We start from the raw sequence: 57,671 nt of genomic DNA, 5'->3' as shown, positions 1-57,671 counted from the left end.
GTTTTGCACAAGAAAAAAACATCAAAAAAGTAGTGTTTGAAGGTTTGGATAAAACCAAGCCTTCCTTTGTGCGATCTATTATTAAAGTAAAAGAAGGAGAACCTATTGATTCTTTAGTTTTGGCTAAAGATGTAGATCGTTTGAGAAGGTTGCCTTCTTTTGCACATGTATATTTTCAGGTTCAAGGAGATATAGTTACCTATCATTTTCAGGAAAATTTTACCATTTTACCAGATGTAAATCTATGGACAGTAGACGATGAACTTTGGTTTAAAGTGGGAGCTTATGAATATAATCTTTTGGGTAGAAATATTACACTTGGAGGATTTTATCAATACAATACGCATAATTCTTATGGAATCAATTTGAAAATTCCGTTTTTGTTCGGATCCAGATTTGGAATTGCTATAAATCATATGAATTGGACTTCGGATGAACCACTTTATTTTGGTCCAAATGATATTGAAGCAACTTATACTTATCAGAATAGATCTATAGAATTATTAGGTTTTTATGAGTTAGATTTTAAAAATACGATTTCTGTTGGTGGAACTTTTTTTAATGAAAGATATAATCATGTAGAAGGAGCAGATGAAATAACAGGAAAACCTCTGACATTAAATATTGATAAATGGCTTTTGAAATTCAATTATGAATATAATAATGTAAAACAACATTTCTTTTATGTAGACGGATTAGCAAACAGTTTTTATTTCCAGTCTGTGAAAACTGCACGAGGAGTTGCAGATGATTTTCTGATTGGTTGGAATGATGTCAAATTTTATAAGAGGATTAAAGAGAAAGGGAATTTGGCGTTTCGTTTTCGTTTTGGTTTAGCTACGAATAATGATTCGCCATTTGCACCTTTTGCCTTAGATAATCATATAAATATCAGAGGAATTGGAGATAGAATTGACAGAGGAACTGGAACTGTAGTTTTAAACAATGAATACAGACATACTTTGTTTGAAAATGATTGGTTGGGAATACAAGGAGTAGGTTTTGTAGACACAGGTTTGATTCGTCAGCCTGGAGAAGATATTTCTAATTTTTTAAGAGCAAATAAAATAAATGTTTATCCAGGAATTGGATTGCGTTTTTTACATAAAAAAATATACAATGCTGTCATCCGAATAGATTATGGATATGGAGTAACAGAAAACTCTTCTAATGGAATTGTTATCGGTTTAGGACAGTATTTTTAAAGAAGTAATTTATGGAAGGACAATTATTGTTCTATTTTTTGAAAAGACCAGATTTATTCTGGTCTTTTTTTATTTTAGAAAGATTCTTTAAATGATAATACTTCTAACATAGTAGTTACGGGAGTCTTTTCGTAGTTTTCAAGGTTGTAAACTAACAGTATTTTAAAAATATCCTTGAAATTTTTTTAGCTCATATTAAAAAGTAAAAAGCTCAGAGGTCTTCACTTGAAAGGCATTAGTTTAATATGAGAATAAATATCAAACATGTGAATTCTGTAAATATTTTCATAATTAAATTTTTAGCACTGAAATATAGGGTTTTAAATCCTTATTTAGATTAATTCAATATTAAATAATAAATGCTTTAAATTTCTGTCATTTTTCAACATTTTTTTGAAAATAGTTAAAAATGAATAATTCAATGAAGGAACTTTATAAATGAAGGTTTTGTAATAAAAAGATATTTTATTTTGAAAAATATGTAATTATTTATAAATATTAATATTTTATCATATGTTAATATTCTTTGTTTAAAAGCTAGGAATTTAACATGGTTTTTATATATTTACACTCGTTATAAAGAAAATTAATGACAACACGGTTTCAACAACATATACAACGAAAACTACCATTTTTACTCGATAAAAAACTACTTTTAGCCACTTCTGGAGGAATCGATAGTATCGTATTACTTCATTTGTGTCATAAATTAGGTTTTGATATTGTTGTTGCACATTGTAATTTCAATTTGAGAGGAGAAGAGAGTGATGCGGATGAAGAATTTGTGAGAAATCTTTCGAATCAATTACAAATTCCAATTCATACAATTTCATTTGAAACAGAAAAATATGCTAAAGAAAAGCAACTTTCTATTCAGATGGCCGCAAGAGAATTGCGTTATGATTGGTTTCAAAGTTTGATTGAGAAAAATAATTTAGATTTTATTCTTACGGCACATCATAAGGATGATGTTTTGGAAACTTTTCTGATTAATTTTACAAGAGGAACAGGATTAGAAGGTTTGACAGGAATTCCAGAAATAAACGGAAATATTGTTCGTCCACTTTTACCTTTTACTCGTGAGGAGATAGAAAGTTTTGCAAAAGAGAATGAAATAATTTGGCGAGAAGATCATTCAAATGCTTCTACAAAATATTTTAGAAATAAAATAAGACACAAAGTAGTTCCGATTTTGAAAGAGTTGAATTCGAATTTTATGGATTCATTTCAAAATACATTGGAACATTTAAATAATTCGAATGCTATTATTCAAAATGAAATTAGCCAACTAAAAGAAGAATTATTTGTTTCGCAAGAAGATTATATTAAAATTGAAATAAAAAAAATATTAGAACTTAAGAATCCAAAAGCTTATTTGTACTATTTGTTGCAGGAGTATGGTTTTACTTCATGGACGGATATTTATGAACTTTTGACAGCGCAATCGGGGAAACAGATTTTGTCAAAAACACATAGATTGATAAAGGATAGAGACTTTTTGCTTTTAGATTCTACTAAAAAAACATTATCAAACGAAAATATTTTAATCTCGGAATCAGATGTAAGTATTGATTCTCCAATTCGACTGACTTTTACAAAATTCTCTGATAGGAAAGAAATGAACTCCCCTCAAGAAATTTTCGTTGATAAAGATTTGTTAAATTTTCCATTAACCCTAAGACAATGGAAAGAAGGTGACTATTTTTGCCCGCTTGGTATGCGTGGAAAAAAGAAACTTAGCAAGTTTTTTAAAGACGAAAAATTTTCCATTTTGGAGAAAGAAAGAACATGGGTTCTATGTTCTGAAAATGAAATAGTTTGGATAATTGGGAAGCGTATAGATCGTCGATTTCAACCCACTAAATTAACTACCAATTTCTTAAAAATTAAACTTAACAAATGAGAAAAATTTTAAGCTTGTTTGTCGTTTTACTCTTTACAATCGCGAGTAAAGCTCAAATTTATGACCCCGTAAAGTGGAAAACTTCTGTAGAGAAGATTTCTGATTCAGAATTTTATCTTGTCGCAACGGCAGAGATAGAAAAAGGTTGGCATTTGTATTCACAAACGATACCTGATTTTGGACCAAGACCTACAAAATTTGATTTTGCTTCAAAGAAAAACGAATACGAACTTATAGGAAAGCCATCAGAGCCAAAAGGACATAAGGTTTTTGATAAGCAATTCGATATGGAATTGGTGTATTTTGATAATTCTGCTGTTTTTAAGCAAAAAATTAGACTTCTGAAAGATGGTGAATTTACTATCAAAAAGGAGGTAGAGTTTATGGCTTGTAATGATAGTAATTGTACACCACCGACATTTAAAGATCTTGTATTTAAATTTTCTGGAAAAGCTAGTAAAGCACAAAAAGTTACAAAAGAAGTAGCTTCAGAAAATGTTTTTAAAGAAAAGAAAGAAGAAAAGAAAGAGTCGAAAATATTTGATCCAGTAAAGTGGTCTACTTCTGTGGAGAAAATCAATGATTCTGAGTTTTACTTAATTACAAAAGCTAAAATAGAAAAAGGTTGGCATTTATATTCTCAAGATGTACCTGAGTTTGGGCCGATTCCTACAAAGTTTTATTTAAAAGACTCTACAAATACTTACCAATTATTAGGAAAAGTAGAAGAGCCTAAAGGTCATGAAGTTTTCGATAAACAATTTCAGATGGATGTTGTTTATTTCGAAAAAGAAGCTGTTTTTAAACAAAAAATAAAACTTCTAACAGATAAAGAAATCTCTATCAAAACAGAGGTAGAGTTTATGGCGTGTGACGACTCTAAGTGTCTTCCGCCAACTTTCAAAGAATTAAAGTATGATTTAAAGGGAAAAGCAGGAGTAAAATCTAAAGAAGAACAAAAAGGATTATGGACAATCTTTATTTTAAGTTTCTTAGCTGGTTTTGCAGCACTTTTAACGCCTTGTGTTTTCCCAATGATCCCGATGACTGTAAGTTTCTTTACTAAGCAAAGTAAAACAAAAGCAGAGGGAATTAGTAAAGCTATATTTTATGGTGTTGCAATTATTGTAATCTATATGGTTTTAGGTATTGTTGTAACATGGGCATTTGGAGCAGGAGCTTTAAATGAGTTATCAACAAATGAGTGGTTTAACTTAATATTCTTTATAATCTTAGTTGTATTTGCTGCATCATTCTTAGGAGCATTCGAAATAATGTTACCACAATCATGGGCAAATAAAATGGATTCTAAAGCAGATAAAGGAGGAATTATTGGAATTATCTTTATGGCTTTAGCTCTTGCTGTTGTTTCATTTTCTTGTACAGGACCAATTGTTGGAACTTTATTAGTAGAAGCTGCATCAAAAGGAGGAATTGCTCCGGCAGTAGGAATGTTTGGTTTCTCATTAGCTTTAGCATTACCATTTTCATTATTTGCAGCATTCCCAGGATGGATGAATTCTTTACCAAGATCTGGAGGATGGTTAAATACTGTAAAAGTTGTATTAGGATTTTTAGAATTAGCATTAGCATTCAAATTCTTATCAAATGCGGATATGGTATTACAATTACACCTTTTAGAAAGAGAAGTATTTATCGCTATTTGGATTGCAATTTTTGGAGCTTTGGCTTTCTACCTATTTGGAAAGATTCAATTACCACATGATTCACCATTACATCATATTTCTGTAGGAAGATTAATGTTAGGACTATTGACATTATCTTTTACTATTTATTTAATTCCAGGTTTATGGGGAGCACCACTAAAATTAGTTTCAGCATTCCCACCACCATTAAAATATAGCGAATCACCTTATGGAGTTGGTTATATGAAAAAACAAAAAGGTGGAGCTACAGCAAGTTATCAAGCCTTGCCAAAAGGAGCTAAATATGGACCACATGATATCGTTTCGTTTACAGATTATGATAAAGGTGTAGCTTATGCAAAAGAAGTAAACAAGCCAATCTTAATTGATTTTACAGGGCATGCTTGTGTAAACTGTCGTAAGATGGAAGCAAATGTTTGGTCTGATGAAGAAATTTTGAAAATTTTAAATAACGAAGTGGTTTTAATTTCTTTATATGTAGATGAAAGAGAAGATGCAAATGGAGAGATTTCTAAATTAACTGGAGAACCTTATCGTTATATCGGTCAGAAATGGAGTGAAATGCAACAAGAAAGATATGGAGCAAATGCACAACCATTTTATGTGATTGTTGATTTAGATGAAGAAAAATTAAATGAACCTTCAGCTTATAATCCAGATATTGAAGAATACAATACTTGGTTAAAAGAAGGAGTTGATAAGTTCAAAAAGAACAAAAAACACTAAATAATAAGGGTTGAAGAATTTACTTCAACCCTTTTTTATTTTTAATAAGATTCTGATCTTTTTTAGAATTCCTATTTGTTCTTTTTTGGCAAAATATTTGTTAAAAGAAACCATGTATTTTTAAACTTAAAATCTATGAAAAACAAATTACTTGGAATTCTAAAATATTGCCTTTTAGCTTTTTTGATTTTATCTGTTACTAGTTGTGCAACTCTTTTTGGAGGACAATATCAGGAAGTAAATGTGAAGACTGGTAAAGAAGATGCAGTTGTATATGTAGACGGTGTAAAACAAGGAAAAGGAGCTGTGGTAAAAACACAGATGGAAAGAGATGTGACTGTAAAACAAGTAAAAATTGAAAGAGAAGGATATAAAGATTATTATTTGATTCATAAGCAAAATCATAAACATCCGCTTTATTATGTTTCTTGGATTCCTGGGGTGATTTTTGCAGGAATTCCACCTCTTACAGATTCAGGTCCTACATCTTTTAACTATGATAAAAATCTAAGAATATCTCAAGATTTTTATATCAAAAAAAGATTTAAAAAAGAAGATGAAGTTTATTTAAACCTTGCGAAAGCTTCTATTAAAATATTTGATAATAAATACCAATTGTATGAATTTACAGAGAAACAATATTTAAATGGCGCAAGAAGTTTTATTAATGAATCAGCATTTAGAGGAGAAAGTATTCGGTTTGATAGTGCGGTTTTTTATGAAGTAGTCGAAGGACTTTTGAGAGATCATAATTTTAAACCAAAAATCACTTCTGAAACTAAACTAAAAGAATTAAATATTATTGCAGAATTGATAGAAGTAGATATTAATTCTATTGAAAAAGAACAGAAATATATCTACAAATATTATACAGGAGATATCATTATAAAATGGGCAATTTTAGACAAAAGCAATAAAGAAATTTATACGAATAGATTTAATTTAAGATCTGACGAATTTTCAGATGATTCTTGGTCTAATGCAAAGAAAAAAACAATTGAAGATGCAATTGTAAAATCATTTTATCATTTTTTAGACTTGGAAGAAGTAGGAGAAATATTGAAAAAATAATTCAAAATAAATAAAGTAGAAAAGGAGCAAAATAAAGCTCCTTTTTTTATGATTTTAATTATTCGTATCTTTGCAGCCCAAAAACAAAATAGATTTTGACTAATAAGAAGAAAGACATACGAGCTTTAACGAAGGAGCAATTGAGAGATTTCTTTGTGGAGAATGGAGATAAAGCTTTTAGAGGAAACCAAGTTTATGAATGGCTTTGGAGCAAATCTGCGCATTCTTTTGAGGACATGACAAATGTATCAAAGGCAACAAGACAGATGCTGGAAGAGAACTTTGTAATCAATCACATACGTGTAGATCAGATGCAAAGAAGTAAAGACGGAACTGTAAAAAATGCCGTAGAACTTCATGATGGATTAATTGTAGAGTCTGTTCTGATTCCTACAGATACAAGAACAACAGCTTGTGTTTCTAGTCAAGTTGGTTGTAGTTTAGATTGTAATTTCTGTGCAACAGCGCGTCTGAAACGTATGCGTAATTTGAATGCAGATGAAATCTTCGATCAAGTTTCTGCAATTAACCAAGAAAGTCTTTTGTATTACAACAGAAAATTGTCAAACATTGTTTATATGGGAATGGGAGAACCATTGATGAATTATAACAATGTTATAAAATCTATTGATAAAATTACTTCTCCAGAAGGTTTAGGAATGTCTCCAAAACGTATTACAGTTTCTACTTCTGGTGTAACGAAAATGATTCGAAAAATGGCAGATGATGAGGTGAAATTCAATCTTGCTGTCTCTCTTCACTCAGCGATTGAAGAAACGAGAAATAGAATCATGCCTTTTACTAAAAAATTCCCGCTTACAGAACTTCGTGAAGCTTTAGAATATTGGTATGCAAAAACCAAAAGAAAAGTTACTTACGAATATGTGGTTTGGAAAGGAATCAATGACAAAAGAGAAGATATTGAAGCTCTAGTTAAGTTCTGTAAATATATTCCTTGTAAGGTGAATTTGATTGAATATAACCCGATTGATGACGGGGAATTCCAACAAGCTTCACAGAAAGCATTGACAGATTATATCAGTATTTTAGAAATGAACGATATTGTAGTAAATGTACGTAGAAGTAGAGGAAAAGATATTGATGCTGCTTGCGGGCAGTTAGCAAATAAGAGTTAATAGAATTTGAAAATTTTCAATATTCACTCGAAAATATTATAAAAGAAAATCCCATTTCTAAAAAATGGGATTTTTTATTTTTTAAAGAAAAAAGTTTAGCTAATACTTAAACCTCCATCTACGTGTATGGTTTGTCCTGTTATCCAAGAAGAATTTTCGGATAATAAAAAGTAAGCAGCATTTGCAATATCTTCTACAGTTCCGATTCTTTTTAATGGATGCATTTCAGCAGATTTTTTAATTTTTAAATCATTATTTAAAAGTTTTTCAGCCAAAGGAGTATTTGTTAAAGAAGGCGCAATGATGTTAACTCTAATTTTTGGAGCATATTCCATCGCAAAAGATCTAGCAAAACCTTCGATTGCACTTTTTGCTGCGCTGATACTTGTATGGAAATTCATTCCTTTAGTAGCTGCAATTGAACTGAAAAAAACCAAACTAGCTGTTTCCGATTTTAAGAGTTTTGGTAAAATAATCTGTAAATTTTCTATGAGAATCAGAAAGTTGATATTTAAATCTGCTTGAAAATCATCTACAGTCAAACTTTTAAAAGGCTTCAGATTGATACTTCCAGGGCAATACACAAAACCATCTAATGTTTCAGGTAAAAGATTTGGGTTGATAGTTTCTTTCTCGACATCTAAAGAAAGATGTGTAATGTTTTCTGTATTTTCAATAGTTCTTGAAGCAACATATACATTGTGTTCTTTTTTTAGAATATTTGCGATTTCTTTTCCTATTCCGTGCGATCCTCCGATAATTAGATAGTTTTTCATTGGTTGTTTTTTAGAATTAAATAATATTTACCCTTTATATTTTCCAAATAATTCTTCTAGCTTTTGATGTCTAAAAGCAAAAATTTCTTTCAATTGTTTTTTTACAAAAAGTATGTGTGCAAAACTTCCAAGAACACCAAGTGGTAATTCATAATCGACAATATCAATAATTTCAACGCCACCTTCTATTTCTTTAAAAAAATGCTTGTGATGCCAAAATTTATAAGGACCAAATCTTTGCTCATCTACAAAATATTCTTTCTCCGTTACATGTGTAATTTCAGTAACCCATTTCATATTTATTCCAAGAAACGGACTCACTTTATATTTAATTATTTGTCCTGAAAACATTTTGGTATCAGCTCCATAGATAATTTTAAACTTCAAATTATCTGGAGTCATTCCTTCTAAGTTTTTTGGGCTTGAGAAATAATCCCAGCAAGTATCGATATCTATTGGTAATTTTTGAGATCTTGATATTCTGTACATTTCTTTCGTTTTATTAAATATTATTGTGTTTGATTTATAAAGTAAAAAACAAATAAAATATTTACACACCCCTAGCCCCTCTCAAGAGGGGAACTTGATAATTTGTAAATCTTCGTATAAAATAAATCATTATAATATTTATTCTTTAAATTAATTCTTTTCTTTCGTTTTTAAAAATAAAAAAGCGGAATGTAAATACATACATTCCGCTTAAATAATTTGTTCTTTCTAATTTATTTCAAATCAATTTCTACAACATATCCTTCATTACTTCGGATATTAAAAACTGTTCCGTCTTCAAAAATTAAGTATTGTCCTTTTACTCCCATTAATTTTCCAGAATAAGAAGGAGTTTTATCTAAATTTAAACTCTTCACTTTTGTAGGATATTTTTCTACAGGATAATTTAAGCTTAAAACCTCTTGCGGATTTTCAGAGAAATATTGTTTTACTTCTTCTGGTAATACTTCTTTTATTTTTGGAAGTTCTGCTGTCAAATCTGCATCAATAACTTCGTTTTTAAGCATTTTTCTCCAATTCGTTTTGTCTACATATTTGTCTTTTAAAGCAACTTCGGTAATTCCTGCCAAATAACGATTTGGAACTTCTATAATTGGAATTGCTTTCGAAGCTCCTTGATCAATCCAACGTGTAGGAACTTGTGATTTTCTTGTAACTCCAACTTTTACGCTAGAAGACAAAGCTAAATATACAATATGAGGTTGTAGCTGTGCTTTTTTCTCATAAGCCAAATCTCTATCTTCAATATCTAGATGTGCTTTACTCAATTCTGGCTTCATAATCCAATCAGCAGCTTGTGGAATTTTGTAAAAACAATCGTAACAAAATCCTTGACGAAATATTTTTTTATTCTCTCCACAATTCAAACATTGGTATTCTTTGAACGTAATTGTTACCTCTTTTTCTAACAATTGATTTAAGTTCAAAAAATCACTTTCCATATCTAGATAATACTGAATTTCTGAGTCAAATTCAGTTGCCATTTTTTTTAAAACACCTTGGTATTGCATAAAAGATTTTTACTAATTTTAAACTTGGATAAAGATAAGCAAATAAACATGCCAGTACCTATAGTAAATTCTATTATTTCATGGATATTGAAAAAAAGAATTCACCAAATAGAACTTTTTTTAAAATATCCGAATGAAGTTCAACAAGAGCTTCTTATGAAATTATTGAAGAAAGCAAAATCGACAACAATAGGAAAAATGTATGATTTTGATTCTATAAATTCTGTAGAGGAATATAGAAAAAGAGTTCCGATACAGCAATATGAAAGTATCGAGCCTTTGATAGAAAAAACGCGAAGAGGAGAGCAAAATGTCTTTTGGCCGTCTACTATTACTTGGTTTGCAAAATCTAGTGGAACTACAAATGCGAAAAGTAAATTTATCCCTGTAAGCAAAGAAGCAATTGAAGATTGTCATTTTAAAGCAGGGAAGGATATGCTATGTCTTTATATCAACAACAATCCGGAAGCACAATTATTTACTGGTAAAAGTTTGCGTCTTGGAGGAAGTAGCGCAATTTATGAGGATAATAATTCCAACTTTGGAGATTTGTCTGCAATAATTATTGAAAATATGCCTTTTTGGGCAGATTATAGCAGTGCTCCAAAACAAGAAGTTGCATTGATGAGTGAATGGGAAACCAAGATGGATGCAATTATTCAGGAAACGATGCATGAAAATATGACAAGTTTGGCTGGAGTTCCTTCTTGGATGTTGGTTTTATTGCAAAGACTTCTGGAAACTACAGGAAAAGAACACATCACAGATGTTTGGCCAAATTTGGAAGTTTATTTTCATGGTGGTGTAAATTTTCAACCATATAGAAAACAATACGAACAATTAATTCAGAGCGATAAATTTCAGTTTTACGAAACGTATAATGCTTCGGAAGGATTTTTCGGGATTCAAGATTTGAATAATAATGACGAAATGCTTCTGATGTTGGATTATGGAATTTTCTACGAATTTATTCCAATGGAGAAATTTGATGGAGAAAACTCGGAGACAATCAGTTTGGAAGATGTAGAGTTAAATAAAAATTATGCTTTGGTGATTTCTACCAATAGCGGACTTTGGCGATATCTGATTGGCGATACGGTAAAATTTACTTCATTAAATCCTTATCGAATTAAAATTACTGGAAGAACAAAGCATTTTATTAATGTTTTTGGAGAGGAATTAATCATTGAAAATACGGAAGAAGCACTGCAATATGCTTCGCAAAAAACGCAGACTGAAATTATTGATTATACGGTTGCGCCAATTTTTATGTCGGAACAAGAAAAAGGTGGACATGAATGGATTATTGAATTTAAAAAAGAGCCAAGCAATTTAGAAGAATTTTCTTTGCACTTGGATACAAAACTAAAAACTTTGAATTCGGATTACGAAGCAAAAAGATATTTAAACATGACTTTAAATGCTCCGAAAATTCATGTTGCTAAAGAAAAACTGTTCTATCAATGGTTGAAAGATAAAGGGAAACTTGGAGGACAACATAAGATTCCGAGATTATCAAATAGTAGAAATTTATTAGAGGAACTTTTGGATATTAATAATAATACTATTTAAAAGTTTTTACTTCATAATTTTAAAAATCTCATTTACAATGAAAATCATATGTAAATGAGATTTTTTTCGTTTTTAAACTATATATTTAGCAAAAATAAATAGTTATGAAGTTATTTTTAAAATTGTTATTACTTTCGGTTGTTTTGGTTTCTTGTCAGAATAAAGAAGAAAAATTGATTGAACAGTTTTTGGAGGAAGAAACGGAAATTTATACAAATGATTTAAAGCATTATCTTTTGACTTCTATTTTTCTTTTTGAGTGGAATCGAAAAGAATATTCAGAAGAAAATTTTGGTAAATATTATTTTTTAAAAAAAGAATTGAAAACAAGGCTTGAAGGAAAAGTTTTTTTAGAATTAAAAAAAGAAAAAGAATATTTTTTAGAACTGATTGAGTCTTGGTTTCCAAGAGATTTTAAGAATAATGTTGATTTTGATTTTTTGGATTATGAGTTTTCAGAAAAAGTAAAAAGAGATCTATTACAAAGTGCAATTATTCAAATATTTAGTGAAAATGTACAAATGCCACTAATTGATTATGATTCTTTAAAAAGAGAAGAAGTAGTCATTTCTAATTTAAAAATTGAAAATGAAAATAAACTGAGTTTAGCAATGAAATATGGAAATATTTTAGACTTTGATACTTCAGTTTTTTTATTAAACTCTGAAAATGATTCAACAAAGGTTTTTTTGGAAGAATTAAACTCTTTCTCAAAAATCAATTTTAAAAATCTAGAAAAAGGAAATTATACTATTACTGGAAATGTGGTTTATTTTACAAAAGAAAGAAAAGTGGATATTCCTTTTCAGAAACAATTACAAATTGATTAATCTATGAAAGAAAGAATTTTAAGGGCTTTATTTTTTATCATTTTAATACTTCATTTTTCATGTAATGAAATTAAAGAAAGAGAGAAGGAGAAAATTATTTCTTTTTTTGAAGAGCAGTATAAAAAACGAAAGAATAATACAGAAATGTATTATTACCTTTTGATAGTAAGATCGAAAGAACAACCAGATGTCTATTCTAGTGAAAAAGAAAAAAAAATATTTAAACGATTTATTGAAAAGTTAGATGAAAAAGATCCTTTACTGGATGAAAAAGAAAGGATATTCCGTCTATACAATGATTTTTTTGTGGAAACGAAATTTGATAGAAGATTAACTTTTGAAAGTTTAGATGATTTCGAAGATTTGGAAGATCAGTTGGTGATTTTAAAATTGAAATTAGATGTAATGTCTGCTTTTTATAACTATTTGGATGCTTTAATAAATCAATCATATTATCAATCTTTTGGAGAGATTGAAAAATTTGCAGCAAAGAATCCTGATATTGAAATCAAATTGATCGAAAATAAAGATGGTAGTTATTCTATTTTTTTGGCAAATGATGAAATCATTCAAGTACAGAGCTCTCGACATGTGAAAGTTGATAAAATTGAAAATGATAAAGGTGAAAAAGTGAAACTTAAATATGAGATAGAAAATAGTAAAGGACAATTTTTTATTTCATTGGATTCTCTTTCAGAAGGAAAGTATAGGTTAAAGAGTGATTATTTTAATAATGAAAAAAATAAAAGATTAAGTATTAAATTGGATACTATTTTGGATATAAATTAATTTTTTAACTAATATATAATTCTATATTTGTCGAAAAATTTAAAAAAATGAATTTAAAAAAAATCACCCTATTACTACTTTTATTGTTTGTAAGTTTAAAAATGTTTTCACAAGTTTCAGTAAATAAATATCCTTTTGCAAAAGCTAAAAAAATTAAAAAGGAGTATTTTGATCGTTTTAAAAAATCTACAACAATTTTTGTTTTATCAAATGTGCATGAAAGAAGTGAATACAAAAAAATTCTAGATGATGTTTGGACAGTTACTCCGTATAAATTAGTTGATGAAATAGATTATAATTTTAAGGATTACTATTTTGGAGATTATTCAATTGTAAAATTAGAAGGATTAATGCATACTGGTTATACGCAAAGTGGTCATCCAATAAGTAATATTTATATTTATTTAGATGTTTTTTTGTATGATAACGAGTCTGATTTAGAAGAAATTGCTGAAGGAAAATATACAAAAGAAGAAAAATTAAAGGTTAAAGTAGTTGATCATAATTTGAAAAAAGTTGTTTTCAAAAAGAATAAGAAAAATATAGTTAAAAAAATTCCGATTGGCCGTATGTTTTTAAGTCCAACTACGGAGTTTGCTAATTCAGCTTCGGCTTCTGTATTAATGCCAAGTTTTGATGTTTATCAAACGATATTTAATGATGACATATGTACAAATAATTCTTTAGGTTTTTTCAAAAATAACATGCAGAAACTAAACTCTTTAATTCAAGAAGAGGGTATGTCTTTTATTAAAGATGATAAATTTAAAAATGATGAATTAAAAAAAATAGCTACCGAAACTTTATATCTACCTGAGAATATCAAAGAGTTTTTTATAAAAAAGAATGAAAGAAGAGATACGAGTCCTGCTGCTATGTTAGCTAAAATGAAAGAGGAATTTACGGATACTTATGATTATAAATATGCGGTTGTTGATATGAAGGAATTAGATAAAATGATTTTAGATAAAGAACCGATTTATTATTTAAGAGCTATTTTTATTACTGGTGGAAAGTTTTATCATATCGTAAATGCTCAAAATGGAGAAGTTATTCTTAAAATATATAAAAAACCTTCTTTTAAAAATTATTTTAAAGATAAACATATTGAAAGTATTAATAAAGCTATAAAGAAAGCTTTGAAAAAATAAACATTTAGACAGAACTTTAGAACCCGATTCTAAGGTTCTGTTTTATGAATAATCTTAAGAATTGGTAGTTAAGTAATTGTTTTGAGATAAAAAAATAGTCATTTTCAATTCTTCTTTTGAAAAAAAATACATTTTGAAAAAATGAATTTCTTGTTTTAAAAAATATTTATGAACAACTTTTTATTACGTTTAACACTCTGATTAAAGGAAATTACGTATTGAAATATAGTGTTTTTATTAATAATTAAAATAAGAGATTAAATGTATATGTGTATTTTATTTGGATATAAATTAATTTTTTAACTAATATATAATTCTATATTTGTCGAAAAGTTAAAAAAATGAGTATTAAAAAAACAATTAGCCTGTTATTTTTATTGTTAATTAGTATTGCTTCTGTTGGGCAAATCAATGTTGGGAAATTTAAATCTGAAAAGTCAAGTTTTGTAAAGCCTAAATTATTGGAGCGTTTTAAAAAAACGACTACAATCTTTGTAATGTCAAGTTTGGATGAAAAAGATAGATATGAGGAATTACTAAAAGAAATATGGACTGTGACTCCTTTTAAAGTAGTGAATGAGGCAGATTTTAAAGAAAAAGATTATTATTTAGGAAATTATTCTGTGGCAAAATTAGATGGATTTAAGAATTCATACCTAATGAATAGTGGGATTACTACTTATAATTGTTATATCTACATAGATGTTTTTTTATTTAAAAATACATCTGCTTTAAATAAAATTAAAAAAGGAGAAAAAACAGCGCAAGAGGTACTTGATAATTTGGAAAAGATCAAAAAAGCTGAAATTGCTCAAATATTATTAATTCCTACAATGGAATATTATGGAATTCTATTAAGCGCTGATGGAGGTACGAAAGAAGATTTTATTCAAGCAATTTATAATGATGATTTTTCTACAAATAATTCTTTAGGTTTTTTAAAAAACAACCTTCAAAAATTAAATGAAATTTTACAAAAAGATGGAAAATACACATTGCTTGATAAAGAGATTATTGCACCAGAATTAAAGAAATTAGCTTCACAAAACTTATATATTCAAGAAGATATTTATTTTCATTTTATGGATTTAAAAAAGATGTATAGAACTAAAAAAAATCCAACACCTGAAGATATGAAACAGATTTTGGATGATAATTATAAATATGATTATACACTTATTTCAAAAAAGGAATTAGATCAGAAAATCTTAGATAATGAACCTATTTATTATTTAAGGTTTGGGTATAATAATCCGAAAAAATTTCTTCATATAGTAAATGCACAAACTGGAGAAGTAGTATATAAAGAGTGTATAAAGGGAGGGTTTTTATATAGTGTTGACGATAAACAATTCAAGGCTTTAAGTAAAGCTATTAAAAAAGCATCGAAATAATTATTTTAAAGATAAACATATTGAAAGTATTAATAAAGCTATAAAGAAAGCTTTGAAAAAATAAACATTTAGACAGAACTTTAGAATCTAATTCTAAGGTTCTGTTTTATGAATAATCTTAAGAATTGGTAGTTAAGTAATTGTTTTGAGATAAAAAAAATAGCCATTTTCAATTCTTCTTTTGAAAAAAAAATATACACTATTTGTTTTAGTAAACTTCAATGAACGACTTTTTATTACGTTTAACACTCTGATTAAAGGAAATTATGTATTGAGGGATAATGTTTTTATTAATAATTAAAACAATATATAAAATGTATAGATGTATTTTATTTGAATATAAAATAATTTTTTAACTAATATTAAGTTTTATATTTGCAAAAAAATTTAAAAAATGAATACAAAAAAAATTACCTCATTATTACTTTTATTATTTATCAGTATCGTTTCCTTTGGACAAGTTTCTGTTGGAAAAACTCATATTGGTAAGCCTAAAAAAATTAAACCTGAAATTTTTGATAGATTTAAAAAATCTACAACAATTTTTGTTTTATCAAATGTGCATGAAAAAAGTAAATATAAAGAGATTCTAGATGAAGTTTGGACAGTTTCTCCTTATAAATTAGTAGATGAATCAGATTTTAATTATCAAGATTATTATTTCGGAAATTATTCTGTTGGAAAATTAGATGGATATACTTCTTCTTACAGAATGAAAAATGGAACTCTTGTTGAGAGAATGCATGTTTATTTAGATATTTATTTATATCAAAATGAGTCTGATTTAAAGAAAATTGCAAAAGGAAAGAAGACAAAAGAAGAAATTCTTAAAAAATTAAAAAATCCAAAGCATCATGATATTGCACGCGTTCAGTTAAGTGCGAATTGGGAATTTATTGCTTTAGCATTAAATACTGCAGGAACTACTTCTAATGATATTTATCAAATGGTTTACAATGATGAAATTGCAACAAATAATTCATTAGGTTTTTTCAAGAATAACATGCAAAAAATCAATGCATTGATTCAAAAAGAAGAAAGATATTGGTTATATGATACAGATTCTAAAGATTCTGAGTTGAAAAAATTAGCTACAGGAACTTTATATGTTCCTGATAATATCAAGCAATACTTCAGAATGATGAAAAATAGAAAAGACCCATCAGCTGAAGCGCAATTGAAAAAAATGAAAGATGGGTTTGAAAAAGCTTATCCTTACAAATATGAAATTATTGAGCCTGCAAAATTAGATCAAATGATTTTGGATGAAAAACCAATCTATTATTTAAGATTTGCTTTTGTAAATGGTCAAAAATTCATTCATGTTGTAAATGCTCAAACAGGTGAAGTTGTATTTAGAAAATATAAAAAAGCATCACTAAGTTTTAGTCTTAAAGAAAAGCATATCAAAGCAATCAGTAAAGCAGTGAAGAAAGCTGCTAAATAATAAATTTTATACAACCCTGGAATCTGATTCTGGGGTTGTATTTTTAATACAATACCTATGAAGAAAACGTTGTTAGTATTTCTAATTTTATTCTCATTTTTTTCTTTTAATTCATTAGGACAAAACACAGAGAATACAATTGAATATTCTTATAATAATTTTGGTAAAAAAGAAGCTTTAATTAAAAGAATAGAAGAAATCTATAAACAAAAAAAGAAAGCTAGCTATACGAAAGAGCATGAAGAGGAGTTAGAAAAGTTTTTAGATAAATCTTTAAAGAGAATTAAGAGTAATCTGGAGGATAGTACATATATCTTTAATGAAGAATTAAATTCGAAACTAAATAATATTCTTCAGAAAATTGTAAAAAATAATTCTAGTAATACTCAAGAACATACGATTTTGATTAATAAAAGTCTTATTCCAAATGCAGCTGCTTATGGAAATGGACTTTTTGTTGTTAATCTTGGACTGATTTATTTATTGGATAATGAAGACGAACTAGCTTTTGTGTTATGTCATGAGCTAGCACATCAAAACTTAGAACACAGTAAGCAAAAGACAGATTCTATCATTCATTTCTATAATTCTAAAAAAACTAAAGATGAAGTAGAAAAAATAAAGAATCTTTCTTATGGAAAAGGGAAGGCAGGAAGAGCTTTATTGAAAAAAATAAGATATGATATTACGAGTACTTCTAGAGTAAATGAGTTTGCTGCGGATGAGTATGGAAAAAAATATTACCTAAATTCTGGGTATAAAGAGTATTTTGCATACACTTCTATGAAAAAAATGGAATTGATTGAGGAATTGATTTTTAGTAAAAAAATTGCTTGGGATAGTATTTTTAGTTTTAAGAATTATAAGTTTAAAAAACATTTATTAGAAGAAGAGGAGGAAGAAATGTCCTTTTTTGATAGTGATGCAACTCTAGATGATTTTGAAGAGAATAATCCAGATTCGCTAAGAACACATCCACATATTAAAGACAGAATACTTAGAATAAAAGGAGAGATTAAAGATACTTTGAATATCCCTAAAACAATAAATAGCTCTTTTAAGAAATATAAAACTCTTGCGGAAAAATTAATTATCAAAAGTTACATTGATCAGAACTATTTGGATGTTTCTTTTTATATGCTAGCAAATAAATTAAACGCAGAAAATAATACTTTCTATATAGATGAATTCTCTAGGTTATTAATTAAACTTTATCGTCTGAAATCAAAATTAGCTTTAGGGAAATATGTAGATCAACCTTCAAATTCGGAAGAGAAATCATCTTTGGATGAAATTCGAATGTTTATGAATAATTCCTCTATAAAAGATATTCGGGAATTAATCGAAGCTTATGAAAAACACTACGGATTAGAATTAAAAATATAAACACAAAAAATAATTGATATAAAAAATGAAAAAAATAATATTCTTTTTATTTCTATTTGCTACGAATATGATTTTTGCTCAATCAAAAGTTATTGAAAATATTAGCGGATACGAATTATTAAACTCGGGAAGTTTATCTGATAATAATAATGAAGTGGATGGTTATTACTTCTTCTATAAAGTGGATGATTTAGAGGATCGTAAATCTGAATATGCCATTGTTATCTTAGATAAAAACTTAAATGAAACAGCTAGAAAATCTTATGTAGGAAATAAATATTCGAGATTAATTCAGGGGGTTTTTGATGGAAATCAGATTACTTTTTTATTCTTTAATGAGCAAAGAAAGTTTATAAAACTGATTGGTTATGATAGAAAAGGACAAGAAGTAGAGCCTTTGGAATATAAATTAACTCGTCAAGATGTTATTTATACAAAAAATCAATATGATAGGAATAATGAAATCCGTTTAATTCCAATTGATAAAAAGGGAATCTTATTGAAGTTTTTCAAAAACCAAGGAGAGCAAGTACAATACATTCCGACAGGAAATGGTGAGGTTTGGGGAATGAAAAATGAAAAAGATACCATTGAGTATGTCAGAAATAAAGTTGTTGATATTAAATTTGGTTTTTTTGGAATCGGAAATACAAAAGTAGGTTCGAGAGAATTGAAAGAATATAAAATATTAGGTATTGGTAAGTCATTTGCTGCCATCACAGAATTTAACATTGATGCATCAATTCATATTGATGCTTATAATCATAATACAAATTATCGTAAGCAAACGAAATCTTCTTTTTTCAAAATCATAAAAGTTGATACAGGAGAATTAATTTACTCAGAAGAAATTCCTTACAAAATCAAAAAGAAAGAACAATTCAAATCTTATTTAAATGTAATATTCACGGATGAGGAGATTGTTGCTTTAGGAGAGTATTATGTTGGACCTAAAAACTTGAGAAAAGGAATAAGTTCTGGTTTATTTATTGAGAAATTTAGCTATGATGGTAAAAAACTTTCAGGAAAACAGATAAGTTGGGAAAATCAATTATTCCAAAAATTCCAACAAGAAAATAAGGAAAAAGGTAAGAATTATGTTTTCTTCCACAACGTTGTCAAAACAGATGATGGGTTTGTTGCAATTGGAGAACAATATAAAAAAGCGGTTTCTGCTGGTGGGGTTACAGCTAAGATTATTACACTTGGTTTAGCTCAGGCATCAAAAATTATGATTAAAGATGCATATTTCTTCCAGTTTGATAATGATTTTAATTTAGTTGATTTAACAAAAATTGAAAAAGCAAAATCACTATATGGAGGTCTTTCAGATTTTTCTACACCACAAGAATCTGCTCATTATTTGAACACTTTTGGATATTTTGATTATTTACAGACGCAGGTTGATAAAAAACATAATAAGTTTTATACAACATTCTTAGACTATGATAATTCGGATAAGAAAGATCCTAAATTAACTTATAAAACAGTTGTGTTTCAAGATTCAAAATTTAAAGAAACAAGTTTTTCTATTCCTAAAAATGAAAAAGTAAAATATACAGCACTTCCAGCGAAATTAGGATATGTATTGATTTATGAGTACGATGAAGAAAAAGAAAAATCATCTTTAAGACTTGAAAAAATAGATGTAGAATAGTTATCTCATCTTTGATGAAAATCAGAAAAATTAATTGAGTAAAATAATCTCTGAAAATTATTTTACTCAATTACAATTATTTATTTGTCCAAAAAACTAAAAAAATGAGCTTTAAAAAAATTACTACGCTGATATTTTCATTGTTAATAAGTATTGTCTCTTTTGGACAAATTTCTTTAGGTAAAATTCTTGAAGTAAATCCAAAAAAAACTAAATCTGAAATTTTTGAGCGTTTCAAAAAAACTACCACAGTTTTTGTTTTGTCAGATATCTATGAAAAAGATAAATATGATAAAATTTTAAAGGAAGTATGGACAATTACACCTTATAAATTAGTTAGAGAAACTGATTTTAAGGATAAAGATTATTATTTAGGAGATTTTTCGATTGTGAAATTAGAAAGTTTTGCTCATTCCTTTGGTATGAGAACTCAGAATATTAGACAAAACTTATATATTTATCTTGATATATTTTTCTATGAAAATGAGGCTGATTTGAAAGAAATCTCAAAAAAGAAAAAGACTAAAGAGGAAATTTTAAAGAATTTAAAAAAGCTTGAAAAAGAAGAAATTGCACAGATCATCTTATCTCCTAAAATGGAATATATAACTGCCATTTCAAATTCTGGTACTACAGAAGAAGATCTATATCAATTAATATATAATGATGATTTTGCTTTAAATAATTCTTTAGGTTTTTTTAAAAATAATCTTCAAAAATTCAATAGTATCATCGAGAACGAAGAACAACATTCATTATACAAAAAAACGATAGAATCTTCTGAATTAAAAAAGCTTACTACTGAAACTTTATATATTTCTAAAAATGGAGAAAACCATTTTATGGATTTTAAAAATAGACCTAGCGGTCCAATTCCTTCGTTAGAAGATATGGAAAAAGTTTTTACGAATTATTATAAATTTCCATATGAAATCATTCCTCATGAAGACTTGGATCAAAAAATTTTAAACAACGAGCCTTTTTATTATCTAAGATTTAGTTATGATTTCAATATAACTTTGCTTCAAATTGTAAATGCTCAAACAGGTGATATTATATATAGTAGGCATCATCTAGGAACTTTTTATATTGTTCATCAAGATCAAGTAAAAGATTTAAGTAAAGCTATAAAAAAGGCTTCGAAATAATTATTTGATTTACTTCCTATTTCTAGAAATATTTTTTAGAATCAGAACTTTTTTACAGAGAATTAAATGAAAATTTAGAGGAAATTCTTTCATGAAGAAAATACTACAGCTTCATGAAATTTTTAACATCATAATATTGAAACACACTTTAATAAATAATAAAGATTAATAAAAATATCATGAGAAAATTACTATTTCTTACAGTCATTTTAATTACCAATTTAATGTATTCTCAAACTAAAGTTATAGAGGATATTGCAGATTATAAACTATTAAATAATGGGGTTTTATCTAATAATGATAATTCTGTAGATGGTTATTATTTTTTTTATAAAGTAGACGATTTAGAAGATCGAAAGACAGAGTATGCAATCATTATTTTAGATAAAAATTTAAATGAAACAGCAAGGAAATCTTATATAGGAGCTCAAAATTCAAAATTAATACAGGGAGTTTTTGATGGAAATCAAATTAGTTTTTTATTCATGAATGAACCTAAAAAATTTCTGAAGATAATAGGTTTTGATAGAAAAGGGAAAGAAGTAGAATCTTTAAAATATGAGTTAAGTAGAACGGATATTATCTTTTCTAAAAAACAGAGAAGGTTGAATAATGAAATTCGTTTAATCCCGATTTCTAAAAAAGGAGTTCTTTTAAGGTATTTTAAAAATCATGGAGAGCATATTGGTTTTATTTCTACCAATAAAAAAGAAAATTGGAATACAGATAGTCCTATAGATACTATTGGTTTTAAGGAAGATTTAATAAAACAAAGCGAACTATTTAATTCGAATTTAAAACAATATAATTTTCTTGGAATAGGTAAATCTTATATTGCTTTTAATGAAATTACTACTAGTAGCTATTATTATGGATATGATAGAGAAATTCAATCTATATTTTTCAAAATCTTAAAAGTGGATACTGGAGAAGAAATTTATTCGGAAGAAATTAAATTAAAAATTAAGAAAAAAGAGGAGGTCAAATCTTATTTGAATGTAGTTTTTACAGAAGATGGTATTATGGCTTTAGGTAAATATTATATTGGATCTAAAAATTTAAAAAAAGGAAAAAGTGCTGGAATATTTGTCGATAAAATTTCATATGCAGGAGAGATAGAGAGTACAAAAAACATTAATTGGGAAGATCAATTATTTGAGAAATTTCAAGAAGAAAATAGTAGAAAAGGGAAAAACCACATATTTTTCCATGATATTATCAAAACAGAAGATGGTTATATTGCTATTGGAGAACAATACAGGAAAGTTCTTACAGAAGAAGGGTTTGTCTCTAAACTTATTACGCTTGGAATCGCAAGTGCTACAAAAATTTTAATTTCAGATGCTTATTTCTTCGAATTTGATCAAAATTTCAATTTAAAAGATATTAAAAAGATTACAAAAAAAGCTTCCTTATATTCAGGTCTTTCCGATTTAAAATCAGCAGAAGAATCTGCACAACATTTAAAATTTTATGGTTATTTCGATTATTTAATGACGCAAAATAAAGGAAATAGATTCTTCTCTACATTTGTAAACACACAACTTGATAAGAAGAAAAAACCAACTTCTATTCACTATAAAACAGTTATTTACAAAGACTCTAAATATAGTGAGTCTAGTTTTACGATTCCTTTAAATGACAATATAAAACGTCGAGTTTTACCTGCGAAATTTGGGCATTTATTAATTTACGAATATGATAAAGAAACTGAAAAATCTTCTTTAAGATTAGAGAAAATTGATGCTGAATAGATATAGTTTCTGTCATATTATTTAAAGTAAAAGCCTTAGAATCTTTTCTTTCAAAAAAAACTAAACATCATAAATAAATTACTATTATGAAAACACAAAAGTTAATTACTCTATTAATACTTTTATTTTTCAGTTTTTCAACCATCGCACAAGTTTCGGTGGCTAGAAATCATTTAAAAAAACCAAAAAAAGTAAAGACCAAAGCTTTTGAAAAATTCAAAAAATCTACAACTATTTTTGTTTTATCTAATCTACATTCAAAAGAAGAGTATGAAAAAATATTAAACGAAGTTTGGACAGTTACTCCATTCAAAGTTGTAAATGAAGCCGATTATAATTATAAAGATTATTATTTTGGGGATTATTCAATTTTCGGATTAGCTACTAGAAGTTATAGATATAGGGGGAAATATGGAGGTCTTCATGTGTTTAACCAATCATATTTAAAATTATACGTATTTAACACAAAATCTTCTTTAAAAGAAATTGCAAATGATAATAAAACTGAAGAAGAATTTTTGAAAAATTTAAAAAAAGTAAAAACTCATGAGATTGGTTTAATCCTATTGAATTCGGCAGGGGAATTTAAAGAGCAGATTTATAATGGTTTAACTAGAGAGGATATTCGTCAAATTATTTTTAATGATTCTTTTTCAACTAATAATACTTTAGGGTATTTTAGAAATAATCTTCAAAAAATAAATACACTTCTTCTAGAAGAACAAAATCATTATCTTCTTGATTCAGATTCAAACCCTGAAGAATTAATGAAATTATCTTCTGATACTTTATATATCCCTGAGTTTATTAAAAATTATTATAGAAGTAGTATATATCGTCTACCCAAAGATGATTCCTTATTAAAAGTAATTACAGATGATTTTGAAGAAAATTATGATTTCAATTTCAAAATTGTTACAAAAGAAATTATCGATCAAAAAATATTAAATAAAGAGCCTATTTATTATTTAAGATTTGTAAGTACGAACGGAAACTTATTCACTCATATTGTAAATGCGCAAACTGGTGAACCGATATATCGTCAATATAAAAAACTTTCATTTATCTTAAGGAAAAAGAACATAAAAAAAATTAATAAAGCAATCGAAAAATCGGTAAAAAAAATCATGAAAGACAAGCAAAAGGCAAAAGAAAAAGCAGAAGCTGCTAAGGTTTTAAATATTTAAAATTTCATTAAAAACTTGTTTGTAAAATTTTGTTGTTCATCAATTATTTAAAGATATAAGTCTAAAAGCTGCAAATTATAAGTATTTATATTAGATATTTAGAAGAAATTAACTGTTAAGTAATTAATAAAATCATTTCCTCTTTCCATATCTTACTGAATATTGTAAATTGCAGCTTCTTTTTATTTAGAATTAAAACATGGACAACATACAACCTTACAAACCAAAGAACCAAGTACGTATTGTTACTGCAGCTTCTCTATTTGATGGACACGATGCAGCAATTAATATCATGCGTAGAATTATCCAATCAACTGGAGTTGAAGTAATACATTTAGGACACGATAGAAGTGTTGAAGAAGTAGTAAATACAGCAATTCAAGAAGATGCAAATGCCATTGCGATGACTTCTTACCAAGGAGGACACAATGAGTATTTCAAATACATGTATGATTTACTAAATGAAAAAGGTGCTGGTCACATCAAAATTTTTGGTGGTGGTGGTGGAGTAATCTTACCAGAAGAAATCAAAGAATTGATGGATTATGGAATCTGTAGAATTTATTCTCCAGACGATGGTCGTCAAATGGGACTTCAAGGTATGATTAACGATATGATTGAAAAATGTGATTTTGCTACAGGAGAAAATATCCAAGCAACTTTCGAAGGAATTCAATCAAAAGATCCAAAAATTTTAGCAGAAACTATTTCTGCAGCAGAAAATTTCCCAGAAAAATACGAGGAATTCTTAAATGAAGTTCGCAAACAAGGAGAAGAATCTAAGATTCCTGTTCTTGGAATTACAGGAACTGGAGGAGCTGGAAAATCTTCTTTAGTAGATGAATTAGTTCGTCGTTATTTAAATGATTTCGAAAATCAAGATATCGCAATTATCTCTGTAGATCCATCAAAAAGAAAAACAGGAGGAGCTTTATTAGGAGATAGAATTCGTATGAACGCAATTAAAAACAATCGAGTTTATATGCGTTCTTTAGCAACTCGTCAGTCAAACTTGGCTTTATCTAAACACGTAAATGATGCTTTAGATATTTTAAAAGTGGCTAATTTTGATTTAATCATTTTAGAAACTTCTGGAATTGGACAATCAGATACAGAAATTTTAGATCATTCAGATGTTTCTCTTTATGTGATGACTCCTGAATATGGAGCTGCAACACAATTAGAGAAAATTGATATGATTGATTTTGCTGATGTAATTGCTTTAAACAAATTTGACAAAAGAGGAGCTTTAGATGCAATTCGTGATGTGAAGAAACAATACATGCGTAATCATAATCTTTGGGATATCCCAATGGATCAAATGCCTGTTTATGGAACAATCGCTTCGCAATTCAACGATCCTGGAGCAAATACTTTATACAGAGTTTTAATCGATAAATTAAACGAAAAGACAAATGCGAATTTTGAAAGTTCTTTCGAAATTACAGATGCAATGTCTGAAAAACAATTTATCATTCCACCAAGCAGAACTCGTTATTTATCTGAAATTACAGAAAACAACAAAGCTTATAACAAATGGTCTGTAGAGCAAAAAGAAGTTGGACAAAAACTTTATGGAATCTACAAGACAATTGAAACAGTTGCTGGAACTAAAATTGAGTTAACAAAATTTGGAGTTAATGAAGAAGAAATTTTAGAAAATGCAACAGAAGATAACAAGCAATTCTTAGAATTATTATTAAAAGAATTCGCTAGAATCAAAATGGACTTAAATCCGCATAACTGGGAGTTAATCCAAAACTGGGAAGCAACTGTAAAACGTTACAAAGATCCTATTTATACTTTTAAAGTAAGAGATAAGGAAATTAATATTAAAACACATACAGAGTCACTTTCTCACACACAAATTCCAAAAGTAGCTTTACCAAAATACGAATCTTGGGGAGATGTACTTTATTGGAGATTACAAGAAAACGTTCCTGGAGAATTTCCTTACACTTCTGGTTTATTCCCATTCAAGAGAACTGGAGAAGATCCAACAAGAATGTTTGCAGGAGAAGGTGGACCAGAACGTACAAACAAACGTTTCCACTATGTAAGTTTAGGAATGCCAGCAAAACGTCTTTCTACAGCTTTTGATAGTGTAACTTTATATGGAAATGATCCAGATTTAAGACCTGATATTTACGGAAAAATCGGAAACGCAGGAGTTTCTATTTGTTGTTTAGATGATGCTAAAAAATTATTTTCAGGATTTAATTTAGCACATCCGATGACTTCTGTAAGTTTAACAATTAACGGACCTGCTCCAATGTTGTTAGGATTCTTCTTGAATACAGCAATTGACCAACAATGTGAGCTTTACATTAAGGAAAATGGTTTAGAAAAAGAAGTTTCTAAGAAGATCGAAAAAATCTTCAAAGAAAGTGGAACAAAACGTCCAGAATATCAAGGAGATTTACCAGAAGGAAACGATGGTTTAGGATTATTCTTATTAGGAGTAACAGGAGATCAAGTTTTACCAAAAGATGTTTACGAAGAAATCAGATTACGTACTTTAACACAAGTTCGTGGAACAGTTCAGGCAGATATCTTAAAAGAAGATCAAGCACAAAATACTTGTATTTTCTCTACAGAATTTGCTTTACGTATGATGGGAGACGTTCAGGATTATTTCATCCAAAAGAATGTGCGTAACTTCTATTCTGTTTCTATTTCTGGTTATCACATCGCAGAAGCAGGAGCAAATCCTATTACACAGTTAGCATTAACTTTAGCAAATGGATTTACTTACGTTGAATATTATTTATCAAGAGGAATGGATATCAATAAATTTGGTCCAAACCTTTCTTTCTTCTTCTCAAATGGAATTGATCCAGAATATGCAGTAATTGGTAGAGTTGCTCGTAAGATTTGGTCAAAAGCGATGAAGATGAAATATAAAGCGAATTCAAGAGCACAAATGTTGAAATATCACATTCAAACTTCTGGTCGTTCGCTTCATGCTCAAGAAATTGATTTCAACGATATTCGTACAACGCTTCAAGCACTATATGCAATTTATGATAACTGTAATTCTTTACATACAAATGCGTATGACGAAGCAATTACAACTCCAACAGAGGAGTCGGTTCGTAGAGCGATGGCAATTCAGTTGATTATCAACAAAGAATTAGGTTTAGCGAAAAACGAAAACCCAATTCAAGGAGCGTTTATAATTGAAGAATTAACGGATTTAGTAGAAGAAGCTGTATATGCTGAATTCGATAGAATTACAGAGCGTGGTGGAGTTCTTGGTGCAATGGAAACAATGTATCAGAGAGGAAAAATCCAAGAAGAAAGTTTATACTATGAAACTTTAAAACACAATGGAGATTTCCCTATTATTGGTGTGAATACTTTCTTAAGTAAAAATGGTTCACCAACAGTAACACCTGCTGAGGTAATTCGTGCAACAGAAGAAGAAAAACAATATCAAATTTCGATGTTAGAAAATCTTCACAAATTAAATGAAGAGCAAGTTGCTGTAGAATTAGAGAATATCAAGGAAGCTGCTATTAATAACGAAAACTTATTCGAGATGTTAATGGAAGCTACAAAACGTTGTTCTTTAGGTCAAATTACAGATACTTTATTTAAAGTAGGAGGACAATATCGTAGAAATATGTAATTCCTATTTTTTTATAAAATACAAAAGCGTAAGATGAATTTCTTACGCTTTTTTTGTGTCTAAATTTTGGTTGAAACTAGATAGGTTTTTCAAGATATAGAAAATGAATTCTCTTTTCTTCAATCAAAAATCAATTCAGTATATGGAATGAAATTCTCAGAAAATCACTAACTTCTAATGTTATAGAAAAAAACTTGTAAACTCTTGTTTTTTTTTACGTCTGAATGTCAAGAAGTATTTTATAACCGTTAAATGTTTTAAGTATGAAACTGAGAATTTTTTTAGTAGCTTTCCTAACAATGATGATTGCAGAGGTAAATGCACAAACTTCCGTTTGGAATGGAGAATTACAAAAATATGTGAGTAATTCAGGAAATGTTGATTATAAAAATTGGAAAAAATCATCTCAAAAGTTAGATACTTATTTAACTTATTTGAGTAAAACTTCACCGAATAATTGGTCTGCTGATAAGGAAAAATCTTTCTGGATCAATGCTTATAATGCTTATACAGTAAAACTTATTTTGGATAATTATCCATTGAAAAGTATCACAGATATTAAAGAAAATGGAAAAAATGCTTGGGAAATACCTTTTGCCAAGGTTGGAGGTAAAATGTATACTTTGAATCAAATTGAGCATGAAATTCTTAGAAAAAAGTTTGATGATCCAAGAATTCATGTTGGAGTAAATTGTGCTTCTTATTCTTGTCCACAATTAGCAAATTATGCTTTCACAGAGAAGAATGTAAATTCTAGTTTAGAAAAATTAATGAAGCTTTTCGTTAATGATACTAAGAGAAATAAAGTATCAGCAAACAAAGCGCAACTTTCTGAAATATTTAACTGGTTTAAAGGAGATTTTACAAAGAATGGAACTTTAGTTGATTACATAAATAAGTATAGTAATACAAAACTAAATGGAAATGCTTCGATAACTTTTTTACCTTATAATTGGAGTTTGAACGGAAAGTAAAATAGATTTTTATATTTTACAAAGGAATTTCCCCTCTCGAGAGGGGCTAGGGGTGTGTTTCACTTCAATTTTTTAAAAACGAACTAAATAAAACTAAATTAAAATGCAAAAGACATATTACGATCCAAAAGATTTAAAAAAGTTTGGAAAAATCACTGAGTGGAGTGAGGAATTAGGAGAGAAATTTTTTGAATATTACGGAAAAGTATTTGAAGAAGGAAGCTTGACAGCAAGAGAAAAATCATTGATTGCACTTGCTGTAGCACATACAGTTCAATGTCCTTATTGTATTGATGCTTATACAAAAGATGGATTACAAAGAGGAATTGAAAAAGAAGAAATGATGGAAGCTTTGCATGTTGCTGCTGCAATTCGTGGAGGAGCAAGTTTGGTGCACGGTGTTCAGATGATGAATAAGGTTGAAAAATTGAGCATGTAATTTTTATGACAACAAAATCTTTATTAGCTAGAAAAAACGATTTATCGCAACCAGAAAAACAATTACAGTTTTTAAGTAATGGAATTTTTGGAAACGGAGAATTACCAACATTTAAAGAATCTTTAGAAAAAACAAATAGATTTCCTTTAAAACCAACTGGCTTGGATATTTTCCAAGTAAATGTTGGTTATATGTGTAATCAAGTTTGTACGCATTGTCATGTGGACGCTGGTCCAGATCGTAAAGAGATTATGACAAAAGAAACAATGCAACTTTGTTTGGATGTGTTGAAAGCAAGTGGTGCAAAAACTTTAGATTTGACAGGTGGAGCTCCAGAAATGAATCCGAATTTCCGTTGGTTTGTAGAAGAAGCTGCAAAAATTGGAGTGGAGGATTTTATCGTTCGCTCAAATTTGACCATTATTTTAGCTAATAAAAAATACCACGATTTACCAGAATTTTTCAAGAAATATAATGTACACGTAGTTTCTTCTTTACCTTTTTATAAAAGAAATAAAACGGATAAACAAAGAGGAAATGGTGTATTTCAAAAATCAATTCAAGCATTGCAGATGTTGAATGAAGTTGGTTATGGAAAAGAAGGAACTGGATTGAAATTAGATTTAGTTTACAATCCAGCGGGTGCTTTTCTTCCAGCAAATCAAAGTGATTTAGAAAGTGATTTCAAGAAAGCTTTAAAAAATGATTTTGATATTGATTTCAATAGTTTGTTCGCAATTACAAACCTTCCTGTTTCTAGATTTTTAGAGTATTTAATTGCTTCTGAAAATTATGAAGATTATATGGAAACACTAGTCGAAGCATACAATCCTGTTGCTGTAGATGGTGTGATGTGTAAAAATACACTTTCTGTTAGTTGGGATGGGTATTTGTTTGATTGTGATTTTAATCAAATGCTTGATTTAAAAGTAGCTGCTAAATCGAAACATTTAAAAGATTTTGATTTAGAGAGTTTGCAAAATAGAAATATTATTATCTCGCAACACTGCTATGGTTGTACAGCCGGAGCAGGTTCGAGTTGTCAAGGAACAACCGTATAATTTTCGAGTGTCTATGAAACATTTTTATATCCTAATTCTTTTATTTTTTACTGCATTTTTTGTGGAAGCGCAAAACACAAAATTAGATCGATTTTTGAATAAAGAACTAAAAAAATCGGTTCCTTTAATGACGGTTGAAGAGCTTTATCAGATGACAGATTCTGTGCTGTTGGTTGATGCAAGATCTTTTAAAGAGTTTCGAGTTAGTCATATCGAAGGAGCACATTTTGTAGATTATGATACGTTTACAAAAGAAGATTTACCCTTAGATTTACAGAAAAATACAAAAATCGTTGTCTATTGCAGTTTGGGAATACGAAGCGAGCATATTGGAGAAAAGATAATGGCTTTAGGATTTAAAAATGTTTATAATTTAAAAGGTGGAATTTTTGAGTGGAGTAATTTTGAATATCCAGTAGTGAATTCAAAAAATGAAGATACTGATGAAATTCACACTTTCTCGAAAGAATGGAGTACTTGGTTGCTAAAAGGAATTAAGATTTATGAGCACTAAAAACCTTTTATTGATTTTTACTAAAAATCCTGAATTGGGAAAAGTAAAAACACGATTGGCAAAAACAATTGGCGATGAAAGAGCTTTGACAGTATATAAAGCTTTATTGAAGCATACACATAAAACTACCAAAGATTTGGATGTAGAAAAACACGTCTATTATTCGAATGAAATTGTAGAAAATGATCTTTGGAAAAAAGGTTTTAAAAAATATGTTCAAGAAGGAGAAGATTTAGGAATTCGAATGAAGAATGCTTTTTTAAATGGTTTTGCTGAAGGTTATGAAAATATTGTAATTATCGGAAGTGATATGTTTGCGATTACAGAAAATCATTTGAAAGAGGCTTTTGAAAAATTGAATTCGAATTCTGTAGTAATTGGCCCTGCTGAAGATGGAGGATATTACCTTTTAGGAATGCAAAAAGATCAGACTTTTGTTTTAGATCATAAAGAATGGAGTACCGAATCTGTGTTTCCTGATACTGTAAAAGATATTCAAGAAAGAAATTTATCTTTCGATACGATTGAAACTTTAAATGATATTGATACGGAGGAAGATTTGATGCAATCTTCTGATGAGGTGTTGGAGAAATTGGGGTTTGTGAAATAACCACCCCTAGCTCCTCTTTTAAAAATAGGGGAACAATTTAGCACAATTTATAATTGTGTTTATTGTCTCTAGTATAAACTCGTGATAGTTTTTAAAAATCTGGAATAATTGTAGAAAATGTTCTGGAAATGTAATTAATGCGTTAGGGATTGCAGTGGCATCCTTTTTTGCTTTTCTTCATTCAGTTGTTTTAGCAAAAAAGATATAGCGGAAAGCCCGACCTGATAGGGGAACGCCCAAAAAAGAAAACGATGATAACACAAATAAATGAAACAGTTGAATTTTTGGAATCAAAGAATATTTTGAATCCGGAAATTGGAATTGTTTTAGGAACTGGTTTAGGAAAACTGGTTGAAAAAATAGATATAGAAATTAGTATTGATTATGATGAGATTCCGAATTTTCCTGAATCTACGATGGAATTTCATCATGGAAAATTACTTTTCGGAACTTTAGAAGGAAAGAAAGTTTTGGTGATGCAAGGAAGATATCATTTATATGAAGGATATTCTTTGAATCAGGTTGTTTTTCCGATACGAGTTTTCAAGAAATTAGGAGTTCAGAAGTTGTTGATTTCAAATGCAGCAGGAGCGATTAATTTAAATTATGAAAAAGGTTCATTGATGTTATTGGACGATCATATCAATTTGCAAGGAGGTTCGCCTTTGGTTGGAACAGAAGTGAAAGCTTTAGGAAATCCATTTGTAGATATGTCAGCGCCATATAACAAAGAAATGAACGAAAAATTAAAGCAAATTGCAGCAGAAAATGATATTACGCTTCATGAAGGAGTTTATGCAGCTGTGATTGGGCCTCATTTGGAAACACGAGCAGAATATAGATATTTAAAAGTAATTGGTGCGGATGCTGTCGGAATGTCCACAGTTCCTGAGGTGATTGCTGCAAATCATATGGAGCTTCCATGTGTGGCGATTTCTGTATTGACAGATTCTTGTGATCCAGATAATTTACAACCGATTAATATTCCAGAAATTTTGGCTTTAGCAGAAAAAGCAGAGCCGGAAATGATTACGCTTTTTTCTCAATTAATTAAAACACTTTAGTCATGTCATATTTAGACGCAACAGAAGATTTATATAAGAAAGCAGCATTAACCCCAGATGTTGGTTTATGTTGTACGACAACTCCAGTTTGGAAATTTCCTGAATTAGAAATTCCAAAAATTATGTTAGAAATGAATTACGGATGTGGAAGTACTGTAAATCCAAGAGATTTGGTAAACAATCCGAAAATTCTATATGTTGGAGTAGGTGGAGGAATGGAATTATTACAATTCTCTTATTTCTCAAGACAAAAAGGAGGTGTAACAGGAATTGACATTGTCGATGAAATGTTAGATGCTTCAAAGAAAAATTTTAAAGAAGCAGAAGAATTAAATCCTTGGTTTAAGTCTGATTTTGTAGACTTGAAAAAAGGAGATGCTTTGAATTTACCAGTAGAAGATGAAAGTATTGATGTTGCAGCACAAAACTGTCTTTTCAATATTTTTAAATTAGACGATTTAAAGAAAGCATTGCAAGAAATGTATCGTGTGTTGAAACCACATGGTAGATTGGTTTTATCAGATCCAATTTGTGATCAAGATATGCCAGAAAACTTAAGAAATGATGATCGTTTGAGAGCATTGTGTTTAAGTGGTTCTATTCCTTTAAAAGATTATATCAAAATGTTGACAGATGTAGGATTTGGAACTATTGAAATTCGTGCAAAACGTCCGTACAGAATTTTAGATACAAATCATTATGATACTGATGAAAATATCATGATTGAAAGTGTAGAAGTTTGTGCGATTAAAGATCCAATTCAAGAAGATGGAGCATGTGTATTTACAGGGAAATCTGCTATTTATTTTGGAAGTGAAGATTTCTTCGATGATAAAAAAGGACACGTAATGATGCAAAATCAACCTTTAGCAATTTGTGATAAAACTGCTGGAGCTTTAGCAGATCTAAATAGAGACGATATTTATATTTCAGAATCAACTTATCACTATGATGGTGGAGGTTGTTGTTAGGAATTAGTTTTTAGTTCGTCTAATTATTTAACAAATGAAAAATCTAGCGAATTACATTTATTGTAATTTTGCCTCGATTAAAACATGATAGATTAATTATAGAGTAGAAATATATTACCCCACGATATATTTCTACTTTTTAATGTTGTTGAATAATTATGGAATTTACACTAGAATCCTACATCTCTATATTTAAAAATTCGTTCGGGAATTATTTTAATTATTTAGTTCACGAAATTTCTTCACCATCCATTCAAAATTATTTTTATGCTTTGATTGGAATTTCTATTGCTGTTTGGCTTTTAGAAATTGTATTTCCATGGCGTAAAAAACAAGGAATCTTCCGAAAAGATTTTTGGCTGGATACTTTCTATATGTTTTTCAACTTTTTCATTTTTAATCTGATTATTTTCATCGCACTTTCCAATACTTTTGAGCATTTTTTCAAAAATATTTTAGATGTATTTGGTTTAAAAGTAAGTTCACTTCAACTTTTTGATGTAGATAACCTTCCAAAAACTTTAGGTTTATTTATTTTCTTTATCATAACGGATTTTGTACAATGGTGTACACATGTTTTATTGCATAAAGTTCCTTTTTTATGGAATTTCCACAAAGTACATCATTCTGTAAAAGAAATGGGATTTGCAGCACATTTACGTTATCATTGGGCAGAAACATTTGTGTACAAATCTCTTCTGTATATACCACTAGCAATTATCGGTGGATTTGATGCGAAAGATGTAATTATTGTTCATTTTATCACGATTATTATCGGGCATTTGAATCATGCAAATTTCCGTTTACCACTTGGTCCTTTAAAGTATATTTTCAATAGTGCTGAAGTTCATATTTGGCATCATGCGAAAGAATTACCAAAAGAAAAGAAAGATGGAATTAATTTCGGAATTAGTTTAAGTATTTGGGATGTGATTTTTAAAACATTTCATTTGCCACATTCTGGAAAAGATATTGAAATTGGATTTGAAAATGATGAGAAATTTCCAGATAATTTTATCAAGCAAGAGTTATATCCTTTGACGAAGAAAGATTAGGGCGTTTCCCTCCGTTAAAACTTCAGGTCGGGCTTTCCGTTTTTAGTTTTGTTCTTCAAAAAAAGAATTTCTAGGTCATCCGTTGGCTTCCGTTGGTCGCCTCCGTTTCCCAAGAACTTCTAATTTTTGAAAAACAAAAGCTAACCACTCCAATCCCTAACGCAAAACAATTTTATATTAATTCGAAATTAAGAAGATATTTTGATACAACTTAATTCACTATTTTTATATTTGAAATTATAAATACAATTTTCGACTAAAGAAAAAAATAAAAACATAATGGATAAAGTAGTAGTAAGCTGGCAAGAAAACATGCATTTAATTGCAGAGCAACCAGGAGGAACTGTAAGTATTGATGCAGGAGAAGAATTTGGAGGAGAAAACAAAGGATTACGTCCAAAAGCAATGATGCTTTCAGGTTTAGGAGGTTGTGCAGGATTAGATGTTGCAGCTTTTTTAAAGAAAATGCGTGTAACTGTAGATACTTTCAAAATAGAAATGGAAGCAAGTCTTACAGAAGAACACCCAAGAACTTATGACAAAGTAAAAATGGTTTTCAAATTTTTCGGAAAAGATTTCGAGAAAGATAAAATTCAAAAAGTAGTAGATTTATCTGTAGATAAGTACTGTGGAGTATTAGAAATGTTCCGTCAATTTGCAGAATTAGAAATCTCTGTAGAATATATCGAACAATAATAACAGAAAAGAACAGTTATATAATTAATTGGAAAAGTCTATTTCTGTTTATTAAGTTTTGTAAAGAAAAACCTATGAATTGTCGTTCATAGGTTTTTCTATTTTTAAATATCTTAATCGATAACTGAACGTAGTCGAAGTTAAATCAATCCAGCACGCTTCAATAAAGCTGTATTATCTGGTTTTTTTCCTCTAAACTCTTCATAAAGTTCCATTGGTTTAATTGAACCACCTTGCGAAAGAACTGTATTTTTGAATTTAGTTGCAATTTCATGATTAAAAATTCCATTTTCTTTGAAATAAGCAAAAGCATCTGCATCTAAAACTTCCGCCCATTTATAAGAATAATAACCAGAAGAATATCCACCTTGGAAAATATGAGAAAATGCGGTACTCATACAGTTTTCTGCTACATCTGGATATAATTTTGTACTCTCAAAAGCTTCTGATTCGTATTTTTTTACATCTTCGATTTCCATTGGATTTTTACCATGCCAATCCATATCTAGAAGTCCGAAACTCAATTGACGAACCGTTTGCATTCCTTCTAAGAAATTTGCAGAAGCTTTGATTTTTTCTACCAATTCCATTGGAATTAATTCTTCTGTCTCATAATGTTTCGCAAAAAGATTTAGAGCTTCTTCCTCATAACACCAGTTTTCAAAAACTTGACTTGGTAATTCTACAAAATCCCAAGAAACGCTAGTTCCTGATAAACTTGGGTACGTTGTATTTGCTAACATTCCGTGAAGTGCATGACCAAATTCATGAAAAAGTGTTGTAACTTCATTGAAAGTTAGAAGAGATGGTTTTGTTTCTGTTGGTTTCGTGAAATTACAAACGATAGAAATATGTGGGCGAGAATTTTCTCCATCTTTTTTCCATTGACTTTTGTAAGAAGTCATCCAAGCTCCACCACGTTTTCCTTCTCTTGGGAAGAAATCTGCATAGAAAACAGCAATGAAATTTCCATCATTATCTGTTACTTTATAAGTCATCACATCTTCATGATACTTGTCGATATCATTAATTTCCTCAAAATTTAAATCATATAATTTATTAGAAATCGTGAAAACTCCATTTAAAACATTTTCCAATTTGAAATAAGGTTTCAATTGCTCTTGATCAAAATTGAAAAGTTTTGTTTTTAGTTTTTCACCATAATAAGCTCCATCCCATTTTTCTAAAGAAGAAATTCCATCTTCTTTAGCCATTTCTTCCAATTGCTTGAAATCTTTTTCAGCAGCAGGTTTTGCTTTTACCAATAAATCATCCAAGAATGTAAAAACAGTTTCAGGATTTTCTGCCATTCTTTCTTCTAGAACAAAATCAGCATGCGTTTTATATCCTAAAAGATTTGCTCTCTCATAACGAAGTTTTGCAATTTTTAGAACATTTTCTTCATTGTTGAATTCATTTTTCTGAAAAGCTTTTGCACCAAAAGCAATTGCCAATTTTTGACGAAGTTCTCTATTATCAGCATAAGTCATAAAAGGAACATAACTTGGATAATCTAAAGAAATCATCCAACCATCTTTTCCTTTTTGTTTTGCTAACATTGCAGCAGCTTCTTTTGCTCCGTCAGGTAAACCAGCTAGATCTTCTTCATTTGTCAAATGCATTTCAAAAGCATTCGTTTCTGCAAGAACATTTTCTCCAAATTTTAAAGAAAGTTGTGAAAGTTGCTTATCAATTTCACGAAGTTTGTTTTTATCTTCCTCGTTTAAGTTAGCTCCATTTCTTGAAAAACCTTTATACTTTTTTTCTAAAAGCATCATTTGTTCTTCATTTAAATCTAAATCATTTCTTTGCTCATAAACTGCTTTTACACGAAGAAATAATTTTTCATTTAAGCGAATATCATTTGAAAACTCAGAAAGAAGTGGCGAAACAATTTGTGCAATTTTCTGAATTTCTTCATTTGTTTCAGCACTGTTTAAATTGAAAAAAATAGAAGAGATTCGGTCTAATTGACCTCCACTAAACTCTAAAGCTTCAATGGTATTTTCAAAAGTTGGTTTTTCTTCATTTTCAGTAATTGCATCGATTTCTTGTTTTGCTAAAGTAATTCCTTCTTTAAAAGCAGGTTCGAAATCACTATTTTTTATGCTCTTGAAAGGAGCTGTAGTATATAAAGTATTAAAATCTTTTAATAACGGATTCATAAATTTCTATTTTAAATTGAAAACAATTTTTTCTAAATCAAAAATACAATTTTAAATACGAACTCATTTAAACTTTTTAAATCAAAATTCGTTTCAAGCATGTTCATTACTGACTTGTGAAAAATTTTAACCATAGCTAAGGCTATGCTGAAAATTTTTCCCTTCACCATTAATAAACATCATATGAAACTCCTAGTTTTAGTAAAAAAGCTTAAACGAGTTCTACTAAAAAAATAAAAGTTTGAAAAGAGGAAGTTTCTGTTGTTGAAAATCTTTTAGTAAAAAAGTATAAAGAGAATATTTATAACATTTCTGTAAGAATCTATGGTTTTTAAATTGAGTAACTTAAAGTGAATTTTAAAATAGTCGAATCATGAAAAAAATTATCGTATTCTTTTTGTTTGCAATGAGTCTGATGAGTGTAGAAAAAATGGAAGCTCAAAAAGATTTTGAAGGAGTTTTGGTGTATAAATATGAATATTTACATCTTCCTGATGAAATGATGGATTATAAAGATCAATTACCGAAATTTTCTACAGCCTATAGAAAAGGAGATATGTTCAAGATAGAACAAGAAATGATGGGAGGTATGCAAACTTTTATTGCAGATGATAACAAACAAGAACTTAGTATGCTTTTGGATATGAATGGTCAGAAAATGGGAATGAAATTCGATCTAAAAGAAGAGAAAATGGATGTGGATAAAGTGAATTTAAAACATACCAATGAAACAAAAATGATCAAAGGATATAAAGCGAAAAAAGTAACTTTTGATCAGGGAGAAAATCAAGTAGAATTATGGTATACGGAAGAATTACCAAATAAATTTAATGTGTTTTTAGTTCCAGTGGACGGAATGCCTTTAGAATACACAACAAATGTAGGCGGAATGCAGATGAAAGTTACGCTAGATTCTATAAAAGAGAAAAAATTAGATGATAGTGTTTTTGCGGTTTCTGACGATTATACGATGATGGATCCGAAAGCGATGGGAGTAGAAAGTCCTTTTCAAAAATAATCTTTGAAGTATCGGTTTTTCAGCTAAATAAAAACATGTAAATTTGGAAATCCTTAAAAAGAATTTTACAATGACATTTCAAGAACAAATATTACAAGGTATTCCTCAGGAAATTCCTACAGAAAAACCTTATGATACTTCTATAAATCATGCACCAAAACGTAAAGATATTCTTTCAAAAGAAGAGAAACAATTAGCAATTCGTAATGCTTTACGTTATTTTGATAAAGAACAACACGAAGTTTTAGCAAAAGAATTTGCACAAGAGTTAGAAACTTACGGAAGAATCTATATGTATCGCTACCGTCCAGATTATAAAATGTATGCTCGTCCAATTGAAGAGTATCCAGGGAAATCGGAGCAAGCGAAAGCAATTATGCATATGATTCAAAACAATTTGGATTATGCAGTTGCACAACATCCACATGAGTTAATTACTTATGGAGGAAATGGAGCTGTATTCCAAAACTGGGCGCAATATCTGTTGACGATGCAATATTTAGCTGAAATGACAGATGAGCAAACTTTAGTAATGTATTCTGGACATCCAATGGGATTATTTCCTTCGCATTCGGAAGCTCCAAGAGTTGTAGTTACAAATGGTATGATGATTCCTAACTATTCTAAGCAAGATGATTGGGAAAAATTCAATGCTTTAGGTGTAACACAATACGGACAGATGACAGCAGGAAGTTATATGTATATTGGTCCACAAGGAATTGTACATGGAACAACAATTACTGTTTTAAATGCTGGAAGAAAGATTTCTAAAGATGGAGAAGGATTAGCAGGAAAATTATTTGTTACTTCTGGATTAGGAGGTATGAGTGGAGCGCAGCCAAAAGCAGGTAACATTGCAGGATGTGTTTCTGTAGTTGCTGAGGTAAATCCAAAAGCTACTCATACACGTCATTCACAAGGATGGGTTGATGAAGTGATTACAGATTTAGATGCATTAACAAAGAGAGTTCTTAAAGCAAAAGAAAACAAAGAAGTTGTTTCGATTGCTTATCAAGGAAATGTTGTAGATGTTTGGGAGCATTTTGATAAAGAAGGAGTTTATATTGATTTAGGTTCTGATCAGACTTCATTACATAATCCATGGGCTGGAGGATATTATCCAGTTGGAGTTTCTTTTGAAGAAGCAAATGAAATGATGGCGAACGAACCTGAGTTATTCAAAGAAAAAGTACAAGAAACTTTAAGAAGACATGCAGCAGCAGTAAATAACCATGCAGCAAAAGGAACTTATTTCTTTGATTATGGAAATGCTTTCTTATTAGAGGCAAGTAGAGCAGGTGCAGATATTTTTGCAGAAAATGGTATTGATTTCAAATATCCTTCTTATGTGCAAGATATCATGGGACCAATGTGTTTTGATTACGGATTTGGACCATTCCGTTGGGTTTGTGCTTCAGCAGATCCAGAAGATTTAGCGAAGACAGACGAGATTGCTTGTCAAGTTTTAGAAGAAATTAAAAAGAAGTCTCCAGCAGAAATTCAACAACAAATGGATGATAATATCCGTTGGATTAAAGGAGCTCAAGAAAATAAATTAGTTGTAGGGTCACAAGCGAGAATTCTTTATGCAGATGCAGAAGGAAGAATGAAAATCGCAGAAGCTTTCAATAATGCAATTGCAGAAGGAAAAATCGGAACAGTTGTATTAGGAAGAGATCATCATGATGTTTCTGGAACAGATTCTCCATTTAGAGAAACTTCAAACATTTATGATGGTTCTAGATTCACAGCAGACATGGCAATTCACAATGTAATTGGAGATTCATTCCGTGGAGCAACATGGGTTTCTATCCACAACGGAGGTGGAGTAGGATGGGGAGAAGTTATCAATGGAGGATTCGGAATGGTTCTTGATGGTTCCAAAGAAGCGGATACCCGTTTAAAACGTATGTTATTCTGGGATGTGAACAATGGTATTGCAAGAAGAAGTTGGGCAAGAAACAAAGAAGCAAACTTTGCTATCGAGAGAGCAATGGAGGTGGAGCCAAACTTAAAAGTTACGATGCCAAATAGAGTAGAAGATAATTTATTAGAAGGTTTATTTTAATTTATAAATAATCAATAGTATATATTTTACAATTGGAATGAACTTTCGGCATATTTTATATTTAATAATAACTTAAAACCTAAAGATATGAAGATTGTAAAATATATATTCGGTATTTTATTGGCTGTATCTATCGTTTCTTGTGCTTCTATTCAGGTGAACGAAGATTACGATACATCCGTAAATTTTAATAACTATAGAACTTTTGCTTTTGATAAAAAAGGAATTGATAAAGCAAAAATTTCAGATTTGGACAAAAGAAGAATTTTGTATGCAATTGAAAATAATTTGGTTGCAAAAGGAATGACAAAATCTGAAAATCCAGATATGCTGATTAGCATTTTTACAAAAGCTAGAAAAGATGTAAACGTGTATCAGAATAATTTTGGATGGTATGGATATGGTTATTATGGTTGGTATCCTTGGTATTATGGTGGAGTTTATAGTACTTGGCCAAGTACGCAAGTAACCGAATCAACAACCGGAACTTTGTATATTGATTTTATAGATGCAAAAAAATATAGGCTAATTTGGCAAGGAATTGGAAAAGGTTCTGTTTCAGAAACGACTTCGAGTCCGGAGAAGAAAACAGAAATGATCAATGAATTTGTAAATGCAATTCTAAAACAATATCCGCCAGGTTCTCCAAAAAAATAGAAATAACATAAAACCTCGATTTTTTTCGAGGTTTTTTTATAAGTTAACAAAATGGAATTTAAAAGATTGCCTAAATTAGAACCAGAAGATTTTTATTTAACCAAAGAGGGATATAAAGTTTTTACAGAAAAATACCATTTGAAAAGAGGTTATTGCTGCAAAAGTGGTTGTAGGCATTGTCCATATGGTTATGATAAAAAAACAGATACATTTAAGCCAACTAACAAAAACAAATAATATGAAAAAACAATTATTTAAAGTAGGAGCTCTTGCACTTGTACTTTCCTTTGCTTCTTGTGCGGAATTGCAACAAGCTGCAAATAATCTTCCGAAAGATATTTTGAGTCAGTCACAAGAATTGACAAGTACTCAAATAGGAAATGGTTTAAAAGAAGCTCTTGAAAAAGGAGTAAGAGTTGAGGTAAGTAAATTAGCAATGGAAAAAGGGTTTTATAACAATCCTGTGGCGAAAATTAATTTACCAAAAGATTTACAAAAAGTAGATTCTAAACTTAGAGATATAGGTCTAGGAAATGTAGCAGATAAAGGAATTGAGAAACTTAATGAAGCAGCATCAGAAGCTGTGAAAGAAGCGACTCCAATTTTTGTGGAAGCGATTAAAGGAATGTCTTTTCAGGATGCGAAGAAAATCCTTTTAGGAAATGATGATGCGGCAACACTTTATTTAGAATCAAAAACAGAAGTTTCTCTTCAAAGTAAATTTGAGCCAATTATTAAAAAATCATTCGATAAAGTTGGAGCAAATGATATTTGGGAGACAATCATCAAAAAATATAATGCAATTCCTTTTGCAGATGATATCAATCCAGATTTGACGGATTATGTTACAAAAGAAGCTTTAAAAGGAGTGTATAAAATGATTGCTATAGAAGAATTGAAAATCAGAGAAGATGTAAAAGAAAGAACTTCTGATTTGATGAAAAAGGTATTTGCACTTCAGGATAAATAAAATCACTAGTAAAAATCATATATAAAAGAGGATATTTTGTTTGAAAAATATTCTCTTTTTTATTTTTTTGATAAAAAATAACATTAAGTAAAAGTAAAGTATTGCTAAGAAGTATTAAAACTAATATCTTTGCAGTCTTAAAATTAAAAATATGATCAAAGTTACACTACCAGACGGTTCAGTAAGAGAATTCCAAGAAGGGGTTACAGCAATGGAAGTTGCAAGAGATATTAGTGAAGGTTTTGCAAGAAATGTGATATCTGCAAGATTTGATGGAAAGACCATTGAGACTAGTACACCTTTGACCACCGATGGAAGTTTAACTTTATATACGTTCAATGATGATGAAGGTAAAAAAGCTTTTTGGCATTCATCAGCACACGTATTAGCAGATGCTATTACACATTTTTATCCAGATGCGAAATTGACAATCGGACCTGCAATTGATAATGGTTTTTACTATGATATTGATTTAGGAGATGATACAATTTCTGAGAAAGATTTCAAGAAGATTGAAGATAAAATGTTAGAAATTGCTCGTGGAAAGCACCTTTTCCAAATGAGAGAAGTTTCTAAAGCAGATGCATTAGATTTTTATAAGAAACAAGGAAATGACTATAAAGTTGAGTTAATTGAAAACTTAACGGATGGAGATATTACTTTCTGTGATCACTCAAATTTTACAGATTTATGTCGTGGAGGACACATTCCAAACACGGGAATCATCAAGGCTGTAAAAATCATGAGTGTTGCAGGAGCTTACTGGCGAGGTGATGAGAAAAATACACAGTTAACACGTGTGTACGGTATTTCTTTCCCAAAACAAAAAATGCTTAAAGAGTATTTAGAAATGTTAGAGGAAGCAAAGAAAAGAGATCACCGTAAACTAGGAAAAGACTTAGAGTTATTTACATTCTCTCAAAAAGTAGGACAAGGACTTCCTCTTTGGTTACCAAAAGGAGCTGCACTTCGTGAGCGTTTAGAGAATTTCTTGAAAGCTGCACAGAAGAAAGCAGGATATGAAATGGTTGTTACACCACATATTGGACAAAAAGAACTTTATGTTACTTCTGGACACTATGAGAAATATGGAGAAGATAGTTTCCAACCGATTCATACACCAAAAGACAATGAGGAGTTTTTATTAAAACCAATGAACTGTCCACACCACTGTGAGGTTTATAACACAAAACCTTATTCATATAAAGACTTACCAAAGCGTTTTGCAGAGTTTGGTACAGTATATAGATATGAGCAAAGTGGAGAATTACATGGATTAACGAGAGTTCGTTGTTTTACACAAGATGATGCACATATTTTCTGTACTCCAGATCAGTTAGATCGAGAGTTTAAAGGAGTAATTGACTTAGTACTTTATGTTTTCAAAGCTTTAGGTTTTGATAAATTTACAGCACAGGTTTCATTACGTGATCCAGAAAATAAGGAGAAATATATTGGTACGGATGAAAATTGGGAAAAAGCAGAAAATGCGATCATGAATGCTGCTAAAGAGAAAGGATTAAACACTGTAGTTGAATATGGTGAGGCAGCTTTCTATGGACCAAAGTTAGATTTCATGGTAAAAGATGTTTTAGGAAGAAGTTGGCAGCTTGGTACAATCCAAGTAGATTATAACTTACCAGAGCGTTTTGACTTATCTTACAAAGGTTCAGATAACCAATTACACAGACCAGTAATGATCCACAGAGCACCATTTGGATCTATGGAAAGGTTTACAGCAATTTTATTAGAGCATACAGGAGGAAACTTCCCATTATGGTTGACACCAGAGCAAGTTATCTTATTGCCAATCAGTGAAAAATATCAAAAATATGCCGAAAAAGTTTCTAGTTTGCTAGAAAATTCCGAAATTCGCGCCTTAATTGATGATAGAAACGAAAAAACGGGAAGAAAAATTAGAGATGCAGAAGTAAATAAAATCCCATACATGTTGGTTGTTGGAGAAAATGAAGAGAAAGAACAGACAGTTTCTGTAAGAAAACATGGAGAAGGGGATTTAGGAGTATTTACTATCGAAAATTTTGTATCTTTAATAAAATCTGAAGTTCAGAATTCATTAGAGCAGTTTTAATAGTTTAATTTTAAATTTTTTAAGTCATAGCATTAAAGAGAAAAAGAGGCCCTAGAAAGCCTTGGAGAGTAGAGAAAGAGGAACAACATAGAATTAATGAGAAAATTAAGTATGTTCCTGAAGTACGTTTAGTAGGAGATAACGTAGAAGTTGGTGTATATAAAATCGAAAAAGCAAGACAAATTGCAGAAGAGCAAGAACTTGATTTAGTAGAAATTTCACCAAAGGCGAAGCCGCCTGTTTGTAAAGTAATTGATTACAAGAAGTTTCTTTATGAGCAAAAGAAACGTGAAAAAGCGATGAAATCTAAAGCAACTAAAGTTATTGTGAAGGAGATTCGTTTTGGTCCGCAAACGGATGAACATGACTATGAGTTTAAGAAAAAGCACGCGATCAAGTTTTTACAAGAGGGAGCTAAATTAAAAGCGTTCGTGTTTTTTAAAGGAAGATCAATTATTTTTAAAGATCAAGGGCAAATCTTATTATTAAGATTAGCACAAGAGCTAGAAGAATACGGAAAAGTAGAGCAAATGCCTAAGTTAGAAGGTAAGCGTATGATTATGTACGTTGCTCCAAAGAAAAAATAGTATATAAGCAAGTTTCAAAATCAGGACAAGATGCCTAAAATGAAAACAAAATCTAGTGCTAAGAAGCGTTTCAAGCTAACTGGTACTGGAAAAGTAAAAAGAAAACACGCTTTTAAGAGTCACATCTTAACAAAGAAATCTAAGAAGCGTAAGTTGAAGTTAACTCATGACGGTTTAGTACACAAATCAGATGAGGCTAACATTAAACAACAATTGTGTTTAAAATAATTTAAACATAATAACGGTAAATTATTAACCCTGTAATAGTGCTTAAAGAAATAAATTTTATTCGCCTATTACAAAAAAAACAATTTAAATTATGCCTAGATCAGTCAATTCTGTAGCGTCAAGAGCCAGAAGAAAAAAGATTTTAAAGCAAGCCAAAGGGTACTTTGGAAGAAGAAAGAATGTTTATACAGTAGCTAAAAATGCGGTTGAAAAAGGAATGTTATATTCTTACAGAGACCGTAAAAACAAGAAGAGAAACTTCCGTTCATTATGGATCACTCGTATCAATGCAGGTGCTCGTCAATACGGAATGTCTTACTCTAAGTTCATGGGACAAGTAAAAGCTAACAACATCGAATTGAACCGTAAAGTTCTTGCAGATTTAGCGATGAACCACCCAGAGGCTTTCAAAGCTATCGTTAATAAAGTAAAATAAATTTTTTAACTTCTTGCTTATATATATAAAGAAAATCCTAGATGAAAATCTAGGATTTTTTTTATGTCTTTTTTTAAATAGTTGTTATTACGTTTTTTCTTAAAAGACTATATTTACTGTATTAATTTTTTTGGATAGTTTAGAAGTTTTTAAAATGGCTTAGGGATAGCAGCGGCATTCTTTTGCGGAGGTACGGAGCAAAAGATATAGCGGATAGCCCGACCTTCTCTGTAGTGAAACGGAAGAGAAGGGAAGCTTCAAAAAATATACATAAAAAAAGCTCAAACATCTTGTGATATTTGAGCTTTTGTATGTTGAAAAGAAAATAGTAAAGTGTTATAATACTTCTCCTAATTCTTTTAGTTTTTCAGTGTTTTCTGTTAATTTTAATTCTTCAATAATCTTATGAATATCACCATTGATAATATTACTTAAATCATAAAGTGTTAATCCGATTCTGTGTTCTGTAACACGTCCTTGTGGATAGTTATAAGTACGGATTTTTGCAGATCTATCTCCTGAAGAAACTAGAGAATTTCTTTTTGCAGCATCTTCTGCTAGTTTTTTCTCTAATTCTTGTTCATAAATACGCGTACGTAATACTTTCATCGCTTTATCTTTGTTCTTATGCTGCGATTTTTGATCTTGACATTGTGCAACGATTCCTGTAGGAACGTGTGTTAAACGTACGGCAGAATAGGTTGTATTTACAGATTGCCCTCCAGGTCCTGAAGAACAGAAATAATCAACTCTAATATCACTCATTTTAAGGTCGATATCAAACTCTTCTGCTTCTGGTAAAACCATTACTGTTGCAGCAGAAGTGTGCACACGTCCTTGTGTTTCTGTTTGCGGAACACGTTGCACACGGTGTACTCCAGATTCGAATTTCATGTCTCCATAAACATCTTCTCCAGTGATACTAAAGATAACTTCTTTGAATCCTCCTGAAGTTCCTTCACTTACATCTTCAGTTTCGACTTTCCATCCTCTTGAAGCACAGTATTTAGTGTACATTCTGTATAAATCACCTGCGAATATACTTGCTTCGTCTCCTCCTGTTCCTGCTCTGATTTCTACAATTACATTTTTAGCATCTTCTGGATCTTTTGGAATAAGCATGAACTTGATCTCTTCTTCTAATTGAGGGATTCTTTCATTTGCTTCATCCATTTCCATTTTTGCCATTTCTGTCATCTCTGCATCCGAACCGTCTGCGATGATTTCTTTGGCTTCTTCAATGTTTGCTAATAAAGATTCGTATTCGTTGGCTTTTTCAACAACTTGACCTAAGTCTTTATATTCTTTATTAAGCTTAACATAACGTTTTTGATCTGTGATAATATCAGGTTGAATGATCAAATCTGATACTTCATCATAACGCTGTTTTACTATTTGTAACTTGTCTAACATTTCTTCTATTTTCTTGGACTGCAAATTTACAAAAATAAATGCAAATGAGTTCTAAAGCTTTGTTATAGTCTTCTTTTTCAATTTCTTTTGAGATGTTTTTTGGAAAACCGTGATAGGTTATCACAGGTTTTTAGTAGTAGGAAATATCATGATTTAAAGTTATTTTATTGAAAATCAATTAAATGTAATTTTAATCTACACCAAATCCTCCTGATAATGCGTAAATTATTGAATTACATTCCACTTCCATTAGCAATATGTTTTACACTTGGTTTAGTTCTAGGTTTTTATATTGAAATAACGATAATTTCTGTACTTGTTACAATTTTTGTTTTAGCAATTATTTTGTTTTTTATACTTCGAAAATTAGCGAATCCATTGCATTTTAAAAATTCATCCTCTTTTGCGTTTGTTTCTTTTTTATTGGTGATTTGTATTGGAGTTTTGACAATTAATTTACATAAAGACAAAAATCAAAAGAATCATTTTTCGAAAAATTTACAAGAAAATTCTTTCTCTAAAATTAAGATTCTAGAAGTGTTAAAACCTACCAAATTTGCAAAGAGATATTATGGTGAAATTGTAAATCAAAATGGAAAGGAGAGTAGTGGAAAAGTATTAATTTATACAGATACAATTTTTCGAAATTTAGAAGAAGGAACAGAGATTTTGACAAAAGCGCAGCCGAAAGAGTTATATCAAAAAAATAATTTTGGTTTTGATTATGTTTCATTTCTACAAAAGAAACAGATTTTTTATGATTTAAAACTCAATGATAAAAATGCGAAATTTTTGGAAGGGAAATCGTCAATTTCTTTAGCAAGTTCTATCCGAAGAAAAGTAGTTGAGAAATTAGAAAAATTGGATTTATCCAAAGATGTTTTAGCAATAACAAAAGCTCTATTTCTTGGTGAGAAACAAGATATTTCAAAAGAATTATATCAAAATTACACCTATGCTGGAGTAATTCATATTTTGGCAATTTCGGGTCTTCACATCGGAATTTTACTTTTTATTCTTGAAAAATTATTATTCTTTTTAAATCGTAGTCAGCGATTGAAAATTATAAAAGTTCTACTTCAAATTTCGTTTCTCTGGTTTTTTGCTTTCGTGACGGGTTTTAGTCCTTCTGTAACTCGGGCTGTTACTATGTTTTCTATTATTGCGATTGGTTTAAATCTTTCGAGAACTACTTTTGTTTTTCAATCCATTCTTATTTCTTACCTCGTTCTTCTTTTTATAAATCCTTTTTGGTTGTTTCAAGTAGGTTTTCAGTTGAGTTATATTGCAGTTATTTCTATTGTTGTTCTAAAACCTTTGTTGGATAAATTGTTTAAACCAAAGAATAAAATAATCTCCAAAATATGGGATTTGTTCTCGGTTTCGGTTGCTGCTCAAATAGGAATTTTACCAATAAGTCTTTTTTATTTTCATCAGTTTAGTGGTTTGTTTTTTGTAGCGAATGTTTTAGTTCTTTTTCTTCTAGAAATTGTTTTAGCTTTTGGTTTGTTATTGTTGATTTCTCTTATGTTTTATGCTGAAAAAAGTTTTATTTCTGTGATTTATGAGAAAATAATCACATTTATGAATCAGATTATTTCCTTTTTTGCTTCCAAAGAACATTTTGTGTTTACAAATATTTCTTTCTCCTCAATAGACTTGATTTTACTTTATATTTTATTGATTTCGGTTTTCATTTTTTCTTATTCGAAGAAAACTTATAAAACAACATTTTCTTTTTTAGTTATAATTCTTTTCGTACAACTTTCCTTTTTTCAAAAAAATCTTTTCACTGATGCATCTTCTAAGTTTGTAGTTTTTCATAAATACAAATCGAGCACTATAGGAATTGTTAAAAATAAAGATTTAAAGACTTTCGGGAAAGAAGTTCCAATGATTCAGAATTATAAAACAAATTTTGAAATCGAAAATCATAAACATTCAGAAGAAATTCCACAATTAAAATTTTATGATGAAAAGAAAATTTTAATTATAAATAAACCTTTTTTAGTAAAACAAAAATTGCAACCAGATTATTTATTACTTCAGAATAATCCGAAAATTAATTTTGAAAAACTAATTCAAGAGCAAGAACCAAAGTTTGTTGTTTTTGATGGATCTAATTCTGGTTTTTATGTGCGAAACTGGATTAAAACTTGCAAAAAACATAAAATACCATTCTATAATACTTTTGAGAAAGGAAGTTTCGAGGTTGTTTTTTAAGATGGTTTTCTATTTACGTAGATCTTCTCAGCTTAGGGATTGCAGCGACATCCTTTTTTGCTTTTCTTCATAAAATTATTTTAGCAAAAAAGATATAGCGAAAAGCCCGACTCCTTGCTTTTTAGCGAAGTGTAACGAAGCTGAAATGGAAGGGGGGAAGCTCCAGATTAAAATAATTTTTCTAATAAAAATTTGATATAAATAGGAGTTGAAATTAGCTGTAACATTTTCTTTCAGAGGGTAAATGTCCGTGGTATTTTTTAAAAGCTTCGGAGAATTTGCTGACATTTTCATAACCAAAATTGTAAGAGACATTTTTGATTAAGAGAGTTTCGTCGTCTTTTAGCATTTGTTTGGCTAAAACCATTTGTTTTTCTCTAAAATATTGAAAAATTGGCATACCCGTTTCTTTTTTGAAATCGACTTTTAATTTTGAAGGAGAAATACCTAATTCTTTTGCTAAGAAATCTATTCCTGGAAATGGCTGATAAATATATTGGAATAAAACTTCTGTGAAGGGAGTCATTTTCTTTTTTTCTTCTAACGAAATTTTAAAAAGAAAATATTGCAATAATTCTAATGTTTTAATTTTAAGTTCTAGTTTGTTTTTATTCGCACTCTCTTTTTCTTTTGTGAAAATTGCTACAATTTCTTCATTTATTTTATTCGTATTGGAAAAGAAATGTGGGATATATAAAGATTCTTTTTCGGATTCAATAAAATATCGGATCGAATTATAGAAACTATCTGCTTCATTATGAATATTTTTTTCGAGCCATTCTCCTGTGAAAAAAATGATTAATGATCGTGTTTTGGAGGTTTTGTAAAAAAAGTTAATTGCTTTCGCTTTTGGTTTACATAGCAGTCCTTTGTTTTTTTTAAGCTGATGTCCATCAATTATTTGACTATCGTTATCTTTTGAATCCATTCTGAAAGAAAGACTATAATAATCGCTTGGAAACTTAGGGTCTTGTAGCTTTTTATAACTGATATTCTTTTTTATATACAAGTCATTAAAAACTAACCATAATCCTTCTTCGATTTTTTGATATTGAAAAGTACCTTTTGTAAATGGGTTGTCTGTTGAAATTATATTATTTTCTGGTTCATGTGTATTATATGGAATTCCTGATAAGCTTTTGATCATTACTTCTGGAGAATTCCCGACATAAGGAAGTATATAAAAACCATTTTTTTTGGTAACAATGTACCTTTTTAAATTAAAAAAAAAGTTGTCTAAATGTTTTGATGTCATACTTCTACTTCTGTTTTAATATAAACTTGTTACAAAACTATTCAAATTATATTAAAATATCTTATTGGAGGGTATATAAATCTGTTTGGAGTATTTAAGAGAAATCTGATGATTTATGTTTGCATGATATAATAAATTATAAGAATAGCTAAAAATTTTTAGAATTAATTTACAATTAATTGAATTATGAAGCACAAAAAAACAATACGATGTATGGCATTTATTCTCTTAGGTTTAGGAGGGTTACATGCGCAAGAAAATTCATCTGCATCAGGTGGTGAAGCAACAGGAGATGGTGGTGTAAGTAGTTACACTGTAGGTCAAGTAGTTTATACTTCTAATACAGGAACAAATGGAAGTGTAGAACAAGGAGTTCAGCAACCATATGATATTTCTGTAATAAATGTAAACGAAATAGCTATTGATTTAGAGCTTTCAGTTTATCCTAATCCTACGAAGAATTATTTAGTCTTAGAATCTAAAGATACCGATAATTTAAATTTTCAATTGATTGATGTAATAGGAAATGTAATTGAAAATAGAAAGGTAAATAGTGAATCTTTAAATATTAATTTAGAAAAGCACCCAGCTGCTATTTACTTTTTAAAGATTACGAAAAACAATCAATTGGTTAAAACTTTTAAAATCATCAAAAAATAAACAACATGAAAAAAATATTTAAAATAGTAGTCGCATTATTATTAACTACAAATGTTTGGGCACAGAGTCCAGAAAAAATAAGTTACCAAGCAGTAATAAGAGATGCGGATAATGCATTATTATCAGATGAAATTGTAGGAATGCAAATTAGTATTCTTAAAACAAGTTCGGCCGGGACTGCAGTATATGTAGAAACTCAAACACTGCCTACAAATGTCAATGGATTGGTATCTTTAGAAATTGGAGCAGGAACTTTGGTAAGTGGAGATTTTACTTCTATTGATTGGGCAAATGATTCTTATTTTATTAAGACAGAAATAGATCCGGAAGGAGGAACTAACTATACGATAACAGGTACTAGTCAATTATTAAGTGTTCCTTATGCATTACATGCTAAAACAGCTGAAACAGTTGCTTCTGAAGTAAAATATGAGATCGGAGATTTTGCACAAGGAGGTATAGTATTTTATGTAGATGCATCAGGAAAGCACGGTTTAGTTATTGCAATGGATGATTTAGAAAATCAATTACCTTGGAATGATGGTTCTACTACAAGAACTATGGGAGATGCTAATGGTTTATATGCAGGAAGTAGAAATACAACTTTAATTATAGCAAATCAAGGAGCAGGAAATGGAAATTCATACGCTGCTTATGCTTGTGCAAATTACAAAAAAGATGAATTATCTGATTGGTATTTACCTTCATTGTTTGAATTAAATTATTGGATATATCCTCAATTAGATGTTATTAATGCTGCTTTATCTGATAATGAAGGTACGGTGTTAAGTACATCTAATTATTGGTCAAGTTCACAAGATACAGGTTCACCAACTCAATCACATTGGTTTAACTTTACAAATAATAATACAGGTATTTCTGCTAATTCAACTCTTTATTCAGTTAGAGCAATTAGACGTTTTTAATTTAAGTTGAAGTTTCATTTAAAAAAAATACTCAAAACAGGATAAAAAAGAGCATTGGGGGATGTTTGATTTTTAATGTTTTGAGATAATATTTTTTATCAAGAAATAAGAGGCCTTTGAGAAATCAAAGGTCTTTTTTTGGCTTAGGGATTGCAGCGGCATCCTTTTTTGCTTCTCTTCATAAAATTATTTTAGCAAAAAAGATATAGCGGAAAGCCCGACTCCTTGCTTTTTAGCGAAGTGTAACGAAGCTAAAATGGAAGGAGGAAGCTCCAAATAGTAGGATGAATTATAAAATTCAAAAAACCGAATACTCCTAAGAATATTCGGTTTGATACATGATCTAATTAATAAATGAAAAGTTTAATCTGGTAATCTATCTCTTTCGTTTTTCTTACGGTTAAATCTATAAGTTAAACTTGCACGAATTCTTCTTCCGCTATTTGTTTGATTGTAATTTATCTGGAAATTTTCTCCGGTTACATATCTTTTTTCAATTCTTGAGTCAAAAATGTTGTAAACAGAAAGTGAGAAAGACATTTTATCATCCAAGAAATCTTTGTTTAAACCTAAGCTTGTCCAAGACAAAGCATCTACAGTAGTTTGCGCATTTTCCTTTTTTCCGTCGAAAGTAGAAGAAATCTGTAAAGAGAATTTCTTTGGTAAACGCATACGAGCATTGATTTTTGAAGACCAACTATCGTTTTTAGAACTATAGGAAACATTTTGATAATCTCCAGTTTGGTTGAAATAATAATAATTAAAATCTGTTGAAAGTCTTAGCCATTTTACAGGACTATAATTGATAGAAATCTCTGCTCCAATTCTGTCTTCTTTGTCCAAATTTACTGGTGTAGAAAATAATTTTCCATCAGGTAATTCTGTGGTGATAAAGCTTACAAAGTCTGTTGTGTGTTGGAAATAAACAGAAGGATTTACTTGAATTTTTCCAATTCTCCAAAGTTGTCCAAGCTCAAAAACATTTGTGTACATCGGATCTAAATCTGGATTTCCTCCATAAATAGCTTGGTTATTTGCAATTCCTCCAAAAGGATTTAATTGCCAAAATCGTGGTCTAGAAATACGCTTACTATAGCTCAATTGTATATTACTTTTTTCAGAAAAATTATAAGTCAAATGAACTGTTGGGAAAAGATTGATATAGTTTTTTGTTTGGTCAAAGATATTTTTGTGGTCCAAAATTTCAATGTTTGTGATTTCAGTTCTTAAACCAAGCATGTATTTAAACTTGTTTTTACTGTTTTTATACTGCACATATGCTCCGTAAATTCCTTCGTTATATTTGAAAAGATTCGTGAATTGATCTACCAATTCTCCATTATCCATTACGTTATAATTACTACGAATTCTACGATATTGCCCACGAACTCCAGTTTCGATTCCTCCTTTTTCTCCAATTGGTGTTTCAAAATCTGTTTGGAAATATAAATCTTTACTACTTTCAATATCTCTACTCGAAATATAATCTACTTCTGGATTTAAAGGTTCAATAATCTGTGCTGTGATCGATTCGTTCTCATCATCATTCCAGAAATCATATTCTAGATTCATACGAAGTTTTTTCCCTTTTTTATCAAAAGTTTTTAAATAATCAATTTCTAATTGGTTGTAAGTTTGTGGTTCTTCATATTTTTCAATTCTTCTATACGTATCAATTATTTCTTTGTTTTGGTCTAAAGAAGAAAAAAGGAATGTATTGTTTCTCTCATTCTCGTTGTGATTTCTAGTATAAGTTAGTGAAAGTGTGTTTTTGTCGTTGAAATAATAATCTCCTCCAAAATAAATATTGTAGTTAGATCTGCTTCTTTCCAAATCGGTATCTAAATTTTGAAAACTAACAGGAATTCCATTCTCAAAATTTGTTCTTTCAAAAGATTCTCTTGGGTCATAAGTTTGTGAGCGATAACGTAAATTCGTGAAAATATTAAACTTTTGTGTTTTGTAATTTACATTAAAATTAATTCCGCTATTTTCAGGAATTCCTCCTTCTACTTTTACAGAACCTGCCAAACCAGATTTTTTATTTTTCTTTAAAATAATATTGATAATCCCAGCAGTTCCTTGTGATTCATATTTTGCAGAAGGATTTGTAATCACTTCAATTTTTGCAATATTCTCAGAAGGAATTTGATCTAAACCTCCGTTGGAAGTCAATACAGATGGTTTTCCATTTATTAGGATATTTACCCCTGAATTTCCACGTAAACTTACATTTCCTTCTACATCCACTCCAACTGAAGGTACATTTTCTAAAATATCAATTGCCGAACCAGATTTTGAAATAATATCTTTTCCAACATTGAAAACTTTTTTATCTAATTTATATTCAACAGTAGATTTTTCAGCAGTGATTTCTACGGCATCTAGTTGCTGATGATCTTCTTCCATCAAAATAGTTTCTAAAGTAGTGTTCTTATCAATTTTTCTATCATCAATAAAAACATCTTTAAAAGCTAAATATTCAATTTTAATATCATAGGTTCCTGAAGGAATTCTGAATTTAAATTCCCCTTTTTCATCTGTTACACCTCCAGTAATAATTGTTTCATTATTATAATTCAAAATCGTAACAGTAGCAATCTCCAAAGGTTGTTGCGATGTTTTCTCAACAATTTTTCCTTGAATTGTTACATTATTTTTCTGTGCAAAAAGTAAACTGCTCAGAAAAAGTGCAAAAATTAATGGTAATATTTTATAGTTCATGTCTAAGTTTTTTTCTCGTTTGACTGATGCAAATGTGAAATAAATAGAAAAACGAATGGGAAAGAGTCGACAAACAGACAATTATAATCGTCCAAAACTGAAAATAAATTCAAAACAAAAATTTGTCGACAGTTTGTATGTATTCATCCTTTTTTTTGCTTAATTCATCGTTCTGAAAAAAAAAGAAAATAATAACCATTAATTTTGAAATTGGAAAAACAGACAAAATGAATAAACAAACAGAAATTTTTAATAAACTCACAAAATCAAAATGGATGGTAGATATTCTATTTTGGGTTTGTGTGTATTTTTTAGATGTATTAAAATTTTTTGGAATATATAGTGATGAACCTTTTTTAAGTATTTTAGTTTACTCTTTATCAACATTACTTCCTTCTATAGTCGGTGCTTATTTTTTATATCTTTTTGCAATTCCTTATCTATACTTACAGAAGAGATATTTTCTTTTTTATTCTCTTTCTATATCAAGTTTATATATTATTTCTGCTTATGGTCGAATTTTAATGGTGCATGTAGCAGAGACTTTAGTAAGACAAGGAGAATTTGAACAAGAATCTATTTGGGAAATTCTGACAGATTGGAAAATTTTAGTAATCAAATATTTTCCTGCCATTTATTTACCAGTATTTATGTTTCTTTTTATGAAGTTTGTTTTGTATTTCAAAAAAAATGAAGAACGAAGAAATAATTTAGAAAAAGAAAAATCTATTGCAGAACTAAATGCTTTAAAGTCGCAATTAAATCCACATTTTCTGTTTAATACTTTAAATAATATTTATCTTCTAGCAATTGAAAAATCACCGAAGATCCCTGAAGTGATTGAGAAATTATCTGCTATTTTGGATCATATTTTATATCGATGTAATAGTGAAATTGTTCCAATAAGTTCGGAAATTACTTTGCTAGAAAATTATATCTCTCTAGAAAAACTTCGATACGACGAAAGACTAGAAGTAATCTTTGATAAAGAAATAAAACAACCAGTTTCCATAGCTCCTTTGATTTTACTTTCTTTGGTAGAAAATGCTTTTAAGCATGGAGCAGGGGAGGATAGTGGTTCACCGAAAATTAGAATTTTATTAAAATCAGAAAATTCTAGAATCGATTTTCAGATTTCAAATACTATTTCAGAATCGAAAACTTTACCAGAGAATAAAAATTCCATAGGTTTATTAAATATCCGAAAACAATTAGATTTGATTTATCCAAATAATTATAATCTTGAAATAATTAAAGGAAAATCATTATTTACTGTAAAGTTAGAGTTGGGCTCAAATTAAACTTCGATTCCGTTCAGCCACCAAGAAATTATTCCCCTCTCGAGAGGGGCTAGGGGTGTGTTAAGAAATACAACTCAAAAAACATCAAAAATAAACTAAAAGAAAAACCAGATTTTAAAAAAATAATAAATGATAAAATGTGTAATAGTCGATGACGAACCTTTAGCGATTCGTTTGATAGAAAATCATACATCTCAATTAGAAAACATAGAAGTTGTAGCAACTTGTAATAATGCCATGAAAGCATTCGAAGTTTTACAAACAAAAGAGGTGGATTTACTGTTTTTGGATATACAAATGCCCAATATTACTGGGGTTGACTTTTTACGCTCTCTGAAAAATCCTCCGAAAACGATTTTCACTACAGCTTATCGAGATTATGCCATTGAAAGCTATGAACTAGAAGTTGTAGATTATCTTTTGAAGCCAATCACGTTTCAGAGATTCTTTCAAGCGATTGAAAAATATTCTCGACTTTCTACATCAGTCACTTCAAAAACTATTACACAAGAAAATAAAAAAGAAGAAGATTTTGTTTTACTAAAATCTGGGAATAAATACCACAAAGCTTCTGTACAGACAATTTCTTATATCGAAAGCTTGAAAGATTATATTTCTGTATACACTGATTCCAAAAGGATTGTTTCTAAATATAAAATCAGCGATATTGAGCAAAAGTTAGAAAATCATAATTTTCTAAGAATCCACAGATCTTATATTGTGAATTGCTCTAAAATAACTGCTTTTACCACAAATGATATTGAAATAAATGACAAAGAATTACCAATAGGAGCAAGTTATAAAAAACAAGTTTTAGAATATTTAGAGAGTTTGAAGTAGAATACACACAATTTTTTAATTGAAAACCTAGCGACTTTTATAAAGTGTGCCCATTACTTTTAATATTTATGAGATCATGTTTATAAACTCGCACTAGCGATAATCATAAATTGATAAATAAAAACAGAACTTGTCAACCCTACTTTCGAAACAGGCTAGAGTTGTGATTCAAAATAATTAAAATATTCTCACAAATTTCAAAAAGATAATACCTTTATTATATATAATTAAAATTTGGGCGTTCCCCTTCGTTAAAAATTCGGGTCGGGCTTTCCGTTTTTAGTTTTGTTCTTCAAAAAAAGAATTTCTTGGTCATCCGTTGGCTTCCGTTGGTCGCCTCCGTTTCCCAAGAACTTCTAATTTTTGAAAAACAAAAGCTAACCACTCCAATCCCTAACGCAAAAAACAAATACATTATAATAGTACCACCTATTATATAATAAGTACATCTTCCAAAACACAATAAACAGACGGCTGAGCGAAGCTAAAAACTAAAACCCACAATATAATATATAAGCAAAGCGAATATAAAAACTCCCCTCCTTTTAAAGGAGGGGTAGGGGGTGGTTAAATTTTTTCACACCCAACCCACTGAAAACCAAACCCTCTCCAAAAACAATCAAAAATAAATGCAAAAACTTCATAAAAACACTTGCAGGAACGAATAATTCACGTACATTTGCATCCGCTAAAACAAACAAAGGCAACGGCGTTTGTAGCAGCAAAAAGTTCTAAAACAAGGTTGAAAAAATAATTTTTAAAAAAGTTTTGAAA

General features: G+C 29.5%; 47 protein-coding genes (1 of these 47 running past the window's edge). 40 read left to right on the top strand and 7 right to left on the bottom strand.

Features of this window, described 5'->3' with window-relative positions; translation table 11 throughout:
* From I0K12_RS18680 to rlmN, 5 genes are all read left to right on the top strand, one after another.
* Nucleotides 1-1,205, top strand: partial view of a POTRA domain-containing protein gene (locus tag I0K12_RS18680; protein ID WP_196889666.1) — the 3' portion only. The gene continues 49 nt to the left of window position 1, outside the view; the window shows 1,205 of its 1,254 coding nt (coding positions 50-1,254); the start codon falls outside the window, past its left edge; the stop codon is at nucleotides 1,203-1,205.
* A 589-nt stretch (nucleotides 1,206-1,794) separates the two neighbouring features.
* A complete protein-coding gene (gene tilS, locus I0K12_RS18675; protein WP_196889665.1) occupies nucleotides 1,795-3,108 on the top strand; it encodes a tRNA lysidine(34) synthetase TilS in 1,314 nt (437 codons plus the stop codon).
* Nucleotides 3,105-5,501 carry a protein-disulfide reductase DsbD family protein gene (locus I0K12_RS18670; RefSeq protein WP_196889664.1) on the top strand — a complete coding sequence of 799 codons (2,397 nt, stop codon included), beginning with the start codon at nucleotides 3,105-3,107 and terminating at the stop codon, nucleotides 5,499-5,501. The genes tilS and I0K12_RS18670 overlap by 4 nt, the downstream gene beginning before the upstream one ends.
* A gap of 135 nt (nucleotides 5,502-5,636) precedes the next feature.
* Nucleotides 5,637-6,572 carry a hypothetical protein gene (locus tag I0K12_RS18665; protein WP_196889663.1) on the top strand — a complete coding sequence of 312 codons (936 nt, stop codon included), beginning with the start codon at nucleotides 5,637-5,639 and terminating at the stop codon, nucleotides 6,570-6,572.
* 95 nt (nucleotides 6,573-6,667) lie between these two features.
* Nucleotides 6,668-7,708: a 23S rRNA (adenine(2503)-C(2))-methyltransferase RlmN gene (gene rlmN, locus I0K12_RS18660; RefSeq protein WP_196889662.1), complete on the top strand. Its 1,041-nt coding sequence runs from the start codon at nucleotides 6,668-6,670 to the stop codon at nucleotides 7,706-7,708.
* Between the two features lie 95 nt (nucleotides 7,709-7,803).
* On the opposite strand, the gene I0K12_RS18655 is transcribed toward rlmN, so the two are convergent.
* From I0K12_RS18655 to I0K12_RS18645, 3 genes are all read right to left on the bottom strand, one after another.
* Entirely contained in the window at nucleotides 7,804-8,484 is a 681-nt protein-coding gene (locus tag I0K12_RS18655; RefSeq protein WP_196889661.1) for an SDR family NAD(P)-dependent oxidoreductase, read from the bottom strand.
* 27 nt (nucleotides 8,485-8,511) lie between these two features.
* Complete coding sequence (locus I0K12_RS18650; protein ID WP_196889660.1) at nucleotides 8,512-8,973, bottom strand: SRPBCC family protein; 462 nt, start codon at nucleotides 8,971-8,973, stop codon at nucleotides 8,512-8,514.
* 233 nt (nucleotides 8,974-9,206) lie between these two features.
* Complete coding sequence (locus I0K12_RS18645) at nucleotides 9,207-10,004, bottom strand: DUF2797 domain-containing protein (protein ID WP_196889659.1); 798 nt, start codon at nucleotides 10,002-10,004, stop codon at nucleotides 9,207-9,209.
* Between the two features lie 48 nt (nucleotides 10,005-10,052).
* Between I0K12_RS18645 and I0K12_RS18640 the strand changes: the two genes are divergently transcribed.
* From I0K12_RS18640 to I0K12_RS18540, 21 genes are all read left to right on the top strand, one after another.
* Complete coding sequence (locus I0K12_RS18640; RefSeq protein ID WP_196889658.1) at nucleotides 10,053-11,576, top strand: GH3 auxin-responsive promoter family protein; 1,524 nt, start codon at nucleotides 10,053-10,055, stop codon at nucleotides 11,574-11,576.
* Between the two features lie 104 nt (nucleotides 11,577-11,680).
* On the top strand, nucleotides 11,681-12,406 hold the full coding sequence (locus I0K12_RS18635) for a hypothetical protein (protein WP_196889657.1): 726 nt from the start codon (nucleotides 11,681-11,683) through the stop codon (nucleotides 12,404-12,406).
* A 3-nt stretch (nucleotides 12,407-12,409) separates the two neighbouring features.
* Complete coding sequence (locus tag I0K12_RS18630) at nucleotides 12,410-13,195, top strand: hypothetical protein (protein WP_196889656.1); 786 nt, start codon at nucleotides 12,410-12,412, stop codon at nucleotides 13,193-13,195.
* Between the two features lie 47 nt (nucleotides 13,196-13,242).
* Entirely contained in the window at nucleotides 13,243-14,346 is a 1,104-nt protein-coding gene (locus tag I0K12_RS18625) for a hypothetical protein (RefSeq protein WP_196889655.1), read from the top strand.
* Between the two features lie 341 nt (nucleotides 14,347-14,687).
* Nucleotides 14,688-15,740, top strand: a complete 1,053-nt coding sequence (locus I0K12_RS18620) for a hypothetical protein (protein ID WP_196889654.1) — start codon at nucleotides 14,688-14,690, stop codon at nucleotides 15,738-15,740.
* Nucleotides 15,741-16,134: 394 nt separating this feature from the next.
* Nucleotides 16,135-17,187, top strand: coding sequence for a hypothetical protein (locus I0K12_RS18615; RefSeq protein ID WP_196889653.1), 1,053 nt, complete (start codon nucleotides 16,135-16,137; stop codon nucleotides 17,185-17,187).
* Between the two features lie 57 nt (nucleotides 17,188-17,244).
* A complete protein-coding gene (locus tag I0K12_RS18610) occupies nucleotides 17,245-18,573 on the top strand; it encodes a M48 family metallopeptidase (protein ID WP_196889652.1) in 1,329 nt (442 codons plus the stop codon).
* Nucleotides 18,574-18,598: 25 nt separating this feature from the next.
* Nucleotides 18,599-20,230, top strand: a complete 1,632-nt coding sequence (locus tag I0K12_RS18605; RefSeq protein WP_196889651.1) for a DUF6770 family protein — start codon at nucleotides 18,599-18,601, stop codon at nucleotides 20,228-20,230.
* A 104-nt stretch (nucleotides 20,231-20,334) separates the two neighbouring features.
* Nucleotides 20,335-21,378, top strand: coding sequence for a hypothetical protein (locus tag I0K12_RS18600; RefSeq protein ID WP_196889650.1), 1,044 nt, complete (start codon nucleotides 20,335-20,337; stop codon nucleotides 21,376-21,378).
* Nucleotides 21,379-21,557: 179 nt separating this feature from the next.
* The gene (locus I0K12_RS18595) at nucleotides 21,558-23,132 is read left to right on the top strand and encodes a DUF6770 family protein (protein ID WP_196889649.1); all 1,575 of its coding nucleotides are present in this window, start codon (nucleotides 21,558-21,560) and stop codon (nucleotides 23,130-23,132) included.
* An 86-nt stretch (nucleotides 23,133-23,218) separates the two neighbouring features.
* Nucleotides 23,219-24,319: a hypothetical protein gene (locus tag I0K12_RS18590; RefSeq protein ID WP_196889648.1), complete on the top strand. Its 1,101-nt coding sequence runs from the start codon at nucleotides 23,219-23,221 to the stop codon at nucleotides 24,317-24,319.
* A gap of 199 nt (nucleotides 24,320-24,518) precedes the next feature.
* Entirely contained in the window at nucleotides 24,519-27,950 is a 3,432-nt protein-coding gene (locus I0K12_RS18585; RefSeq protein WP_196889647.1) for a methylmalonyl-CoA mutase family protein, read from the top strand.
* A 263-nt stretch (nucleotides 27,951-28,213) separates the two neighbouring features.
* Nucleotides 28,214-28,924: a DUF547 domain-containing protein gene (locus I0K12_RS18580; protein ID WP_196889646.1), complete on the top strand. Its 711-nt coding sequence runs from the start codon at nucleotides 28,214-28,216 to the stop codon at nucleotides 28,922-28,924.
* 103 nt (nucleotides 28,925-29,027) lie between these two features.
* Nucleotides 29,028-29,363 (top strand): arsenosugar biosynthesis-associated peroxidase-like protein, encoded by a 336-nt coding sequence (locus tag I0K12_RS18575; RefSeq protein ID WP_196889645.1) that lies wholly within the window; start codon nucleotides 29,028-29,030, stop codon nucleotides 29,361-29,363.
* Between the two features lie 5 nt (nucleotides 29,364-29,368).
* Entirely contained in the window at nucleotides 29,369-30,424 is a 1,056-nt protein-coding gene (gene arsS / locus I0K12_RS18570) for an arsenosugar biosynthesis radical SAM (seleno)protein ArsS (protein ID WP_196889644.1), read from the top strand.
* 13 nt (nucleotides 30,425-30,437) lie between these two features.
* Nucleotides 30,438-30,938: a rhodanese-like domain-containing protein gene (locus I0K12_RS18565; RefSeq protein WP_196889643.1), complete on the top strand. Its 501-nt coding sequence runs from the start codon at nucleotides 30,438-30,440 to the stop codon at nucleotides 30,936-30,938.
* A complete protein-coding gene (locus tag I0K12_RS18560; RefSeq protein WP_196889642.1) occupies nucleotides 30,928-31,548 on the top strand; it encodes a TIGR04282 family arsenosugar biosynthesis glycosyltransferase in 621 nt (206 codons plus the stop codon). The genes I0K12_RS18565 and I0K12_RS18560 overlap by 11 nt, the downstream gene beginning before the upstream one ends.
* A 251-nt stretch (nucleotides 31,549-31,799) precedes the next feature.
* The gene (locus tag I0K12_RS18555; RefSeq protein WP_196889641.1) at nucleotides 31,800-32,612 is read left to right on the top strand and encodes a purine-nucleoside phosphorylase; all 813 of its coding nucleotides are present in this window, start codon (nucleotides 31,800-31,802) and stop codon (nucleotides 32,610-32,612) included.
* 2 nt (nucleotides 32,613-32,614) lie between these two features.
* Entirely contained in the window at nucleotides 32,615-33,583 is a 969-nt protein-coding gene (gene arsM, locus I0K12_RS18550) for an arsenosugar biosynthesis arsenite methyltransferase ArsM (protein ID WP_196889640.1), read from the top strand.
* A gap of 158 nt (nucleotides 33,584-33,741) precedes the next feature.
* Nucleotides 33,742-34,638, top strand: a complete 897-nt coding sequence (locus I0K12_RS18545; RefSeq protein WP_196889639.1) for a sterol desaturase family protein — start codon at nucleotides 33,742-33,744, stop codon at nucleotides 34,636-34,638.
* 276 nt (nucleotides 34,639-34,914) lie between these two features.
* Nucleotides 34,915-35,334 (top strand): OsmC family protein, encoded by a 420-nt coding sequence (locus tag I0K12_RS18540; protein WP_196889679.1) that lies wholly within the window; start codon nucleotides 34,915-34,917, stop codon nucleotides 35,332-35,334.
* A 140-nt stretch (nucleotides 35,335-35,474) separates the two neighbouring features.
* On the opposite strand, the gene I0K12_RS18535 is transcribed toward I0K12_RS18540, so the two are convergent.
* Complete coding sequence (locus tag I0K12_RS18535; protein WP_196889638.1) at nucleotides 35,475-37,499, bottom strand: M3 family metallopeptidase; 2,025 nt, start codon at nucleotides 37,497-37,499, stop codon at nucleotides 35,475-35,477.
* Between the two features lie 373 nt (nucleotides 37,500-37,872).
* Between I0K12_RS18535 and I0K12_RS18530 the strand changes: the two genes are divergently transcribed.
* The 9 genes from I0K12_RS18530 to rplT all read left to right on the top strand — a co-directional run bounded on the left by I0K12_RS18530 (nucleotide 37,873) and on the right by rplT (nucleotide 45,555).
* Nucleotides 37,873-38,517 (top strand): DUF4412 domain-containing protein, encoded by a 645-nt coding sequence (locus tag I0K12_RS18530; protein WP_196889637.1) that lies wholly within the window; start codon nucleotides 37,873-37,875, stop codon nucleotides 38,515-38,517.
* Between the two features lie 70 nt (nucleotides 38,518-38,587).
* Complete coding sequence (locus I0K12_RS18525; protein WP_196889636.1) at nucleotides 38,588-40,585, top strand: urocanate hydratase; 1,998 nt, start codon at nucleotides 38,588-38,590, stop codon at nucleotides 40,583-40,585.
* A gap of 87 nt (nucleotides 40,586-40,672) precedes the next feature.
* The gene (locus tag I0K12_RS18520) at nucleotides 40,673-41,242 is read left to right on the top strand and encodes a DUF4136 domain-containing protein (RefSeq protein ID WP_196889635.1); all 570 of its coding nucleotides are present in this window, start codon (nucleotides 40,673-40,675) and stop codon (nucleotides 41,240-41,242) included.
* A gap of 51 nt (nucleotides 41,243-41,293) precedes the next feature.
* Complete coding sequence (locus I0K12_RS18515; protein ID WP_196889634.1) at nucleotides 41,294-41,479, top strand: DUF5522 domain-containing protein; 186 nt, start codon at nucleotides 41,294-41,296, stop codon at nucleotides 41,477-41,479.
* Nucleotide 41,480: 1 nt separating this feature from the next.
* Nucleotides 41,481-42,212 carry a DUF4197 domain-containing protein gene (locus I0K12_RS18510; protein ID WP_196889633.1) on the top strand — a complete coding sequence of 244 codons (732 nt, stop codon included), beginning with the start codon at nucleotides 41,481-41,483 and terminating at the stop codon, nucleotides 42,210-42,212.
* Between the two features lie 151 nt (nucleotides 42,213-42,363).
* Nucleotides 42,364-44,304, top strand: a complete 1,941-nt coding sequence (gene thrS / locus I0K12_RS18505; protein ID WP_196889632.1) for a threonine--tRNA ligase — start codon at nucleotides 42,364-42,366, stop codon at nucleotides 44,302-44,304.
* Between the two features lie 26 nt (nucleotides 44,305-44,330).
* Complete coding sequence (infC, locus tag I0K12_RS18500; protein ID WP_317194449.1) at nucleotides 44,331-44,891, top strand: translation initiation factor IF-3; 561 nt, start codon at nucleotides 44,331-44,333, stop codon at nucleotides 44,889-44,891.
* Nucleotides 44,892-44,921: 30 nt separating this feature from the next.
* Entirely contained in the window at nucleotides 44,922-45,119 is a 198-nt protein-coding gene (gene rpmI / locus I0K12_RS18495; protein WP_196889631.1) for a 50S ribosomal protein L35, read from the top strand.
* Between the two features lie 91 nt (nucleotides 45,120-45,210).
* On the top strand, nucleotides 45,211-45,555 hold the full coding sequence (gene rplT / locus I0K12_RS18490) for a 50S ribosomal protein L20 (RefSeq protein WP_196889630.1): 345 nt from the start codon (nucleotides 45,211-45,213) through the stop codon (nucleotides 45,553-45,555).
* Between the two features lie 336 nt (nucleotides 45,556-45,891).
* Here the strand turns inward: rplT and prfA are convergent, their stop codons facing one another.
* A complete protein-coding gene (prfA, locus tag I0K12_RS18485) occupies nucleotides 45,892-46,968 on the bottom strand; it encodes a peptide chain release factor 1 (protein WP_196889629.1) in 1,077 nt (358 codons plus the stop codon).
* 216 nt (nucleotides 46,969-47,184) lie between these two features.
* Between prfA and I0K12_RS18480 the strand changes: the two genes are divergently transcribed.
* On the top strand, nucleotides 47,185-49,191 hold the full coding sequence (locus I0K12_RS18480) for a ComEC/Rec2 family competence protein (protein ID WP_196889628.1): 2,007 nt from the start codon (nucleotides 47,185-47,187) through the stop codon (nucleotides 49,189-49,191).
* A 214-nt stretch (nucleotides 49,192-49,405) separates the two neighbouring features.
* Here I0K12_RS18480 and I0K12_RS18475 read toward each other — a convergent pair whose 3' ends face one another.
* A complete protein-coding gene (locus I0K12_RS18475; RefSeq protein ID WP_196889627.1) occupies nucleotides 49,406-50,446 on the bottom strand; it encodes a helix-turn-helix domain-containing protein in 1,041 nt (346 codons plus the stop codon).
* 213 nt (nucleotides 50,447-50,659) lie between these two features.
* Here I0K12_RS18475 and I0K12_RS18470 point away from each other — a divergent pair, with 213 nt between their 5' ends.
* Both I0K12_RS18470 and I0K12_RS18465 read left to right on the top strand, forming a co-directional pair.
* The gene (locus tag I0K12_RS18470; RefSeq protein ID WP_196889626.1) at nucleotides 50,660-51,106 is read left to right on the top strand and encodes a T9SS type A sorting domain-containing protein; all 447 of its coding nucleotides are present in this window, start codon (nucleotides 50,660-50,662) and stop codon (nucleotides 51,104-51,106) included.
* A 5-nt stretch (nucleotides 51,107-51,111) separates the two neighbouring features.
* A complete protein-coding gene (locus I0K12_RS18465) occupies nucleotides 51,112-52,032 on the top strand; it encodes a hypothetical protein (RefSeq protein ID WP_196889625.1) in 921 nt (306 codons plus the stop codon).
* Nucleotides 52,033-52,395: 363 nt separating this feature from the next.
* On the opposite strand, the gene I0K12_RS18460 is transcribed toward I0K12_RS18465, so the two are convergent.
* Entirely contained in the window at nucleotides 52,396-54,756 is a 2,361-nt protein-coding gene (locus I0K12_RS18460) for a TonB-dependent receptor domain-containing protein (RefSeq protein WP_196889624.1), read from the bottom strand.
* A 227-nt stretch (nucleotides 54,757-54,983) separates the two neighbouring features.
* Here I0K12_RS18460 and I0K12_RS18455 point away from each other — a divergent pair, with 227 nt between their 5' ends.
* Nucleotides 54,984-56,057 (top strand): sensor histidine kinase, encoded by a 1,074-nt coding sequence (locus tag I0K12_RS18455; RefSeq protein ID WP_231372801.1) that lies wholly within the window; start codon nucleotides 54,984-54,986, stop codon nucleotides 56,055-56,057.
* A 129-nt stretch (nucleotides 56,058-56,186) separates the two neighbouring features.
* Nucleotides 56,187-56,897, top strand: a complete 711-nt coding sequence (locus tag I0K12_RS18450) for a LytR/AlgR family response regulator transcription factor (RefSeq protein ID WP_196889623.1) — start codon at nucleotides 56,187-56,189, stop codon at nucleotides 56,895-56,897.
* Nucleotides 56,898-57,671 lie beyond the last annotated feature (774 nt).

Origin of the sequence: Aureivirga sp. CE67 (assembly GCF_015767245.1) — a bacterium.
GTDB lineage: Bacteria > Bacteroidota > Bacteroidia > Flavobacteriales > Flavobacteriaceae > Aureivirga.
This window is presented reverse-complemented; position numbering and strand designations above follow the sequence as displayed.

Excerpts from the sequence above, each read along its gene's own strand:
- tilS (WP_196889665.1), top strand. The coding sequence starts at position 1,795 with ATGACAACACGGTTTCAACAACATATACAACGAAAACTACCATTTTTA.
- I0K12_RS18670 (WP_196889664.1), top strand. The coding sequence starts at position 3,105 with ATGAGAAAAATTTTAAGCTTGTTTGTCGTTTTACTCTTTACAATCGCG.
- I0K12_RS18665 (WP_196889663.1), top strand. The coding sequence starts at position 5,637 with ATGAAAAACAAATTACTTGGAATTCTAAAATATTGCCTTTTAGCTTTT.
- I0K12_RS18655 (WP_196889661.1), bottom strand. The coding sequence starts at position 8,484 with ATGAAAAACTATCTAATTATCGGAGGATCGCACGGAATAGGAAAAGAA.
- I0K12_RS18650 (WP_196889660.1), bottom strand. The coding sequence starts at position 8,973 with ATGTACAGAATATCAAGATCTCAAAAATTACCAATAGATATCGATACT.
- I0K12_RS18645 (WP_196889659.1), bottom strand. The coding sequence starts at position 10,004 with ATGCAATACCAAGGTGTTTTAAAAAAAATGGCAACTGAATTTGACTCA.
- I0K12_RS18640 (WP_196889658.1), top strand. The coding sequence starts at position 10,053 with ATGCCAGTACCTATAGTAAATTCTATTATTTCATGGATATTGAAAAAA.
- I0K12_RS18635 (WP_196889657.1), top strand. The coding sequence starts at position 11,681 with ATGAAGTTATTTTTAAAATTGTTATTACTTTCGGTTGTTTTGGTTTCT.
- I0K12_RS18630 (WP_196889656.1), top strand. The coding sequence starts at position 12,410 with ATGAAAGAAAGAATTTTAAGGGCTTTATTTTTTATCATTTTAATACTT.
- I0K12_RS18625 (WP_196889655.1), top strand. The coding sequence starts at position 13,243 with ATGAATTTAAAAAAAATCACCCTATTACTACTTTTATTGTTTGTAAGT.
- I0K12_RS18620 (WP_196889654.1), top strand. The coding sequence starts at position 14,688 with ATGAGTATTAAAAAAACAATTAGCCTGTTATTTTTATTGTTAATTAGT.
- I0K12_RS18615 (WP_196889653.1), top strand. The coding sequence starts at position 16,135 with ATGAATACAAAAAAAATTACCTCATTATTACTTTTATTATTTATCAGT.
- I0K12_RS18610 (WP_196889652.1), top strand. The coding sequence starts at position 17,245 with ATGAAGAAAACGTTGTTAGTATTTCTAATTTTATTCTCATTTTTTTCT.
- I0K12_RS18605 (WP_196889651.1), top strand. The coding sequence starts at position 18,599 with ATGAAAAAAATAATATTCTTTTTATTTCTATTTGCTACGAATATGATT.
- I0K12_RS18600 (WP_196889650.1), top strand. The coding sequence starts at position 20,335 with ATGAGCTTTAAAAAAATTACTACGCTGATATTTTCATTGTTAATAAGT.
- I0K12_RS18595 (WP_196889649.1), top strand. The coding sequence starts at position 21,558 with ATGAGAAAATTACTATTTCTTACAGTCATTTTAATTACCAATTTAATG.
- I0K12_RS18590 (WP_196889648.1), top strand. The coding sequence starts at position 23,219 with ATGAAAACACAAAAGTTAATTACTCTATTAATACTTTTATTTTTCAGT.
- I0K12_RS18585 (WP_196889647.1), top strand. The coding sequence starts at position 24,519 with ATGGACAACATACAACCTTACAAACCAAAGAACCAAGTACGTATTGTT.
- I0K12_RS18580 (WP_196889646.1), top strand. The coding sequence starts at position 28,214 with ATGAAACTGAGAATTTTTTTAGTAGCTTTCCTAACAATGATGATTGCA.
- I0K12_RS18575 (WP_196889645.1), top strand. The coding sequence starts at position 29,028 with ATGCAAAAGACATATTACGATCCAAAAGATTTAAAAAAGTTTGGAAAA.
- arsS (WP_196889644.1), top strand. The coding sequence starts at position 29,369 with ATGACAACAAAATCTTTATTAGCTAGAAAAAACGATTTATCGCAACCA.
- I0K12_RS18565 (WP_196889643.1), top strand. The coding sequence starts at position 30,438 with ATGAAACATTTTTATATCCTAATTCTTTTATTTTTTACTGCATTTTTT.
- I0K12_RS18560 (WP_196889642.1), top strand. The coding sequence starts at position 30,928 with ATGAGCACTAAAAACCTTTTATTGATTTTTACTAAAAATCCTGAATTG.
- I0K12_RS18555 (WP_196889641.1), top strand. The coding sequence starts at position 31,800 with ATGATAACACAAATAAATGAAACAGTTGAATTTTTGGAATCAAAGAAT.
- arsM (WP_196889640.1), top strand. The coding sequence starts at position 32,615 with ATGTCATATTTAGACGCAACAGAAGATTTATATAAGAAAGCAGCATTA.
- I0K12_RS18545 (WP_196889639.1), top strand. The coding sequence starts at position 33,742 with ATGGAATTTACACTAGAATCCTACATCTCTATATTTAAAAATTCGTTC.
- I0K12_RS18535 (WP_196889638.1), bottom strand. The coding sequence starts at position 37,499 with ATGAATCCGTTATTAAAAGATTTTAATACTTTATATACTACAGCTCCT.
- I0K12_RS18530 (WP_196889637.1), top strand. The coding sequence starts at position 37,873 with ATGAAAAAAATTATCGTATTCTTTTTGTTTGCAATGAGTCTGATGAGT.
- I0K12_RS18525 (WP_196889636.1), top strand. The coding sequence starts at position 38,588 with ATGACATTTCAAGAACAAATATTACAAGGTATTCCTCAGGAAATTCCT.
- I0K12_RS18520 (WP_196889635.1), top strand. The coding sequence starts at position 40,673 with ATGAAGATTGTAAAATATATATTCGGTATTTTATTGGCTGTATCTATC.
- I0K12_RS18515 (WP_196889634.1), top strand. The coding sequence starts at position 41,294 with ATGGAATTTAAAAGATTGCCTAAATTAGAACCAGAAGATTTTTATTTA.
- I0K12_RS18510 (WP_196889633.1), top strand. The coding sequence starts at position 41,481 with ATGAAAAAACAATTATTTAAAGTAGGAGCTCTTGCACTTGTACTTTCC.
- thrS (WP_196889632.1), top strand. The coding sequence starts at position 42,364 with ATGATCAAAGTTACACTACCAGACGGTTCAGTAAGAGAATTCCAAGAA.
- rpmI (WP_196889631.1), top strand. The coding sequence starts at position 44,922 with ATGCCTAAAATGAAAACAAAATCTAGTGCTAAGAAGCGTTTCAAGCTA.
- rplT (WP_196889630.1), top strand. The coding sequence starts at position 45,211 with ATGCCTAGATCAGTCAATTCTGTAGCGTCAAGAGCCAGAAGAAAAAAG.
- prfA (WP_196889629.1), bottom strand. The coding sequence starts at position 46,968 with ATGTTAGACAAGTTACAAATAGTAAAACAGCGTTATGATGAAGTATCA.
- I0K12_RS18480 (WP_196889628.1), top strand. The coding sequence starts at position 47,185 with ATGCGTAAATTATTGAATTACATTCCACTTCCATTAGCAATATGTTTT.
- I0K12_RS18475 (WP_196889627.1), bottom strand. The coding sequence starts at position 50,446 with ATGACATCAAAACATTTAGACAACTTTTTTTTTAATTTAAAAAGGTAC.
- I0K12_RS18470 (WP_196889626.1), top strand. The coding sequence starts at position 50,660 with ATGGCATTTATTCTCTTAGGTTTAGGAGGGTTACATGCGCAAGAAAAT.
- I0K12_RS18465 (WP_196889625.1), top strand. The coding sequence starts at position 51,112 with ATGAAAAAAATATTTAAAATAGTAGTCGCATTATTATTAACTACAAAT.
- I0K12_RS18460 (WP_196889624.1), bottom strand. The coding sequence starts at position 54,756 with ATGAACTATAAAATATTACCATTAATTTTTGCACTTTTTCTGAGCAGT.
- I0K12_RS18455 (WP_231372801.1), top strand. The coding sequence starts at position 54,984 with ATGAATAAACAAACAGAAATTTTTAATAAACTCACAAAATCAAAATGG.
- I0K12_RS18450 (WP_196889623.1), top strand. The coding sequence starts at position 56,187 with ATGATAAAATGTGTAATAGTCGATGACGAACCTTTAGCGATTCGTTTG.